The organism is Pseudomonas sp. Tun-23181 (assembly GCF_057415455.1).
This window is the reverse complement of record NZ_CM171630.1, coordinates 4,382,676-4,439,743: the sequence shown is the minus strand read 5'-3', so window position 1 is coordinate 4,439,743 and position 57,068 is coordinate 4,382,676. Positions and strand designations below refer to the sequence as shown.

Below are 57,068 nucleotides of genomic sequence, written 5' to 3'. Positions count from 1 at the left end.
CCGCTACTACGAGTCCATCGGCCTGCTCAAGCCGGCCAAACGCAGCGACAGCGGCTACCGTCTGTACCAGCAGGACGACCTGCACACGCTGGCCTTCATCAAGCGCTCCCGTGACCTGGGGTTCTCCCTGGACGAGGTGGCCAGGCTGCTGACCCTCTGGCAGGACCGCCAGCGTGCCAGTGCCGATGTGAAGGCCCTGGCGATGCAGCATATCGAGGCGTTGAACCGGCGTATCGAGGAACTCGTTGGGCTGCGCGATACCTTGGGCGAGCTGGTTGCCCATTGCCATGGCGATGACCGGCCGGATTGCCCGATCCTCAAGGACCTGGCCAATGGCAGCGGTTGCTGCCGGGGCAAGGACAAATCCCTGGGCTGAAGCATTCAAGCGGTACTGGGGCTGCTTTGCAGCCCTGAGCGCCACTGGCATCCCCAGGCCATCCAAACACGACCGCACAGTCACCAAACACGACCTCGCCCAATAAATACGGGAACTTCCCTACAAAAAAACCAGACGCTGCCGATCTCTTGGACACCTGCCTCATGTGTCGCACAAGAAAAACTCCGGGAGCGTGGATGAACATCAAACAGAAACTGACCTGGGCCTTCGCCGTCATCGCCGGCCTGCCCATCGTCCTCGTGGCCACCCTGGTGGTCCTCAACCTGCGCGGCGAAGCCCGCGAGGACTTCCTCGACAACAGCAGTCGGGAAATCCGCCAGGTCAGCAACGCGATGCATATCTTCTTCCAGGGCATCGACCAGAACGTGAACTACCTGGCCGCCCAGCCGCTGGTCGCCGCCACCGGCGACAACCTGAACAAGTACCTGGCCACCAACCCCAGCAACGAGCTGGGCGAGCAGGACAAGCAAGTCCTCGAGTTCTTCACCCGCCTGGCGCAGGTCCACCCCAGCTACGCCTATGTCTCGTACGGCGTGAACGACGGCGGCTACGTCGGCTGGCCGGCCGGGCAGAAGTTCTCCAACTACGACCCGCGCCAACGCCCGTGGTACCAGTTGGCGATGGCCAACCCCGGCAAGACCGTGCGCACCGGCGCCTATTACTGGGCCGCCGACGATGCCGTCCTGATCAGCACCGTGCGGGCAGTCCCCAACGCCCTCGGCAACCCTGGCGGCGTCGTCAACATCGACGTTTCCCTGAACGGGCTCACCGAGATCGTCAAGAAGATCAAGCTCGGCGACAGCGGCTACCTGATGCTCGTGGAAAAGAACGGCAACGTGATGGTCGACCCGCGAGATGCCAGCCACAACTTCAAGCAGTTGGCCAGTTTCGGCGATGGCTACGCGGCCCTCGCCAAGGCCGGCCAAGGCCTGGTCGAGGTGGAGCTGGGCGGGGAGCGCTACATGGCCAACGTCTACCCTGACGAGCAACTGGGCTGGACCTTCATCGGCCTGATCCGCCACGACGAAGTGATGCAGACCACTACCCGCCTGACCTGGCTGATCGGCATCATCGCCTTGGCCTTGGCCGCCGTGTTCGCGGTCGTCGGTACGGCCTTCGCCAAGCTCATCGTGCGGCCGATCAACAGTGTCACCAACGGCCTGGAAGACATCGCCCAAGGCGAAGGCGACCTGACCCGCAGCCTGGAGGTTCGCGGGCGCGACGAAACCGCCCAGTTGGCCAACTGGTTCAACCAGTTCCTCGGCGCCATCCGCAGCCTGATCCAGCACATCGGTACCGCCGCCGGGCAGATCCTCCACACCTCCAGCAGTTCGACCCGTGTCTCCGGCGACATGGCCGAAGCCGCCGGCCGCCAGCGCGAGGCCGTGGACATGGTCTCCACCGCGTTCCATGAAATGGTCGCCACCGCCAACGAGGTCGCCCGCTCCTGCAGCCAGGCCGCGCAGTCGGCCGACAGCGGCCAGCAACAGGCCCGCGAAGGCCAGCAGCAGATCGACGCGGCGGTGCAAAGCGTCGACCGCCTGAGCCAGGAGATCGAGCAGTCGGCCCAGTCGATCCAGCAGCTCGAGCGCGACAGCAATGCCATCCAGTCGATCCTCGGCACCATCCGTTCGATCGCCGAGCAGACCAACCTGCTGGCCCTCAACGCCGCCATCGAGGCCGCCCGCGCTGGCGAGCAGGGCCGTGGCTTCGCCGTGGTCGCCGACGAAGTTCGCGCCCTGGCCAAGCGCACCGCCGACTCCACCGCCGAGATCGATGGCCTGCTGGGCAACCTGGCCGCCCGTACCGCCGAAGTCGCCGAGCAGATGCACGCCAGCCTGGAGGTTTCGCAGCAGTCGGTCAGCCGCATCGGCATGGCCCGCGACAGCTTCGGGCAGATCCGCGAGTCGGTGGACATCATCCGCGACATGAACACCCAGATCGCCACGGCTGCCGAAGAGCAACACCAGGTGGCCGAGGACATCAACCGGCATATCAGCCAGATCCATGGCGATGCGCAGTTGGTGGCCGAACTGGCCCAGGCCGCCAGGCAGGACTCCGAAAGCCTGGCAGGGCTGTCCAACGAGCTGGACGCGCTGGTACGACGCTTCCGAACCTGAGTCCACCGGGGCTGCTTCGCAGCCCCGGTATTCGTTACAAGCGCAACTCCCCAGGCGTCGCCCCGAACAGCTGCTTGAACGCGGCGATATACGCCGAAGTGGAATCGTACCCACAGCCCAGCGCCGCCTCGGTCACGCTCTCCCCCGCCTCCAGCAAGGCCAGGGACGACAAGAGCCGCATGCGCTGGCGCCAATTGCGAAAACTCAGGCCCGTCTCACGCTGGAACAGGCGCATCAGGGTCTTCTCCGAACACGCCAACTGCTGGGCCCACTGCCGCAAGGTCTGGGGTCGGTCCGGCTCGGCGATCAATCCGTTGCACAGCGCCAACAGGCCTGGGTGGCGCGGCAACGGCAGGGAGAACCCCACCTCCGGCAGGGTGCGCAACTGGTCGAGCAGCACCGCCACCAGCCGCGCCTCGGCGCTATCGTTTTCCGGGTACTCCGGCGGGTACAGGCAGAACTGCTTGATCAGCTCCCGTACCAGAGGGGTCACTTCCAGCACCCGGCACTGTTCCTCGGCCCAAGGGCAGGCATCGCGGCGCACGTAGAGGCTGCGCATCTCGGCTTGCATCGAGGTCACCACTTCATGCTCGATGCCAGCGGGGATCCACACCCCCCACTGGGGTGGGGCGAAATAGCTGCCATCGCTGGTGTAGACGCCGAGCACGCCACTGATGGCATAGGAGAACTGCACCCAGTCGTGGCGGTGGCGGGTGGTCCAGGAGCCGGCGCCCAGGCTTTCGGCGCGGGCGTAGAGCGGCCTGGGCAGGTGCTCCAGAGCGGGGATGGCACGAGGGGTGGGAAGCTGTCCGGTACTCGACATGACGGGTTCGTGTGTTGCAGAAGTGACAAGCCTAACAGAGATTCGTCAGGGGCCAGTGTCAGTCGGGGTCCTGACTCACCGACACTGGGCCCAACCTGCGAAGCACTCAACGCTCGACGATCGCCGTCACCCCCTGTCCCCCCGCCGCACAGATGGAGATCAGCCCCCTGCCCTTGCCAGCCTTGGCCAACAGCTTGGCCATGTTCGCCAAAATCCGCCCGCCCGTGGCCGCGAAGGGATGCCCCGCCGCCAGCGAGCTGCCCTTCACATTGAGCCTGCTGCGATCGATCGCCCCCAGCGGCGCCTCCAACCCCAGGCGGGTGCGGCAGTACTCCTCGTCCTCCCAGGCCTTAAGCGTGCACAGCACCTGGGCGGCGAAGGCCTCGTGGATCTCGTAGTAATCGAAGTCCTGCAAGGTCAGGCCATTGCGCGCCAACAGACGCGGCACGGCATACACCGGGGCCATCAGCAGCCCCTCCTGGCCCTTGACGAAATCCACCGCGGCGGTTTCGCCATCGACCAGGTAGGCCAGCACCGGCAGGCCACGCTCCTCGGCCCATTGCTCGCTGCCGAGCAGCACCAGCGAGGCGCCGTCGGTCAGCGGCGTGGAATTGCCCGGGGTCAAGGTGCCCAGGCCGCTGCGGTCGAACACCGGCTTGAGCTTGGCCAACTGCTCCAGCGTCAGGTCCGGACGCAGGTTGTTATCGCGGGTCAGGCCCAGGTAGGGCGTGAGCAGGTCGTCATGCCAGCCTTCGACGAAGGACGCCGCCAGGTGCTGGTGGCTGAGCAGGGCCAGCTCGTCCTGCTCGGTGCGGCCGATCTGCCAGCCCTGGGCCATGCGCTCGCAGTGCTCGCCCATGGAAAGCCCGGTGCGCGGCTCGACATTGCGCGGCAACTCGGGCTTCAAGTGCCTGGGACGCAGCTTGAGGAAAGGCTTGAGCCGTTCGCCCAGGTGCTTGCCGCGATTGGCCTGCAACAGGATGCGACGCAGGCCTTCGTTGACCCCGATCGGAACATCGGAGGTGGTATCGACGCCGCCAGCGATCCCGCACTCTATCTGCCCCAGGGCAATCTTGTTGGCCACCAGCAGCGCCGCCTCCAGGCCCGTGCCGCAGGCCTGCTGGATATCGTAGGCCGGCGTTTGCGGCGACAGACGCGAACCGAGCACGCACTCGCGGGTCAGGTTCATGTCGCGGGCATGCTTGAGCACCGTGCCCGCCGCCACCTCGCCCAGGCGCAGGCCATGCAGGCGATAGCGCTCGACCAGGCCTTCGAGGGCGGCGGTAAGCATCGCCTGGTTGCTGGCATTGGCATAGGCCCCGTTGGAGCGGGCGAAGGGGATTCGGTTGCCACCCAGGATCGCGACCCGGCGAGGTGAGCGCATGCGTATGTTCCTCCTGAAACAATTTCGATCCGTACAGCCTAGGTCTTTTTACCGCATTCGAACGTCCCGCCCGCAAACTTGGTCCACACTTGCATGCTTGCCTTCAGGGAGAACCGTACATGAGCGATCGCTATCTCGGCTTTGCCAACTCCAACCTGGGCCGCCGCCTCGTCGATGCCCTCGGCCTGCCTCGCCCGGCCCCCTTGCAGCGCTGGCAGGCTGGCCGCCTGCGGCCGGTGGAAGGCGCACTGGTGCTGGGTGGCGGGCCATTGGCGAGCACGCTCGAGGCCATCGCCGCACGCCTGACCACCGAGCTCTACAGCTTCAACGTCGAAGGCCTGCAAGCCCCGGCCTGGGTCGCCGGGCTCGGCCCCAGGCTCCAGGCGGTGGTGTTCGATGCCAGCCACCTGTCCGACAGCGACGAGCTGCGTCAGTTGCGCGAGTTCTTCCAGCCCCTGCTACGCAGCCTCGCCCCCTGTGCCCACGTGGTGATCCTCGGCCGCGCGCCAGAAAGCCTCGACGACCCGCTGGCCAGCGTAGCCCAGCGCGCCCTGGAAGGCTTCAGCCGCTCGCTGGGCAAGGAGCTGCGCAACGGCGCCACGGCGCAACTGCTGTATGTCGGTGCCGGCGCCGAGGACCAGCTCGAAGGCGCCCTGCGCTTCTTCCTCTCGCCCAAGAGCGCGTTCGTCTCCGGCCAGGTCCTGCGCCTGGAGGCCTGCGCCAGCCAGGTCGAGGACTGGACCCGCCCCCTGGCCGGGCGTCGCGCCCTGGTAACCGGCGCGGCGCGGGGTATCGGCGCGGCCATTGCCGAAACCCTGGCCCGCGATGGCGCCGAGGTGACCCTGCTCGACGTACCACCGGCGCAGCAGGACCTCGACGCCCTCGCCGCCCGCCTCGGCGGCCGTGCCCTGGCCCTGGACATCTGTGCCAGCGATGCCCCGGCGAAACTGCTCGACGCCCTCCCCGAAGGCATCGACATCGTGGTCCACAACGCCGGCATCACCCGCGACAAGACCCTGGCCAACATGACGCCCGAATACTGGGACGCGGTCATGGCGGTCAACCTCAAGGCGCCCCAGTTGCTGACCCAGGCGCTGCACGAGGCCGGTGCCCTCGGCGAAGACGCGCGCATCACCCTGCTCGCTTCGGTCAGCGGTATCGCCGGCAACCGCGGCCAGGCCAACTATGCGGCGAGCAAGGCCGGCCTGATCGGCTTCGCCCAGGCCTGGGCGCCGAAACTGGCCGAGCGCGGCGGCACCATCAATGCCGTGGCGCCGGGCTTCATCGAGACCCACATGACCGCCGCCATGCCCATGGCCCTGCGCGAGGCCGGGCGCCGCCTGAGCTCGCTGGGCCAGGGCGGGCAGCCCCAGGATGTCGCCGAGGCCGTGGCCTGGCTCAGCCAACCCGGCTCCGGTGCGGTGAATGGCCAGGTCCTGCGGGTCTGCGGCCAGGCACTGATGGGGGCCTGAACATGAACCGGCAATGGCATGACCTGCACACCCCCGAATCGCGCGCCAGCCTCTACCTGCGGGCGCTGGGCAAACGCAAGATCCACGGCACCCGCCTACCCGAGACCGGCCTGCGCTGTTTCCTGCGGGTGCAGCCCGACAACCTGTCGGCCTATCGACGACTCTGCCATTTCGCCGACCATGGCCAACTGCCGCCGACCTATCCCCATGTCATGGCCTTTACCCTGCAACTTCAGTTGTTGACGGCCCGTGACTTCCCCTTCCCGTTGCTCGGCCTGGTTCACTTGCACAATGCCATCGAGGTGCATCGCCCGTTGGGTGGGGTCGATGGCCTGCGTTTCGCGGTGTATGTCGACGCTCTGAAACCCCATGCCAAGGGCGGCACCTTCGACCTGGTCACCGAAGCCGAGGATGCGCTAGGCCCGCTCTGGCGCGAGAGCAGCCGCATGCTGGTGCGGGGCCTGCAGCTTGACGGGCAAGCCGATGAGGAAACGGAGCTCGAGCCCGGCAACCTGCCCGAGGTCACCCGTTGGTATGCCGACCGCGACATCGGCCGGCGCTATGCCAACGTCTGCGGCGACTACAACCCGATCCACCTGAGCGCCCCCAGCGCCCGCCTGTTCGGTTTTCCCAAGGCCATCGCCCATGGCATGTGGAGCAAGGCCATGGCGATGGCCGCGCTGCAAGGCCACCTGCCGGCCAGCGGTTATGCCTTCGAGGTGGATTTCCGCAAGCCGGTGCGCTTGCCGTCCGAGGTGGTGCTCAGCGCCAGCGAGGCCGGGCCGGAAGGTATCTTGCGCCTGGATGGGCATGGCGAACGGGTGCACATGCTCGGGCGGTGGCGCGCGCTCTAGAGCCAAGCGGCATTGGGGCTGCCTTGCAGCCCATCGCCGGCAAGCTCCCGCAAGGTGCGAGTCGACCACGCATGATGCGGTTTGCAGGGCCCCTGTGGGAGCCGGGTTGCCGGCGATGGGGCGCGAAGCGGCCCCAATGCACTTGCTTTGCACAAAGGCTCATCCGAAGCTATGCGCCAAGAGGAGAGCCCCCGATGAACCTGCAAGAACTGACCGAACGCCTGCACCGGATCCGCGACACCAACGACTGGCGCGGCTTCCACAGCCCGAAGAACCTGGCCATGGCCGCCAGCGTGGAGATGGCCGAACTGGTGGAGATCTTCCAGTGGCTGAGCGAGGACGAGTCACGCCAGCTACCCCCCGAGCAACTCGCCCATGCCGGCCAGGAGGTCGGCGACGTGGTGCTGTACCTGTTGCTGCTGTGCAGCGAACTGGGCCTGGACATGGAACAGGTGGTGCGCGCCAAACTGGCCGACAGCGAGAGGCGTTTCGCCCGATGAACGACCGTCACTTCGATGAGCTGGCCAGCCGCTTCGCCGAGAAGATCTATGGCGGCGCCAAGGGTGCCATCCGCCTGGCCGTACTCCAGGCCGACCTGGCCGAGGCCCTGCCCGATCGCCCCCTGCGCGTGCTGGATATCGGCGCCGGCCTCGGCCACATGGCCCTGTGGCTGGCCGAGCGCGGCCACCAGGTGACCCTCGCCGAGCCCGCCGCCCCCATGCTCGACGGTGCTCGGGCACGCTTCGCCGAGGCAGGCCAGCAGGCCACCTTCATCCAGGCACCCTGGCAGGACCTGCTCGGCCAGCTGACCGAACCCTTCGACCTGGTCCTGTGCCATGCCGTGCTGGAATGGCTGGCCGAACCCGAGAGCATCCTGCCGGTGCTGCACCAGCTGACCGCCCCAGGCGGCTGGTTGTCGCTGGCGTTCTACAACCGCGACGCACTGATCTACCGCAACCTGCTCAAGGGCCATTTCCGCAAGCTGCGCAGCAACCGCCTGGCCGGCGAGAAGCAGAGCCTGACCCCGCAAAAACCCCTTGATCCCCGCGAGCTCAAGGCGCAACTTGAACCCATGTGGCAGGTCGAAAGCGAAAGTGGTGTGCGGATTTTCCACGACTACATGCCCAAGGAGTTCCAGGCCAAGGCCGAATTGCTCGACCTGCTGGAAATGGAGCTGGCCCACCGCCGACATCCAAGCTTCGCCGGGCTGGGCCGCTACCTGCACTGGGTCTGTCGCCCGCACTGACCCGCCTGCCGGGAGGAACACATGCGGTACCGTCTCTTGTGCCTGCCCCTGCTGCCCCTCGCCCTGGCTGCCTGCCAGGGCAGCAACCCCTATGTCGCCAGCGGCCGCCCCCTGCCGCCAGCCCCGCCCCAGGCGGCCAGCACCTTCGATGCCAGTGCCTACCCGGCAGCCCCTCGTGACTACGGGCGCTATCGCAGCTGGAGCTGGCGCAACGGCCAACTGCCCAGCGCCAGTGCCAGTGCCGACCCGGCGCAACTGGCCGAGGCGGTCAGCAGCGCCCTCGACCAGCACGGCCTGCGCCCGGCCCGGGGTGGCAGCGCCGACCTGCTGGTCAGTGCCGACATGCGCCTGGAGCGACGCCTGCGCCAGGTCCGCGACTACGACTACTACGACCCCTACTACGGCCCGTACCCCTATGGCGGCATCGGCTACGGCGGCTACCGCCACGGCTACGGGGCCTACGGCAGCGTGCCGATCGTGCGCACCTACGAGGTCGAAGTGATGGTGGTGCGGATCGATCTGTTCGATGCCCGCGATGGCCAGCCGGTATGGAGCGCCAGCGCCGAGAGCGGCAGCGACAGGAGCTCGCCACGCGACCGCGAGAAGGCCTTGCGCGAATCGGTGCACAAGGCCCTCGACGGCTATCCTCCCAGTTAACCTGCACCGGAGAACCATCATGTTGCGCCGCCTCGTTCTGCTGTCGTTCACGCTGCTGCTGGCCGCGTGCGCGAGCAACAACGTCACCCAGGATTTCGACGCCAGCCGCGACTTCGCCGGGTACCGCAGTTGGGCCTGGCAGGAGCCGGCATTGCAGTACCGCCCGGACGATCCGCGGATCAAGAGCGACCTGACCGAACAGCGCATCCGCCAGGCCGTCGCCGACCAGCTCGACCAGCGCGGCCTGCGCCCGGCGCAGGCCAATGCCCGGCCAGACGTCAGGGTGCGCACCTACCTGATCGTCGAGCAGCGCCAGCAGCAGATCACCACCAACTACGGCGGAGCCTGGGGCGGCTATTGGGGAGGCTACTGGGGCGGGCCGATGTACAACGAAACCCGCAGCGTCGACTACAAGGTGGCGACCATCCAGGTCGACCTGTTCGATGGGCGCGACGGCAAGCTGGTCTGGCGCGGCAGTGCCGAGCAGATCATGAACAACTATCCGCCCAGCCCGCAGGAGCGCAATGCCGCGATCCAGAAGACCGTCGCGCAATTGATGAGCAACTATCCACCGCGTTGAGGCGCTGACGGCCACTCGATCAAGGCAATTTGCCATCACCCTGACTACACTCCTTTCATCGCCGCTGCGCTGCGTGGCCGATGGCCTGCAAAGGAGTGCCCGTGGTTCCCCGTTCCGCTGTGCGCCAACGCGGCGCGATCGGCCTGATGGCCGCCCTGACCCTCGGCCTGGCCCTGCTGTTCCTGCTGCTGGTGGTCGACAGCGGCAGGCTCTACCTCGAGCAGCGCAAGTTACAGCGCATCGCCGACATGGCCGCGCTGGAAGCCGCCGGGCAGCACGCCGGCTGCAATGGCAACGGCCCCCAGGCCAGCACCCTCGCCCGCGCCGCGGCCACCCGCAACGGCCATGCCCCCGGCAACCCCCTCGTGGCCAGCTGTGGCTACCTGCAGACCGATGCCCGCAACCTGCGCATCTTCACCTCCGACACCTCGCGCAACGAAGCGATCAAGGTCGAGGTACGCAACACGGTGCCCACGAGCATTGCCGCCAGTGCCTTCACCCTGGTGCAAGGCAGCGACCTGCCATTGACCACGACCCTCGGCGCCAGCGCAGTGGCTTCGATGCCCCGGCCACCCCAGGCCATGCTGAGCATCCGCAGCACCCTGCTGAAAGTCGACTCGCGTCAGTCGGCGATACTCAACGCCCTGCTCGGCGCCCTCGGCAGCCATGTGCAACTGGACGTGGCGGGCTGGCAAGGCCTAGCCGACGCCGATATCAACCTGCTGCGCTACCTCGACCAGTTGGCCATCGACCTGGGCCTGGACATCGGCGATTACCACCAGTTGCTCAACGCCGATGCCACTGCCACGCAACTGCTGCAAGCGGCCGTCAAGGTGCTGCAGCAGAGCGGTGCTGCCGCTGAGGTCATCACCAACCTCGGCAAGGTGGCCGTGGGCAGCGGCAATGGCACGCTCCTGAAGCTGGGCAGGATTCTCGACATCCAGAACGGCACCACCCAGGCCGGGCTGGATGCCAGTGTCCAACTGCTGCAACTGGTGCAGGGTGTGGTCCAGCTTGCGACCAGCGAAAACGCCGCCAACATCGACTTGCCCCTCAATGTGCTGGGCCTGGTCAATGGCCGCATACGCCTGAAGGTGATCGAACCGCAGCAGGTTTCCGCAGCAGGAGATCCGCGAAGCGACGAGATCGCGGTTCACACCGCGCAGGTACGGGCGTTGGTCTCTCTCGACCTGCCGCTGCTGTCAGGCATCGCCGGGCTGGCCAACGCCGTCCTCGACCTGGCGGCGCCCCTGACCAACGTACTCAACAGCCTGCTCAACCTGAACCTGCTGGGCACGGTGCACTCACTCACCTGCGCCCTGGGCATTCCTTGCAAGGTCAGCGACATCAAGCTGCTGGACGGCAAGCTGCACATCGATATCGGCCTGGAAGCGGCCAAAGCCTCCGCCCGCCTCAGGCCCGGCCCACCAGCCAGCTACAGCTGCGCGCCCAAGCAGTTGAGCGTGCTTGCCGAGAAGGCTGCGGTGAGGCTGGCGGTCGGCAAGTTCGAGCCCCCCGAGACGTTCTTCAGCCAAGGCACCCCCACGGTCAAGGCGCTCCCGTTGATCGACATCGGGACCAACGTCTGTAGCCGCCTGCTGATCCTGCCGCCGATATGCGGCACGCGCGTGCCCTTCGCCGGGGGCGGCATCGGGCTGCGCATCGACAGCAAGGTGCTGGGCAGTGGCGCCACGGCAATGCCCCTGCTGTTCAAGGACGCCAGCGAGCCGCCCGACATCGGGCAGCCGCCCCGCTACCTGTCGATGGCCGACAGCCAGGTCGTCGGCAGCCTCGGCGACACCTTGGCGGGCATCCGCCTGGAAGCCTACAAACCCACCGCCAACAGCGGCCTGGGCGAGCTTCTGGTGCTCACCGCCGGGCTGCTGGACGGCGTGAAGAACATTCTGGAGCCGCTGATCCGGAACCTGCTGAGCCCGTTGCTCGACCCGCTGGTCAATGCCCTGCTCAAGGTGCTCGGCATCGACCTGGTCAACGCCGAAGTCGGTGCCAACCTGACCTGCTCCAGCGGTCGCGCTCAACTGGTGCAGTGAAGCGGCAGGCTGATCCGAAAACACGCCCCCTCGGCGCCATTGGCCACGCTCAGGCTGCCGCCCATGCCCTCGACGATGCCATGGCTCACCGACAACCCCAGGCCCGTGCCGACACCGGCCGGCTTGGTGGTGAAGAAAGGCTCGAAGATCCGTGCCTGCAACTGGGGATCGATACCGCCGCCGTTGTCTTCCACCCACAGGCACAACTCCCCGGGCTGCAACGACTGGCGCATGCAGATCCACGGCGCGTCCCGGCGCTGTTCGAGCAGCGCGTCACGGGCATTGACCATCAGGTTGATCAACACCTGTTCGAGCTGATCCTGGTGCCCCAGCACCAGCGGCTGCTGCTGCGGAGGCTCGATGCGCAGGGTCACCCCCTTGCCGCGCAGCCCTTCGTCGAGCAGGGCCACCGCCCCTTCCACCGCCGCCCAGGCACTGAAACGCTGGCGCTCGACCTCGGAGCGACGTCCGAACACCCGCATGTGGTCGACCAACCGTGCCGTGCGTTCGACCTGGGCTTCGATGCGGCGCAGCTTGTCTTGCAGGTAGGCCGGCTCGACGGCGCCGTTGTCCAACCGTTTCAAGGCATTGACCGTGGCCATGCGCATGACGTTGAGGGGCTGGTTGATCTCGTGCAGCAACCCGGTGGTCAGCTCGCCGAGGGTCGCCATCTTGGCGCCTTGCAGGAGCTGGCGCTGGCTGCGTCGGACCTCGGTGTTGTCACGCGCCACCGCCTGCACCTCCAACAACCGGCCCTGGTCGTCGAACAGGCCACGGTCGGCCCAGACCCACCAGGCATGCTCGTGGCCAGGCAGCTGCAGGCAGACCTGCGCACTGCTCACCGGCTGCTCGGGGGTCAGGGCCTGGAGCCGCTGGAGGAACTCGCCACGCTGTGTATCGGACATCCACTGCCCGAGGTTCATACCCAGCAGTTGCTCCGGCGTGCAGCGCAGGCAGTCGGCCAGCGGCCGGTTGCCGAACAGCAGGGCCAGGTCCGGGCGGTAGCGGCAGATCATCGCCGGCGAATCCTCCACCAGCACCCGATAGCGTTCCTCGCTCTGGCGCACCCGCTCGGCGGCCTCGGTCGCCTCGCTGACATCCAACCACAGGCCGACCACCTCCAGCGGCTGGCCGAGATCGTTGCGCAGCAGGCGTGCCTCGTCCAGCACCCAGTGATAGCCGCCCCGGCTGTCACGCAGGCGGTAGCGGCAGCGCGCCTGGCCATCGCGCAACAAGCTGCGGGTACGCTCCAGCCACAGCGAGCGATCGTCCGGATGCACCGCCAGGCCAGGCTGGTGTGCCTGCTCGCTGTCCGCTGCCCAACCGAGCAGCGGCATCAGGCTGGCACTGAAGAACTCGCTGTACAGCGCACCGTCGGCGTAACGCTGGATGTAGATCACCGCCGGCGAACTGGCGATCAGGTTCTCCAGCCGTGCCCGCGCAGCACCGGCCTGGAGCTCCTGCGCCTTGAGTGCGCTGATATCGAGCAAGAAGCCGCGCAACTGCCGCCCCTGCAAGCGCCCGACCCAATGGAACCAACGTGGCGCCGCCAGGGCATCGTCGCCCGGCACGCGCAGGCTCAGGCTCAGTTCCCCGCTGCTGCGGGCCTGCTCCAGTGCCAGTTGCGCCGCTTCACGATCCGCCGGGTGCACACGTGCCAGCCATTGCTCAAGGCTCGGTTCACGCACCAGGCCCAGGCTGGCAGCGAGGTACGGATCCAGATGCAGGGGGCCGTGCAGCGGCCACGCCCACCACCCCGCCCCCAGCTGTTGCTGCAACGCCTCCAGGTGGTGGGTCTGGCGCAGCAGCTGGGCCTGCCGATGACGGCCCAGCAACGGCTCGACCAGAGCCTGCAGCAGCCCCTGCGCCGCCGCTGTCTGCGGCAGCGCCTGGGCACCGGCGCACAGCAGCCAGGCCTCGGCCTCAGCCCCCTGGCAGTAAGGCAGCAGGAACAGCGAGACACCCCCGCACAGCGCCAGCAGTTCGGGATGCTCGCGGCTGTCGAGCAACGCCTGGGCCGGCAACCGCGTCAACCAAGGTTGCAGGCGCGTGTCTTCGGGCCAGGGCCAGTCGGCGTCGTTGCTGGCGAAGCTGCGCCAGCCAGCCGGCTCGCGCAGCACCAGGCGCAACGCCGGGGCATGCCAGCACTCAGCCAGACGCTGTAACTGCTCCACCACGCACTGTGCCAGGTGCTCCTCGCCGCATTCGCGCACGGCGCGGCCGACCTCTCCCGCCAGTTGTCGCAGGCCTTGCTGCTCATTGGCGTGGGCACGCTCGAGCAACAGGTCGCCAATATCGAACAGTTGCAGCAACCAACCGTCACCGTGGCGCATCAGCCAACCACGGGTGTGCAGGGGATGCCCCATGACGGTGTGGAAATCCAGGTCCAGGGGTAGCCCCTGCCAGTCGGCCGGCTCGCCTTCGAGCACCAGCCAGCTGTGCCGCTCCAGGTAGTCATGCACCCGCCCGCCACCGTGGGCGGGCAAGGCCAGCAGGGTACGCAACGGGCCAGACAGACGCTGCACCGCGCCCTGGGCATCGAGCCACAGTTGCAGGCCCACCGCCAGTGGCACCTCGGCCTCGTGCGCGCTCGGTGGCGCCGCACGCCAGCGATCGAACAGGCCGCTCACAGTTGCAGGCTCGCTTCGGCCTGCAGGCGTTCGGGCAGGCGTGGCACCTCACCGATCAAGGGCAGCACCAGCACCGGCAGTACGCGGACCAGGCGCTCGCGAGGGTAGTCGATCGAGACGGTCAGCAGGTTGTCGCCGCTCCAGGTGACCTTCGTATCGGTGACGACGCTGAAACCCAGGGCCGCCGGCATCCAGGCCAGTTGCTGCCCGACCACCTCCCGGGCCAGGCTGTCGACGTCGCTTCGGTAATGCTCGCCGCCCGGGTCGAGCGCCACGCAGCGACGCACCGCCTCGCTGCTGGCCTGGTTGAACGACTGCAACATCAGCATCGGCAACGCATGGCTGACCAAGCCATAGAACACCGCGAAAAACACCATGAAAACGGCGACGAACTCGATGGCTGCCGCACCTTTTTGCCGTCCCGCCAGGCTTGCTTTCATGTTCGCGTCTACCCTGACTATGACACCTGACTGACAGCATAGAACCGTTCAACGAATAGGGATGGCAATTTGCCAATGCAAAGCATTGTTCTCCTGATGTGGCTTGCCTTGTGCACCGAACAAGATATCCGTGAACGACAGCTTTCCAACGCCCTGACACTGGGTGTCGCCGCAGCTGCGCTGGCCTGGCTGTTCGCCACCGGCCACAGCTGGATCGGCGCCGATCCCAGCGATGCCGGCTGGGCGCTGGCCATCGTCATGCTGCTTACCCTGCCCGGCTACATGCTTGGCCGTTTCGGCGCCGGCGACGTCAAGCTGATGGGCGCCCTGGCCCTGGCCACCAGCCACCAGTACGTGCTCGGCACCTTCATCGGCGCCGGCATCACCGTGCTGGCCTGGATGCTCGCCAGGCGTCGCCTGCTGGCCTTGCTCAGCCCCAAGGTGAGGAAACGCTTGCAGCAACTGGCCGAAGAGGTCGACGAGAAGCAACCGTTCGCGCCTTTCGTGCTGGCGGGCTTCCTGCTGACGGCCGTCTGGATCCCGTAAATGACTACTCGGTCCAGATTCGTCGTACAGCCCGTGTACATACTCGCAAAGTGCGACTAGTGTCTTTAGCGGCCAGTCTCTCTGGCCCAGGAGCAGGACCGAGTCGAACAGGGAGTCGATCGTGAACAAATCCATCAGTGAGGTGAAGCTACTGGTCGTCGACGGCCAGGCGTTGATCGTCGAGCAGTTGTGTGAATTTCTCGAGTACCAGGGCTACGGCTGCGTCCCGGCCCATTCCACGGAGCAGGCCATCGAGCGCTACCAGGCCGATGACGGCATTGGCCTGGTGCTGTGCGACCTGCACCTGCCCGGACGCGATGGGATCGAGCTGGTCCGCATGCTGAAAGCGCTGTCCGGGCGCCGGCGCATGTTCGAGGCGATCATGCTCACCGGGCGGGCCGAAAAGCAGGATGTCATCCGCGCCTTGCGCGAAGGTTTCGCCGACTACTACCAGAAGCCCATCGACCTGGACGAGCTGCTCGAGGGCGTGCGCCGCCAGGAGCAGGCGCTGCTGGAGCGCCAGCGCAACCTGCGTGAGCTGGGCAAGCTGAACCAACGCCTGCAGGAGCTGGCCGAGTCCATCGACGATCTCTACCACGACCTGGAAAAGGCCCGTGGCCTGGGTGTGCAGCGCCGTGCCGGCGATCCCGAGGAGGCCGAGGCCGAACTGCCGCCGAACTTCGAGAAGCTCTCGCCGCGCCAGCTGGAAGTCGCCAGGCTGGTGAGCAAGGGCAAGACCAACTACCAGATCGCCTGCGAGCTGGGCATCACCGAGAACACGGTCAAGCTCTACGTGTCCCAGGTCCTGCGCCTGACCCACATGCACAACCGTACCCAACTGGCCCTGGCGCTGACGCCGCGTTCGTCACCGGTGCACCAGCGCTTTACGGCCCATTGAAAGCCCCTGGCACGGCGGCTGATGCTGTTCACTTAAGTCTGATGTGACATCGATTGGGGCTGCCTTGCAGCCCTTCGCGGGCAAGCCCGCTCCCACAGGATCGTGCATTCCTTGAGGTTTGCAGCGTACTTGTAGGAGATTACCCAGCCTTTGGGCTGCGCTGTCACGCAGAGAACTGATAGTGGCTTTACGCGGCCCCTGTGGGAGCGGGCTTGCCCGCGAAGGGCCGCAAGGCGGCCCCAATGGCTTAAGTGAACAGCATTACTAGCATGGCGGCGCCCTTTTCGCGGGCAAGCCCGCTCCCACAGGGTCCCGTTGCTCTTTCGGTCTCTGTTCCCAGATTTCCCATAGAGCCCGCGCCGCTCTTGAGATCGACGCAGAAGCCGGCTTGCCGGCGATGGGGCGCGAAGCAGTCCCAGATGAGCCAGCTCAGTCACCCGACGAACCAACCGACTGCCAGCGGAAAACCTCGGGGATCGGGTACTTGTAGCTGTCCAGCCAGCGCTGCAGGGCCTGCTCCCGCTCCCGGGCGGTCTGCACCTGTGGCGTCGGCGAGGCCTGCTGGTTGCTCGCCTGCACCTGCAAGAGCGCTTCGGTGGCCGTCTGCGCCGGCTCCTCGGCCAACGCTGCCAGGGGGCCGGCAAGGCCGACCAACAGGATCACGCACTTGAGCATGGGCATCTCCTCCCTTGGATTCAACCGAGCGGCGTCGCGCCACGCCCGCTCGTCTTCAACTGCGTCGCCCGGGCCTGGGCCTCGGCGAACTGTTCGGGCCTGAGCCGCAACCGGGCCACCAGGTCGGCAGCCTGCTGCCAGTTGTCCTGGACCAGCGCGAGGGTCACCAGGTTGACCGCCGGCAGCGTGTTGTCGTCCTTCAGTTCGATCGCGGTGAGAAACTCGAAACGCGCCTGCTCGTGATCGCCCAGGTGCATCAACACCACGCCCAGGTCGTTGCGCACCTTCTCGTCGGTCGGCGCCAGGCGCACGGCCCGCTGCAGGTGACGCAGGGCCTGGGCATCGTCGCCCCGGGCCGAGGCGAGCTGGCCAAGGCCATGCTCGCCCTCGGCCGCCAGGCAACCACCGAGCAAGCCACGGTACAGCGGCTCGGCCTCGCTGCGCCCGAGCAAGCGCAAGACCTTGGCCTTGCGCAGGCGCACCTGGTCGAGCGCATCCGGCAACTGCTGCAGGTGCGCCAGGCTGGCATGGGGCCGGCCTTCGTTGAGCATTTCATCCGCCAGGTTCAGGGCCAACTGCTGGTTGGCGTCCGGCTTGCCGCACTGGGCAGCGCCCAGCAGCCGGGCCAGGCCATCAGGTGGCTGGCCGGCGCAACCGGCGAGCAGCAACAACCCGGTGAACAACAACAGCGCTTTCATCCGCCTCCCCTCCCTTCAGGATCCCAAGGCCCGCGCCAGCGCGGTAAAGCCCGGCCCGGCCAGGACGATGAGCAAGGCCGGGAACAAGAACAGCATCATCACCGCCGACATCTTCGCCGACATCTTCGACACCCGCTCCTGCAAGCGGGTCAGGCGGCGGTCGTCGAGCAATGCCTTGAGCGCCTGCAGCGATTTCATCCCGCCGCTGCCTTGCACCAGCAACTGCCGCAGGATCACGCAGGTATCGATGAATTCGTCCACCGCCAGCAGGTGGGCGCTCTTTTCCAGCTCCGGCCCCAGGGCAAGGCCCGAATCCACCCGCTGCAGTACCAGGCGCAGCTCCTCGCTGATCTCCGGCAGCAGGCCGCGGCCCTCCTGGCTCAGCACCCGCAAGGCCTGCTCGACCGCAAGCCCAGTCTCGAACAGGATGCGCAGCAACGGGATCAGCAGGCTGACCTCCAGGGCAATGCGCTGCTGACGCCGCTGCGCCGCCACCGCCAGCAGGCGCTTGGGCAACAGGTAGCCGACACCCAGGGCGCACAAGGGCAGCACCAGCCAGTGCCCTGGGCCTTCGCCCACCAGGCCATGCTGCAACAGCAACGTCATCCCCACGGCCAGCAACGGCAGCCCCAGCTGCACGGCGGCGAACAACGCCCGCTGACGGCTGCGCCGCCAACCGACCCGGTCGAGCAGGGCCTGGGTCTCGCCGTCGAGTGTCTGCAAACGTCGCCCCAGTGCCGTGCTACCCAACCAGTGCAACCAGTCCCCCAGGCGCTCCTCCCGTGCCATCTGCCCTTGCAGGCGGCGTGCGACCAATTGCCGGGCGCGCCACTGGCGCGCCGCCTGCAGGCCCAGCAGCGCGGACGCCACGAACAGGCACAGGGCGCACAGCAGCAAGGCCATGTTCACAAGCGCCTCATCATGCGCCACAGCACCAGGCAACCCAGGGCCTGGAGGGCGAAGGCGAACAGCAGCATCCACTGACCGTGGTCGTCACGCCACATGGCCAGCAGGTAACCCGGGTTGCCCAGCAGGAAGTAGCCGACCATGGCCAACGGCAAGGCACCGAGGATCCAGGCGGTTACCCGTGTCTCCCCGGTCATGGCCCGCAGTTGCCGGGCCCCCTGCTCGCGCTCGCGGATCAGCTTGATCAGGTTTTCCAGCAACTCGCTGGCGTTGCCGCCATAGTGTTGGTTGATACGCAGGCCAAGGGCGAACAGGCGTAGTTCGTCCTGCTCGTACAGCTCGGCCAGTTCACCTGCCGCGTCCTCCAGCGGCACGCCCAGTTGCACGTTGCGCCGCACCCGGCCCATGGCCGAGCGCAAGGGCTCGCGGGTGCCGTCGATACCACCGAGCACCGCGTCGCTCAGCGTGCGCCCAGCCTTGAGGCTGCGAACGCTGTAGTCCAGCAGCCCCGGCAACTGCTCGATGATCTTCCCCAGGCGCCGGCGGTAGCGCCCGTGCAGGTAGAGGTAGGCCAGCAGCGGCATGCCCGGCAACAGCGCCAGCGCCGCCACCCAACCAGACACCAGCCAGGCCGCCAGCACCAGGGCGAACCAGGCCAGCAGCCAAGGCCGCAGGCTGAAGCCGGCATGGGCCAGCCCGGCACGCTGCAGCAGCGGGTCGAGCCAGTCGCGCCTGGCATTGCCCGTGCGCACGGCCTGGTAGGCCCGCCCCAGGCGCTGGAGGATGCGCTCCTCGCCCCGCTTGTGCAGGCCAAGACGCAGCAGCAGCACGGCGATGCCCAGGCACAGCGGCGACAGCGCGAGCAACAACGGCCCCATCACAACACCCCCTCATGGCGCAGCTTGGCGCCCGCCGGGTTCGGCGCCTCGCGCAGGAAGCCCTCGCCGCTGCGTCGGTCGAGGCGGAACAGGGTATTGGTGACATAGACGTCATCCCGCACCCCGACCACTTCCAGCACCTCGCTGACGCAGCGCCGGCCATCGGCCAGGCGGGTCAGTTGGATCACCACGTCGAGCGCCGCGCAGATCATCTGCCGCAGGGTCTTCTCGGCGACCTGCCGCCCGGTCAGGCCGACCAGCGTTTCCAGCCGCAGCAGGGCGTCCTGGGCGGTGTTGGCGTGCACCGTGCTCATCGAGCCGTCGTGCCCGGTGTTCATCGCCGTGAGCACATCGAGCACCTCGGCGCCGCGGATCTCGCCGAGCAGGATACGGTCCGGGCGCATGCGCAGGGCATTGCGGATCAGCTCGCTGGCCTTGATCTCGCCGTGGCCCTCGGCGTTCGGCGGGCGGGTTTCCAGGCGCACCACATGAGGGTGGTGCAACTGCAGCTCGGCGACGTCCTCGATGGTCACCAGGCGCTCCTGGGGGGCGATCATCTGGCTGAGGATGTTGAGCAGGGTGGTCTTGCCGGTGCCGGTACCGCCGCTGACCAGGATGTTGCAGCGCCGCCCCACGGCGCGCTCGAGGAAGTCGAAGATGGCCTGGTCGATGGCCCGGGTGGCCAGCAGGTCAGCGCTCTTGAGCATGTCCTGGCGAAACTTGCGGATCGACAGGCAAGGGCCGTCCAGCGCCACCGGCGGGATGATGGCATTGACCCGGCTGCCGTCGGGCAGGCGCGCATCGACCATGGGCGAGGACTCGTCCAGGCGCCTGCCGAGCGGGGCGAGGATGCGCTGCATCACCCGCTCCACATGATGGGCGTCGATGAAACGCAGGTCGGTCTGCTGCAGCACCCCGGCGCACTCGACGAACACCCGGTACGGGCCGTTGACCAGGATCTCGGTGACGCTGGCATCGCGCAGCAGCACTTCCAGCGGGCCATAGCCGGTCAGCTCGTCGACCAGTTCCTCGGCCAGGCGCTCCATCTCGTAGCGTGACAAGGCCAGGTGCAGGCGCGCCACATAGTCGCCCACCTGCTCCACGACGAACTGGGTCAGGGCCGGCCGCGCGCCCTCCAGCAGGTTGCGCCCGCTGTCTTCGATGGCATCGATGACGAAACGGTGCAGGGCCCGCTTGAGTGCCTGCGGGTCTGCCGCGGCATGGCGTGGCCCGCCGAAGGGTTCGTCGCCACTCATTTGCTGCTCCACAGGCGGCGAAACCAGGTGAAGGTGGGTGTCGCCAGGTTCTCCGAGCGCCGCGCCAGGCGCTCGCCCAAGCCGCGCAAGGCCTGGGTCAGGCTTTCCCGCGGCGCCAGCTCGAACAGGCTCGCCCCCTGGTTCTTGGCATTCAGGCGCACCTCGGGGCTGTAGGGCAGCACCTTGAGCAACGGCAGGCCGTAGCGCTTGGCCAGGGCATCGGCATCCGGCGCCACCTGGCGCAGGTAGCGGTCCACCAGCAGGCCGGCATGCTCGAGCTTGATGCCACGGTCACGCCACTGCTCCAGCACCTCTAGGTTGCGCCGGCAGTCGAGGATGTTCTGGTCGGTATAGAGGATCAGCTTGTCGCAATGGCTGACGATGGTCCGCAGGGCTTCGCTGTCGGCCTGCCCGGCGAGGTTGACCACGATGTGCTGGAAGTGCTGGCGCAAGGCGCTGAGCAGCATGTACAGCTCGGCGGTGCTCGATTGCGCCAGCGGCACGTCGCTCTCGGCGTAGGCGAGGATGCGCAGGCCGCCCTTGTCGGCCGTGAAGGCGCTGTCGATCAGGGTGGCATCGAGGCGGCGCAAGTGGCGCAGGGCGTCGCCGAAAAAGAACGACGCCTCCAGCCCCAGTAGCGCCAGGCTGTCACCGCGCGGCAGGCCGAGGTCGAGCAGCAGGGTCTGCTGGCCGCTCTCCTGGACCACTCGCGCCAGGTGGGTGGTCAGCAGTGCACCATCGGCGCCACGCTGGGCACCGTAGAGCACGCTCAGGCCACCCAGGCTGGGGTTGCTGGCCACCGCCGGCAGGCGCTTGCCCAGGCGCCGCACCAGCCCGGCCACTTCGCTGGCCCGCGAGCCGTAGGCGACGAAATCGCGTGCCCCGGCGCGCATGGCGTGCAGCACCAACTGGTTGTCCATGCCATCGCCCAGGGCGACGATCGCCAGCATCGGCTTGGCCTCCAGCACACCTTCGATCAAGGCGCACTGGTTGACCAGTTGCTCACGGTCCAGGCCGATGAACACCAGGTTGCTGAAGGTCACATCGACCAGCGCCAGCAACTCGTCGAGGCTGCCGCCGCTGGCGCCGATCACCTGGCCCAGCGGCGCCAAGGCGCCTTGCAGCCAGTGCAGGTCGTCCTCGTTGCGGGTGATGGCCAGGTAGGTCTGGTTCAGGCTCTCGCTCATCGTGATAACCCACTACGGCCGTCGAAGTTGCCGTTTTCCAGGAAGAACAGCTGGCCCCAGCTGGGGTCGTAGGTACGCAAGTGCTCGCCTGGCAGTTGTGGCAGCCGTGCATTGGCCGCCAGTGGCTGGACCAGGTGTGGGGTGACGATCATCAGCAGCTCGGTGTCTTCGCGGTTGAGCGTCGATTGGCGAAAGAACGCGCCGATGATCGGCAGGTTGCCCAGGCCCGGGAACTTGTCCACGGCAGAGCGGGTGTTGCTGCTGACCAGGCCGCTGATGATGAAGCTCTCGCCATCGGCCAGGGAGATGCTGGTGTCGGTGCGTCGCACCTTCAGGCCCGGGACGAGGGTGCCGGCGATGTTCACAGGGTTGCTGTAGTCCAGCTCGCTGACCTCCGGCGCCACCTTGAGGGTGATGCGGTCGCGGCTGATCACCGTCGGGGTCAGCGCCAGGCGTACTCCGAACTCCTTGTACTCGATCGAGACGTTGTCGCTGCCACTGCTCGGTACCGGGATAGGAATTTCCCCGCCCGCCAGGAAGCTCGCGGTGAACCCGCTGAGCACGGTGAGGCTGGGGCGCGCCAGGGTATAGGCGAAGCCGCTGTTCTCCAGGGCGTTGATCATCGCCAGGAAGCGGCTGCTACCGCCGCCCCAGACGATGTTGAAGACACCGTTGTCCAGCGGTATCGCCGGACGGTTGATGGGGACCTCGCCAGGCGTGACAGCGGTAGCGGGCACGGTACCGGGCGAGCCGATCAGGCTATTGTTCGAACCCTTGAAGAACAACCGCGCCCCAGCTTCCTTGTACTTGACCCGCTGCACCTCGACGAAGCGGATATCGGCCTGCACCTGGCTGGGCAACTGCGGGTCCTGGGACGGCAACAGCGCGCCCTCGGCCATGTCCACGCTGGCCCGCCCCTTGACGAACAACATGGCCCGGTGCGGTGCCGGGGCGCAGGCGGTCCACAGCATCAGGCTGGTGTTGCCCGGCGCCACCGCGGTCAGCAGTACGGCACGCTCGCCACTGGCCTGGACGTCGGCGACCTTCGGCTCGCCGACCGCCACCCGGCTGATGGCCACCGGCAAACGCAGCTCCTGCTGCAGGCCCTGGTCCATCTCGATCACCGAGGGTAACTGGGCGAACGCCGCGCAGCCTTGGCTGGCCGCCTCGGCCAACGGCAGCATCGCCATCAATGGCAGGGCATGGCACAACTGTCTGAATATCCGCGCGGTACTACGCATGGCGGCATCCTTGCTGGGTCAGGGAGTCTTGTGGGTAGCGTCGGGCTGGGCACCCCGGATGACCTGCATGCCCGGCGCAGTGCGGGTGGACGGCGCCTTGGCTGGCGCCACCTGGGACAGCTGGCTGAAGCGATAGAGATCGCGGTGGGCATTGGCCACCTGGGGCGTGGCCTCGGGGTCGGACCAGTAGCGCGCCAGCAAGTGTTCGTCGGCGCTGCGCACCGCCAGGCGCAAGGTTCCGGCCTGGGCCGCCAGCATCAGGCGACTGGCCAACGCCTCGGGCACGGCCAGGGCCACGGTGCGCGTGGCGTTGCCCAACGACTCGCGGCGCGCCTTCTGCTCTTCGGCGGTCTGCGCCGGGCGGCCATCGTTGGCCAGGCCCATCTGCTCGCCGACGCTGAGCACGCGCAAGGCCGGCAGTACCACCTGGGCGGTGGCCTGCGGGTTGTTGTTTTCCTCACGCAGGAACAGCAGCACGTCGACATAGTCGCCTGGCCGTACCTGCCCAGCGGCGCCGATCACCTCGTCCACGGCCACCGCCACCGCGCGCTCATGCCGACGGATCATCCGCGCCAGCGGCCCACCGGCCTGGAAGCTGGTTTCGTCGAGCCAACTGCCCGCCGCCAGCGGGCGTGCACTGCTGCGCCCGAGCACCTGCTCGAGCCGCTGGAACGCACCCTCGGGCACGACCTGCAGGCGCTCCACCAGCAGGTCGTCCTCGGTCAATGGCGTGTGGGCGGCGACGTCGCGGCGCAGCACCACGATCGGCGAGCGTGGCGGCTCCTCTGGCCTCACCGGTGCCGGGGCGACCTGTGGCACGGGGGCTTCGGCCACCACGGTGGCCGGTTGCACCGCCGGTACCGGCGGCCGGCTGAGAACCAGCCCCCAGTAGCCGGCCAGCACCGCGGCGAACAAGAACAAGACGGCGAGAATCATGGTCAAGCGACTGCTCATTTCCGCCCTCCCTGCGCCTGGCACCCAATGATGGCAAAAAGTAATTATTTTGCTATTGCACGGTAGCGCAGCGTCGACGATTCGCCATGAGCCGGCGGGCTTTTTCGCAGCCGAAAAATTGACGCGCTGTAAAAACAGAAACTTAGCGCGGCCGTTTCAAACCAATACTTTAGAGATAATGCTTTCTTACATTTGCAGCTTCGCGCAGCTTGGCAATCCTATGGTGGCAAAGGGGCATCACCCATATGGCCCCGCCTACCGCCGCTGATCGCGCAAGGAGTTGTGCCATGTTGCTGCAACAGATCCTTTTCCACTGCAAGAACTTCCTGAAACGCAAGGACGGAGCTTCCGGTATCGAGTACGCGGTGATCGCGGCGATGGTCGCGGTAGTGCTGGCGGGGTTCGTCGGCGATATCTCGGGGCATGTGGATAGCATCATGACAACCATCTCGGAAGCCATAACACCTGATGCTGGTTAATGATCGCCCGCCCCCAATGCAGGCATCTTTCCCCATCCACTGGAGACGACCATGCCAACCTCTTCCTTGCGTCAACAGATCCTCCTGGTCGACGACGAGGAAGAGGCCCTGCTCGAACTCGCCGAACTGCTGGAGAACGAAGGTTTCTGCTGCCACACCGCGACGTCCGTGAAGGCTGCCCTGCAACAGCTCACCCGCCACCCGGACGTGGCCCTGGTCATCACCGACCTGCGCATGCCCGAGGAGAGCGGCATCGGCCTGATCAAGCGCCTGCGCGACCACACGGACCGCCAGCACCTGCCGGTGATCGTCATGTCCGGCCATGCGGACCTGGAAGATGTCAGCGACCTGCTGCGCCTGCAGGTGCTCGACCTGTTCCGCAAGCCGATCTATCACGCACGGTTGCTGGAGACCCTGGAGAATCTGTTTCCCAAACCGAGGATGCAGGTGGTGGGGCAATGAAGCTCATATGAGCATGATGTAGTCATTCAGGGCGCTGGCCGTCTGCGGCAGCCCCTGCTTCAGAATGCATTCAACGAAGGTTTCGGGAGTGTAGGGAGAGCGGACCAGACAGCGACGCATTTCAGCCATAGTGGCAAGCACCGTTGCCTGATCCAGCCCCCAGAGATCCATGATGAACTCATCAGGATGTTGCGCTTGCACCCCGTAGGACTTCAGCGTCGAGGCGGGAAAGTCCTTCAGGTTGAACGTGACGATCACCTCGGCATTGCTTCTGATTGCAGCAGCAAGTACGTGGGCATCATCTGGGTCAGGCAACAACAGCGACTCGCATAGCTGCTCGTATTCAGTGACGAGTGCATCGGGAATGGCGGCTTCCATCAACCGAGAAACACGGTCGAGTTGCACCTGGGCCAGATCCTTGCGATTACGCAGGAGATTTCGTTTCCATTCCTCATCGATCCTCGATGTCCATCTGGCCCTATAGAGTCCCTTGCCCGCTAGCCTCAGGAGCAAATCCCTAAGAGGGGCCGGATACAGTACACATGCATCGTAGATAGCGATGAAGGACGACTCCCGCATCAATAGCCCAGCCCAAGCTCTTCAGAGAGGTTTGCAAGCTCATCCAAGGCCTTGCGGCTGGCTTGATCCCTTTTTTGCTTGTAAGTCATGAGGTCCGAGAACAGTACCCGACGATGGCGGCCGGCCTTATGGAAAGGCAGCTTCCCCTCCTCCAGCAGCTTCACCAGGTGTGGACGCGAGACATTCAGTAAGTCTGCCGCTTCCTGCGTCGTCAGTTCGGCATGTATCGGCACCACCCGGACTGAGTTTCCTTGCGCCAGCTCTCCGAGGATATCCACCAACAACCGCAACGCGCTGGTCGGCAATTCGACCGCATGGGCCTTGTTGTCGGTGTCGTAGATTTCGATTCGTTGCATCTGTGTCTTGGTACAGAGAAAAGCCGCAAGGTCCCGTTGCCCTTGAACCGCCGCGGCAATCTCTCGAGACTCTGGAAAGTCGGCTCGTTTCGACAAGCTCATGACCACGCTCCCATTCGCCATGCCATTACTCTCCGACTCTAAACGAAATAATCGAAAACTCAAGACACGCTCCCCTGCCTGCACGCATGCGCAAAGGCTAGAGGGGTGGGCTTTCCCATGCAATCGGAAGGCGATCGACAAATCGCGTAGGGCAAGTCCTAGGCTGTAAGGCATCAAACCAGCCCACTCGCGGGACAAACCGGTCAGTCAAGTGACACTGGGGCTGCTTCGCAGCCCATCGCCGCCCCGCTCCCTTCACTCGTTCACCTGAAACTCCACCCGCGCCGTCTCACCGCTTTCATCCAGCGCACTGAGCTCAATGTGCCCGGCCTGTTCGAAACGCACCAGCAGGCTGTCCTGGCCACGGGTCTCGCCCAGGGGCCGGCCATTGAGGAACCACCAGCGCTGGCCGCCGCCGCCCAGTGCCGAGACGTGCAGTTGCAAAGGCTCGCGGCTGGTGGCCGGACGGCGCAGGTTGTCGCCGGGGCGCACCCCGACGATCGACAACGGCGGCGCGCTGGCCGGTACCTGTGGCGGGCAGGCGGGGTCCAGCGCCGGCAGGCGTGCGGCACGGCGCTCTACACGAGGCAGCCAGGGCTCCAGTGGCGCCGGCCACAGCGCCACGTCGCGGGCCTGGGCGCCGCTGCAACTGGCATCGACCCGCAGCCCTTGGTCATTGACCCAGACCGTCTCGCGCAACCCCAACCCCAGCGGCTGGTCGGCCGCCTGCAAGGTCGGTGGGGTGGTGCCGTCGAGGGTCCAGGCGAAACGCTGGCGGCGGCAGTTGGGGTCCTGGCGCGGCATGGGCTGGCCCAACGGCCAGCAGATCGCCGCCACGCCAACGCTCGCCGGTACGTGCTCCGCCGGCGCGGCGATGCCCCGCTGGCTGTCGCGGTTGCTCAGCAGGTCATGCACCTGCAACATCAACGGCGCCGCCGAGGCCAGGCCGAACTGGCCGGGCACCGGGGTACCGTCGGGGCGCCCGATCCACACGCCGATCAGGTAGCGTGGCCCCACACCGACCGACCAGGCATCGCGAAAGCCATAGCTGGTGCCGGTCTTCCAGGCCAGTTGCGTGCGCGGCACCAGCTCGGCATGCCGATCGCGGTCCGGCCGGGCCTGGCCGCTGAGGATACGGCGAACGATCCAGGCCGAACCGGGCGACAGCAGCCGCCGCTCCAGCAGTGGGTCCTGGGGCTGCAGGCGGATACGCGCGCTCTTGCCTTCGCGGGCCAGTGCCGCATAACCGCCGACCAGGTCCTCCAGCCGGCTACCTGCCCCGCCGAGGATCAACGACAGGTTCGGCTCGGCCAGGGGCGGCAGCATCAACGGCATGCCGCCCATGCGCATCTGCGCAGCGAAGCGCTTCGGCCCGTAGGCCTCCAGCAACTGCACCGCCGGCAAGTTGAGCGACAGGGCCAGGGCCGAGCTGGCCGAGACCGGGCCGCTGAAGCCCATGGAGAAGTTGCCGGGACGATAGTCGCCGTAACGCCGTGGCACATCCTGCAGCAACGACTCGGAATGGATCAGGCCATCGTCCAGGGCCATGGCGTAGAGAAACGGCTTGAGCGTCGAGCCGGGCGAGCGCAGGGCATGGACCATGTCCACATGACCAAAGCGGCGTGCATCGTTGAGGTCGAGGGAGCCCAGGTAGGCACGCACCGCCATGGTCTTTGCCTCGACCACCAGCAACGCCGCCGAGGTGCGCTCCGGCAGCCGGGCCCGCCAGCCCAGCAGCAGGTCTTCCAGACGCCGTTGCAAGGCCGCATCGAGGGTGGTGCGGATCAACGGCGGGCTACCCGGGCGGTTCAGCCGACGGGCCAGCAGGGGCGCCAGGGCTGGCTCCTGGCGCGGCGCGAGGAGCAAGGGTTCCTCACGCGCCTCCTCGATCAGCCGGGCCGGCCACACCTGGTACTCGGCCAGGCGCTGCAAGACCTTGTCGCGGGCGCGCTGGGCACGTTCGGGGTGGCGGTCGGGACGCAGCCGGCTGGGGGCCTGGGGCAGCACGGCAAGCAGCGCCGCCTCGGCCGGGGTGAGGTGCTTCGGCGACTTGCCCAGGTACGCCCAGCTGGCCGCCGCCACGCCCTGCAAGGTGCCGCCGAAGGGGGCACGGTCGAGGTAGAGCTGCAGGATCTCGCGCTTGGACAGGTGCCACTCCAGTTGCACGGTGCGCCACAGCTGGCGCAGCTTGCCTGCCAGGGTGCGGTCGTGCGGATCGAGCAGGCGCGCCACCTGCATCGACAAGGTGCTGCCGCCAGAGACCACACGCCCACCGCGCAGGTTGAGCCAGGCCGCCCGGACCAGGGCCAGCGGGTTGATCCCGGGATGATGGTAGAACCAGCGGTCCTCATAGGTCAGCAGCGCCTCCAGGTACAGCGGCGACACCTCGTCAGGGCTGACTGGGTAGCGCCATACGCCCTCGGCATCGGCGAAACGCCACAGCGGTGTGCCGTCCTCGGCCAGCACCACCCGCGCCTGGTCGTCGCCTGGCAGGGGCAAGGGCCATAGGCGGTCAGCCAGCCACAGCAGCGCCACGGCCACCAGGCCGGCCACGCCGACGCCCCGCAGGGCCCTTGCGGTGCGCGTACGCAGGCAGGCTAACATTGGCATCGGGAACCGACCTGGCCAGCTAATGGCCAAAGGCTTGGGAACGGCACCCACGCCGATTCGATCATCAGGAAGCGACTATGCATGTAGAAGGTTTTTTCGAGTGGCTGGGCCAGGCACTGGGTTCGTTGATCCGCTTCATCGTCGACGGATTGAGCGGCCTGTTCAACCTGCTGGCCAACGCCGGGGGTAATTTCATCGATGGCCTGGCACGCACGCTGGGGATGGACACCTCGCTGGTCAGCATCCTCGCGCTGGTCATTGGCCTGATGCTGCTGTACTCGGCGGTGCGCGCGTTCATGCGTGCCTCGATCATCCTCGGGATCATCTGGTTACTGCTCGGGCTGTGGGTGTTGAGCTGGGTGGTGCACTAGTAGCGGAACACAAGCTGCAAGAAAGGCCAATAGCAGCCTGGCCAGCCTGTTAGGCGGCAGTGGGGCTGCTTTGCAGCCCATCGCCGGCAAGCCGGCTCCCACAAGGCCCGCTGCATGGCACATGATTCGCGAACACCACAAGCCCCTGTGGGGCTTGCCGGCGATGGGGCGCGCAACGCCCCCAAAATCTGAAAGTCACCACTGCCCGCACTGGCCGGCGCCGGCTGTTTTTTCTTACCGCTTGCAGCTTGCGGCTCGAAGCTCGAACGTCAGCGACCTCTAACGATCACCTCCCCCTGCCCTTCCCCGACCGCCTGCAAGTTCGGCCGGTACATCGACTCCACCTGCGGCGGCGGCACGCGGTAGGTGCCTGGCGTCACCGCCCGGGCCAGGTACAACAGGTGCGTGGTGCCATAGCTGTCGAGCTTGAGCGCCGCCACATAGCGGTCGTCGCGGAACTCCTGATGCACCACGTTGGCGTTCTGCATCGATTCGCGCCACTGCCTCACCGTGCTGCTGGCGTTGTCCAGGCTGGCAGCGCTCTGCGCCAGGTTCTGGTTCTCCAGCTCCAGGCCCGCCGGCAGCAGGTCGACCACCAGCGCATCCGGCACCTGGGTACTGGCCTTCAGCGCCAGGTGCACCAGCACCAGGTCGCCACTGCGCAGGTTGCGCAGGTCCAATGGCTGGCCGTTCATGCCCAGGTACTCACGGCGGATCTCCAGGCCATTGCCGCCTGCCGCCGGTGCTTGACGCGGATAGCCGGAGAGGGTCAGTTGCTGGTAGAGCGTCTCGCTGCCTTCATTCTGCACGGTCAGCGGCGACCTCAGCAGCGCCCCTTCGAGCTTCATGCCCGACTCGGCATTGTTGAACGCGCGAACCTCCCCAGCGCTGTCCAGGCGTGCCTGCCACTGGCCTTCCGGCTTGCCCAGCAGGCCGCGGCCGGCCAGGTACAGGGCGTTGCGCTCCTGGGTCGACAGCCAGCGATTGGCCGCCAGTTCGTCAGACAGCGCGAACAGGCGCTGGTCGACCTGGTCGCTGGCCAGCTCGTTCTCCTGCAGCAATGCCAGGATCAGCGCCTGGTCACGCAGGGCACTGCCATAGTCGGCCATCCAGCCCTCGCTGCGGCCGGCACCCAGGCCTGCCTGCAGCGCCTGCTGGGCACGAGGCTTGTCGCCCATCTTGTCCAGCGCCACCGCCAGTTGCACCAAGGGCAGGCCGGAGCGGGCATCGCTGCGCCGTTCGAACAGGCTGCGCAGAGCGCCCAGCGGAGCCTGCTGGTTGCGCGCCAGCACCAGGGCCGCGTAGGCCTGCACGGCAAAGCGGGTGTGATCGGCGTTCTGGCTGTAGTCCACCTCGATCAGGTTGCGCTCCTGCACGTAGCGCAACAGGCGCTCGTTGGCCTTCTTCAGCGCCTCGGCCGGCACGCCGAAGCCCTGCTCGCGGGCGCGCAGGAGGAAATCGGTGACATAGGCGGTCAACCAGTATTCCTCTTCGCTGTCCGAGCTCCACAGGCCGAAGCTGCCGTTGTAGCGCTGCATGCCCAGCAGGTGCTCGATGCCCATCTCGATCTTGCGCTTGCGCACATCGGCCGGCTCGCCCTTGATGCCCAGGCGCTTGAGGCTCTCGGCATCGGCATAGAGCGACGGGTACAGCCCGCTGGCGGTCTGCTCCAGGCAGCCGTAGGGGTATGCCTCGAGGGCGCGGATCTGCTCGGCGAGGTTCAGCGGCGGGCGGCTGGAAAGCGCCAGGCTGGCTTCCAGGCCGGCCGGTTCGAACGCCGCCAGGTCGCCTTCCGGCAAGGTCCAGGGCTGGTCCTTCAAGGCGACGCGATAGTGCTTGAGCATCGCTGGGTAGGCCGGTCGAATGCCCAGGGTCCACTCACGCTCGAAGGCGTTGACCGGTTCGCCCGGCAATTGCAGGCCCTCGACCCGCACCTGCACCTTGCCCTGGCCGAGGCCGCCCTGGGCCTGCACCGGGATCAGCAAGGTCTTGCGCTGGCCCTCGGCCAGGCTGACGCTCTGCGAGCCCTCGCCGGCCAGGCTCAACTGGCCCCCGGCGCTGACCTGCACGCTCAACTGCTGGGCCCGCCCCGACAGGTTGGCCAGGTCCAGGGCCAGGCTGGTGCGGTCGCCGCCGGCGAGAAAGCGCGGTGTCGACAGTTCGGCGATCAGCGGTGCGGCAACCACCGTCTTGCCTTCGGCCATGCCGAAGCGATCGTCGCTCCAGGCCTGGGCCATCAGGCGCAACTCGCCATTGAAGTCGGGGATCTCGACGGTGGCCTGGCCCTCGCCCTGCGCATCGAGGGTCACCGGCAGGCTCTGCTGGGCGACGATGGTCACCGTGGTGTTGGGGCGCTTGCCGCCCTTGGCCATGGCCGCGTCGCCACCGAATGCCAGGCTCGCCAGGCGGCCCTGGCCGGCTTCGATCAACTGGCCGTAGATGTCCAGTTGGTCGGCGCCGTAGGCCTTGCGGCCGAACAGGCTGGCGAACGGGTCGGGGGTCTTGAAGTCGGTGATGTTGAGGATGCCCACGTCCACCGCAGACAACAGCACATGCACGTGCCTGGGCGTACTGCCATCGGCATTGGCGGCCTTGAACTTCACCGTCAGTGGCTGCTTGGGCCGCATCTTCTCCGGCGCCTGCAAGGTCAGGGCGAGCTTGCGCTCGGTGCGCTCCAGTGGCAGGTGCAGCACACCCACGGCGCGCTTGGGCGTGGCGTTGGCCTTGCGCTCGCCGGGGCGGATCACCAGCGCGCTGATGTACAGGTCATGGCGCGCCCAGTTCTTGTCCAGTTGCACGTCGAAGGCCTTGCCCTCGGCAGGCACCTCGATCTCCTGCCACCACAGCGGACCGTCACTGGACTCGATCATCAGGTAGCCGCTGCCGGCGGCTGGCGGGGTCACGGTGACCTTGGCGGTGGCGCCGTCGGCATAGGCCGGTTTGTCCAGGGCCAGCTTGACCTGGTCTGGGCGCACCGCACCGCCTTCGGCGTTGTCCTGGGCGCGGTAGCCGGCCCAGAAACGCGCGCTGGAGACCAGCCCGGTCTGCGGATCTTCCACCTCGACCCGGTACGGTCCCCACTCGACCTGGAAGCTCAGCTTGGCGGTACCCCCGGCCTTGACGCTGACGGTCTCCTCGCTCTGGGTGAGGAACTTCTCGTTGTAGTTGTAGCTCCAGCCGTCACTCTGGGAGTAGTTCCAGTAGTAGTCGCGGCGCTCGCGGACCAAGCGCACCTTGAGCGCATCGGCGGCCAGCTTGTGGCCTTCGCGGTCGGCCACCAGGAACTCGAACTGCACCGGGGCATCGCCATCGGTCTCGTCGCCGTCGAACAGGCCGCGCAGCCCCGGCAGGCGCTCGGCTGGCCAGATCGGCTGCTCGAGACGGCGGGTGATCGGCCGGCCGCCAGACTCTTGCAGGCTGGCCTGGACGGTCAGTTGCAGGGGCGAACGGGCCTCGGCCCAGCGGCTCTCGATGTCCAGACGGGCCTTGCCGGCCTGGTCGAGGGTGACTTCGTCCAGTTCCAGGTCCTGGTTGAGCTCGCTCTCGGTGACCGAGCCGAACTGGTAGCCCGGCAACGCCGGTACCGCCTCGCGCAGAGGGCGCAGGTAGGCCTGCCCGCTCAGGCGGTTGCCGGCGGCCGGGGCGCCATAGAGGTAGCGGCCATTGACGTGGACATGGGCCGTCTGCTCCGGGCTCAGCGGCGTGCTGCTGCCCTTGAGCTCGAGGGCCAGGCGCTCGGGCAGGAAGTCTTCGACGAGGAACTCATGGACCTGCTTGCGCCCGCCGCCCAGGTCGAGCAACAACTGCCAGCGACCTGTCGGCGCCTCGCCCGCCAGTTGCAACTGATACTGGTACAGGCCATTGGCATCGGCCTCCCAGACGAACTTGCGGCTGACCTGCTCATCGGGCCGGCGGACCTCCACGGTCACCGGCTGGGCCTTCACCGGCTTGCCGTCCTGGTCGCGCAGCAGGCCATTGAGCAGCACGGTCTCGCCCGGACGATACAGGTCGCGCGGGCCGAAGATGAAGAACTGCAGCGGGTTGGCCTGGGGGCCGGTGATATCGAACTCGGCCAGGTCCAGGGCAGCGGTGTTCAAGCGCAGCAGGGTGGTGTGCACGCCCTGGGTGGCGATCAGGGTGTCGGCCTTGGGCGTGATCGGCAACTGGGCATGGCCGCGACCGTCGGTCTCGGCCTGGGCCAGCAGCTTGCCCTTGCCGTCGTGCAGTTCCAGGTTCACGCCTGCCAGTGCCTTGCCGCCCTCCAGGGCCTGGGCGAACACGTCCAGGCGGTCGCGGTAACGGTGGGCGGAAACGCCGATGTCGCTGAGGGTGAACAGGGTCGCCGGCTGCGAGTAGTCGTAGGTACCCGAGGCGCGCATCACCGCCAAGTACACGCCTGGCTCCTGCAACGGCTTGATCCCGGCGATCGGCAGCAACACGGTTTCACGGGTGTTGCGTGCCGGGTTGAGGTCGAAGCGGCCGCTGTAGACCAGGTCGGCCATCTCCAGGGTCTCCTTCGACTGGTAGTCGTACAGGCTGCTGTTGCGGCCCCAGTTGACCAGGAAACTGGAGAGCATGTCCGGCTTGATGCGGAAGAACTCCACGTCGACCTTGTCGACGTTCAGGGCGATCACCGGCAGCCCTTCTGCCAGGCGCGTGGGCAGCAGCGAACCACGGCTGGCGAAGCCCACGGTGGGTTGCAGGTCGCGGGTTTCCAGGCGACTGATCGACTCCTTCTCCAGGCGCTTGCCATTGACCGCCAGCAGGCCCTTGTCGACGGTCAGCACCAGCTTGCGCTGGGGTTCCAGGTGGCGCAGGCGCAGCTCCATCTGGTTCTCGGCAAGCTCCCAGGCACCGTCGACCTTGCCCTTGACGGTGTCGACCAGGTGCACCTTGGCGGCGAAGTCCTGGTTGGCATCCAACGGCGCGGAGAAGCTGATCGACAGGCTGCTGGCGCCGTCGAGCTGGACCTCCGAGACGTCCAGCACGGTCAGCTCACGGCCTTCGTAGCGCTTGGCGAGGGCGGCCGGGTCTTCTTGCCTGGGTGCGGCGGTTTCGGCAGGGGCAGTGGCGGCCGGCTTTTCGGCGGGCGCGGGCTGCTTGTCCGGCGAGGAAGAATCACAGGCACTGAGCAGGGCCAGCACGCAGGCCAGCAACAATCCTTTGTCGAGCATGGGAAGGAAACTCTTCGGCAGCATGTACGTAAGGGCGCAACTATAGCGCAACGGCAGGGGGCGTACCTGCGGCCCGGCCGCTAGAATGCGCGTTTGCCTAGCCAGTGCGGTGTATGGAATCACGCGCTCGGCACTTCGCGGACAAGCCCGCTCCCCATGGCCCTGCACATCACATCCTGTGTGATCGGCTCATGCCCTGCGGAGCTTGCCCGCGAAGCGCCAGTCGAGGATAGGCAGCCCACGCTTGCCCAGGAGCCCGCATGTCCCAACTGTCCACCGATTGGCGCGACCGCCGTACCCACCGCAAGGTCTGGGCCCTGGCCGCACCGATGATCCTGTCCAACGTCTCGGTGCCGCTGGTGGCCTTGGTCGACAGCACAGTGATCGGCCACCTGCCCCATGCCCACCAGTTGGGTGCGGTGGCGGTGGGCGCCACCCTGTTCACCTTCATGGTCGGGCTGATGGGTTTCCTGCGCATGGGCTCCACCGGCTTCGCCGCCCAGGCCGCCGGGCGCGCCGATGGTGCCGCGCTGCGCCAGGTGCTGGTGCAGGGGCTGCTGCTCGCGCTCGCCTTCGCCCTGCTGATCGGCCTGCTGGCCCTACCTTTCAGCCAACTGGCGCTGCACGCGATGCAACCGAGCGAAGCGCTGCAGCAATCCACCGAGGACTTCTTCCACACCCGCTTGCTCGGTCTGCCGGCAGCCCTGGCCAGCTATGCCTTGGTCGGCTGGTTCCTCGGCACCCAGAACGCCCGTGCGCCCCTGGCGATCCTGCTGGTCACCAACCTGCTCAACATCGTCCTCAACCTGTGGTTCGTCCTCGGCCTGGGCTGGGGTGTCCTGGGCTCGGCACGCGCCTCGGTGATCGCCGAATGGAGTGCCGCCCTGCTGGGCCTGGCCCTGACCCGCCCGGCCCTACGCGCCTACCCCGGGCGCATCGCCTGGCAGGCGCTGAAGCGCTGGCAGGCCTGGCGGCCGTTGTTGTCGGTCAACCGCGACATCTTCCTGCGCAGCCTGGCGTTGCAGTTGGTGTTCCTGCTGGTCACCGTCCAGGGCGCGCGGCTGGGCGAAGCCACGGTGGCGGCCAACGCCCTGCTGCTCAATGGCCTGATGCTCACCGCCTACGCCCTCGACGGCCTGGCCCATGCCGTCGAAGCGCTGTGCGGCCACGCCATCGGCGCCCGCGACCGTGACGCCCTGCGCCGCGCGATGGTGGTGGCCTGCGGCTGGTCGCTGCTCACCAGCCTGGGCTTCGCCGTGCTGTTCCTGCTCGGTGGGCACCTGTTCATCGATCTGCAGACCGATATCGACAGCGTGCGCGCGGCCGCCTACCCCTTCCTGCCCTACCTCGCCGTGCTGCCGCTGGTCGCGGTGTGGAGCTACCTGCTCGATGGCCTGTTCATCGGCGCCACCCGGGCACGGGAAATGCGCAATGCCATGTTGCTTTCCGTGCTGCTCGCCCTGCCCCTGGCACTGGGCATGCGCGGGCTCGGCAACCACGGGCTGTGGCTGGCGTTCCTGGGGTTCATGGGGTTGCGGGCGGTGAGCCTGGGCTGGCTCGGCTGGCGACTGCAGCAAAGGGATCAGTGGGTGCGCTGAACACCCACCGTCTTCCTCGTATGGGAGCGGCCTTGCGGGACGCCGGACCGGTCGGAAAGGGCCGCAAAGCGGCCCCCTTGGATCACGAAGACAAATACGAAGACCGGGTCAGCCCCAGGCGCAGGGCATCGAGGAACTGCGTGCGCTCCCGTGCGCTGATCTTGGCGCTGGCGACCTTGTCGCGGTAGTGGGTCATCAGCTCTTCCGGCGACAGGTGCACGTAGCGCAGCATGTCCTCGATGGTGTCGTGGGTCTCGATGCCGGCGTGGTACACGCTGCCATCGGCGTTCTGGTAGATGTTCACCGAGTCGGTGTCGCCGAACAGGTTGTGCATGTCGCCGAGGATCTCCTGGTAGGCACCGACCAGGAAGATGCCCAGCAGGTAGTCCTCGCCCTCCTTGACGCCATGCACCGGCAGGCTGGTCTCGATGCTCTGCTCGTCGACGTACTGGTTGATCTTGCCGTCGGAGTCGCAGGTCAGGTCCTGCAACACGGCGCGGCGCAGGGGCTCTTCGTCCAGGCGATGCAGCGGCAGGATCGGCAGGACCTGGCCGATGGCCCAGGTGTCGGGCAGGCTCTGGAACACCGAGAAGTTGCAGATGTACTTGTCGGCCAGCTTGTCGTTGAGCTCGTCGAGCACCTGGCGGTGCGAGCGCTGGCGAGCCTTGAGCGAGTTGTGCAAGCGCCGGCAGAGGGCGAAGTAGCACTGCTCGGCCAGGGCCTTCTCGGCCAGCGAAACCTTGCCATCGGCATACTGGGCGGCCACGTCGCTCATGTAGTGGGTGGCGCGCCAGTAGGTCTCGGTGACCATCTCGATGTCGGTCGGCCCGAGCAGGTCGGCCAGCCAGCGCACGCTCTCGGGCAGGCTTTCCTTGTTCTCGATGGTCGGCACCTCGTCGTTGTGCTTCTCCACGTCGGTCACCTGCACCACCAGCATGGCGTGGTGCGCGGTCAGGGCGCGGCCGCTTTCCGAGAAGATGTGCGGGTGCGGCAGGCCCTGGGCGTCGCAGAACTCCTTGAGCATGCCGACCACGACGGCAGCGTAGTCGTCGATGTCGTAGTTGATCGAGCTGGCGTTGCGCGAGTGAGTACCGTCGTAGTCCACGCCCAGGCCACCACCGACATCGATATGATCCACCGGCAGGCCCAGGCCGCGCAGTTCGCCGTAGTAGCGGATGGCCTCCTTGAAGCCGTGCTGGTAGTCGGCCAGGTTGGCGATCTGCGACCCCATGTGGAAGTGCAGCAGGCGGATGCCCTGGTCGAGGCCGGCCTCACGGAAGCGCTGCACCACCGAGAGCAACTGGGCGGCCGACAGGCCGAACTTGGATTTCTCGCCCCCGGTGTCGGCCCACTTGCTCGATGCCAGCGACGACAGGCGCACGCGCAGCCCGACCTGCGGCTTGACCTTGAGCTCGCCAGCCTCCTCGATCACCAGGGCGACCTCGGACTCCTTCTCGATGACGATGAACACGTTGTGGCCGAGCTTCTGGCCCATCAGCGCCAGGCGGATGAACTCGCGGTCCTTGTAGCCGTTGCAGACGATGGTACCGCCCTTCGGCGCCAGCGCCAGCACCGCCAGCAGCTCGGGCTTGGAGCCGGCCTCCAGGCCGATGGAGACGTTCTGGGTGGCGATGATGTTCTCCACCACCGCTTCCTGCTGGTTGACCTTGATCGGGTACAGGGCCGTGTACTTGCTCTGGTATTCCAGGCGCGCGATGTTGGCATCGAAGGCGCCGGTCAGTTGGCGCACGCGGTGCTGCAGGATGTCGGGGAAGCGCACCAGCAGCGGCAGGGAAAGACCGCTCTGGCGCAGCTCGTCGATCTGCGCATAGAGATCGATCGGCGCGCTGTCCGGGCCGTTGGGGCGCACTTCGACGCGCCCGGCTTCATTGATGGCGAAATAACCAGCGCCCCAATGGCGGATACCGTAAACACTGCGGCTGTCGGCCACGGTCCATTGGCTGCCATCGTCTTTGCGTGTGCGTCGTACGGACATTCAAGTCCCCTGTAGATAAAGTCGAAGACACTGCCCCGCGCAGGAGGCGGATGCAGTGTAGAAACTGAAAATGACGATTCGCCCGTGTCCAGGGATAGACCCTGGCTACGGGAACGAGTTTAGAAAGCCCAGGGCAAAAAATCGCGCAACCGGCATCAGCCGCCGGATTTCTTCGCCTTGAAGCCCTGCTTGGCCAGCTCGGCGAGCAGCAGCTCGACGTGGTCGCCCTGGATCTCGATGACCCCATCCTTCAGCGCGCCCCCGGTGCCGCAACGGCGCTTGAGGTTGCTGGCCAGCTCCTTGAGCTGGTCCAGGGGCAGCGGCACGCCGCTGATGGTGGTCACGGTCTTGCCGCCCCGGCCTTTGCTTTCGCGGCGCACACGGGCGATCCCATCCCCTGCGGGGATGACCTGTTGCTTGCAGATGCAGGCGTCCACCGGCTTGCCACAGTCCGGGCAATGCCGACCGGCATCGGTGGAGTACACAAGACCGCCAAGGGCGGCGAAGGAAGAAGCTTTCTTGGCCACTTTTGTTCCTCTTGCTGAGGACAAAAACTGGTCGACGCCTGGAGCCAGGGCCGACCGCGAAGCCCCACTCTGGCAGGGGCAGCGCTACTGCCGCAGGTCCTGCGGCAGCCCGAAAAGGGCGCGCAGTTTAACGATAAATCCGCCGGTTGCTAAGTACCCGGATGCGCCATTTTACGAATGTTTTGCGACCCCTTCGCGGGTAGGCCAGTCAGTCGAGCGGTGCTTTGGCAATCCTGGGGCCGCTTCGTGCCCCAAACACTAACGCAACCCTGCCTTGTAGCGCTGCAAGGCGGCCAGCGAGTCGGGGCAGTACGGCTGGACCAGGCTGTCGGCCTCGGCCCGGGCGATGCTGACGAAACGCGCCTCGCTGACCTCCTCCGGCTGCAGCCGCAGCGGCGCATCGGAAACCGCCGAGAACACCGCGCACCACAGGCGGTTGTCGGGCTGATCGAAGTAGAAGCGCTCATGAAAGCGCAACTCGACGCCACCGATGCCCAGCTCCTCCTCCAGTTCACGCGCCGCCGACTCCGCGTAGCTCTCCCCGGCCGCCACCATGCCCCCGGCAGCCACGTCCCAGTAGCCGGGATACAGCGCCTTGCTCAGGGTGCGCCGATGCACGCACAGCTCGCCGGCACTGTTGAACAGCAGGATGAAGGTGCAGCGGCCGATCAGGCCACGCTCGCGCAGTTCGGCCCGTGGCAGGGCGCCGAGCAGGCGGTCGGCCTCGTCGACCCAGGCGACCGATTCACGATCCGAGGCCGCACGATGCGCGGCCTCGGCTGGGCTGATGGCCATCCTCAGCCCTGCGACAGCAGTTGACGCAGGTCGATGACCGCGGCGTTGGCCCGGGAAATGTAGTTGGCCATCACCAGCGAGTGGTTGGCCCACATGCCGAAGCCGCTGCCGTTGAGCACCATCGGGCTCCACAGTGCCTCCTGGGAGGCCTCCAGCTCACGGATGATCTGGCGTACGCTGACGGTGGCGTTCTTCTTCGCCAGCACATCGGCGAAGTCCACCTCGATGGCGCGCAGCAGGTGGGACAGCGCCCAGGCCTGGCCACGGGCCTCGTAGAACACGTTGTCGATCTGCAGCCAGGGCGTTTCCACCAGCTCTTCGTCGACCTGCGGCGCCTGGCCTGCGACCACCGACTCGGTCTTCAGGGTGCTGTTGAGCTTGACCCGGCCAACGCTGGCCGACAGGCGCTGGGACAGCGAACCCAGGCGCGTGGCCACGTCGCCCAGCCAGTTGTTCAGGTTGTCGGCGCGGGTATAGAAGATCGCGCCCTGGTCGCCGGCGGCCAGGCGGGACTGGTAGCGGGTCAGCGACTTGAGGCCCTCCTCGAACTCCGACTCGCTGGACGGCAGGATCCAGCTCTTGTTGTCGAAGTTGAAGCGCGGCTCGGCCTTGGCCAGGTCGGCATCCTCGGTGGATTGCGACTGGGAGCGAGCGAAGTCCTTGCGCAGAGCGCGGGCCAGGTCGCGCACCTGGACCAGCACGCCGTATTCCCAGCTGGGCATATTGTCCATCCACAGCCCAGGCGGGAAGCGGTCGTTGGAGATATAGCCGCCCGGCTTGTCCAGCAAGGTGCCGGCCACGGTCTTGAGGGTCTCGATGGTGGTATAGCCAACCACCATCTGCTGGTTGCTGCGCTCGGCCGCGGCCTGGGCGTTCTGCTGCACCGGGAACAGGTCCGGCTCCTGGCTCCAGTACCAGCTCAGGCCGATGCACCCCAGCAGGTACAGGCCGATCAGGGTGCCCAGGGCACGGCTCCACAGGCCGCCAAGGTAACTACGGGTAGCAGCGCCACGGGCATCGACCCGCTCGCGGGGCTCGGCCTTGGCCTCGCGGTTTTTCCAGTCCAGCATGGCTATATCCTTAATCAGTCACGACGTTCAGGGGCTTGGACCTCCAGCCTCGGCCAGGGTGCCACCGCAAGCCCGCGTGGCAGCACTATAAAGCAGACACCGGCGTATGCATAAGCGACCAATGACCCAGGCCCCCAAATAGCCGGGCCATCGGGCGTGCCCGTGAACAGCAATAGCGAATAAAGGCAAAACGCCACTTTTATCCGCCTCCGTCATCACCTCGTCACAAAACCGCAATAACTTCAGGCACCTACCTCTCCATCCCCGCTGGAAGTTCTCGGCTATGCGCCTGAAGTGGCTGACCAATTTCAACACCCTGCTGCTGGTGACCGTCTGTATCGCCCTGGCTGCGACCCTGTGGTGGTCGCAACGCGCCCTGGAGCGTCCCTACCAATTGATGGAGCGCTACCTGGGCCTGTCGCAGCAGTTCCAGAACGATGCGGCGAGCAACATCCAGGCCTACCTGGGCAGCGGCGACGCCCTGCGCCACGCCGCAGCCATGGCGGCCAACACGCAGTTGCAGGCAGCCCTGGCCGACTGGCCCGAAGCGCTGGCCGACCAGTTGCGCCCCAGCCTGGACCACCTGCAAGCGTTCACCGCCAACGAGCTGCTCGCCGCCGGCAAGCTGGCCGGCGATCCCCAGGCCCTGCTGCTGCAGGCCGAGCGTGAACTTGGCGCCAACTTCGAGCAATTGGCCACTTACGCGCGCGACAGCGCCAACCCCGAGGCCGAGCGCTACCTCGTGCCACTGTTCGACGCCAGCCTGCACCTGGGGCGCCTGTCCCTGGCCCGGGACAAGCTGGTCAGCAGTGGCCGCGCCGAGCTTGCCGACGAAGTCGAACGCGAACTGCAAGCGATCCGCGCCCAGGCCCAGGTGATCGACAGCCTGCCCTTGCTGGGCGTGACCCGCGCCGCCGAGTCCAACGCCGACGACTTCGCCGCCCTGATGGGCCTGGAGACCCAAGCCAGCGATCAACGCGAGGATGTCGCGGTGGGCCTCAAACGCGAGCTGCACAGCCTGCTGGGCCGCTACCCTGCCGAACTGCAGCGCACCCGCGAGCAGATCGAGCGCCGCGCCGCCCTGGCCGCCAGCACTGGCGAGCGCCTGGGCGCCGTGCAACAGGCCATCGCCGGCCTGGAGCCGCAGGTGCGCGGCCAGCACGCGACGATCGCCAGCGAAGTGCGCCTGATCCAGGGCCTGATGATCGGCCTGATCCTGCTGATCGCCCTGCTCGTCGATACCCTCCAGCGCCGCCTGGCCCGTACCCTGACCGGCCTGGCCCCGGCGCTGTCGCGCTGGGCCGAGGGCGACTTCGCCGAGGCCATCGCCCTGGGCCGCACCAACCGTGAGCTGCACGACATCCAGGCGTCGCTCAACCGCCTGCGCCAGTACCTGGTGGAGCTGGTCGGCACCCTTCGCCACAACGCCGAGCAGGTGGCCGGCAGCAGCCACGCCCTGGCCGGCATGAGCACCGCCCTGCACCACGGCGCCGAGCGCCAGGCCGGCGACACTGCGCAGATCCGCGATGCCCTGGGCGAGCTGGAGGCGACCATCCAGCAAGTCGCCGGCGATGCCAGCTCGGCCGCCGACGCCAGCCGCGACGCCGGCCGCGCGGTGGAACAGGGCCAGGCGGTGATCGGCCAGAGCCTGTCCGGCTTGCGCGCGCTGGTGGATGAGGTCCAGGGCAATGCGCAGATGATCGAGCAACTGGCCGAGGAGTCGGCCACGATCGGCGGTGTACTGACGGTGATCCGCGCCATCGCCGAGCAGACCAACCTGCTGGCCCTCAATGCCGCGATCGAGGCGGCGCGAGCCGGCGAGATGGGCCGAGGTTTCGCCGTGGTCGCCGATGAGGTGCGCTCGCTGGCCCAGCGCACCACAGGTGCCACAGGCGAGATCCAGGCGCTGATCGACCGCCTGCAGCAGGCTGCCCGCGAGTCGGTGGAGGGTATGCGCGCCCAGCTGGAACACGCCGAGACCACCGCCAGCCAGGCCCAGGCCGCCGATGGTGCGCTGGACGAGATCGTCAGCGCCATTCGCACCATTGCCGATACCGCAGTGCGCATCGCCGACGTGACCGCACAGCAGAGCGGCGCGGTGAGCGAGATCCGCGATCACAGCGAGCGGATCCACGCACTGGGCGAAGACAACCTGCAACGTATCGGCGAAGGACGCGAGCAAGGGGAGCAACTGCTCAAGCTGGGTGGCGAGCTGAATACGGCGGTGCGGGCGTTTCGCCTCTGAGGCGCGGCAAGAAAAAGCAGGCGGCGCCCATTTGAGCCGAGCACAGCCATGACAAGCGGCGCCGATCAGCTTGCAGCTTCGCCCCCAACCCCAGGCAACTCCGCTATCATGCGCCCAGGTTCCACCTCGCGAGTCCGCCATGCGCCGCCTGTTTTTCCTGCTGTTCCTGCTGCTGGCCAGCCCCGCCTTCGCCAGCGGCCTGCTCGACAACCGCCCCAGCGCCACCCTCGGGGCCGCCTCGTCGTCCAACAACGCCGACTTCCTGCCCGTCCACGAAGCCTTCAAGCTCAGCCTGGTGCATGCCGATGCCCAGACCATCAAGCTGCGCTTCGTCGTCGCCGACGGCTACTACCTCTACCGCCACCGCTTCCAGTTCCATACCGAACCCACCGACATCGTCCTCGGCGCACCGCGGATCCCCAACGGCGAAGCCAAGCACGACGAGTTCTTCGGCGACGTCGAGGTGTACCACGGCGTGCTCGACATCGAACTGCCGCGCAACGCCTCGGACCTGCGCGCCTTCACCCTGCTGGTGGGCTACCAGGGCTGCGCCGACAAGGGCCTGTGCTACCCCCCGGAAACCGAACGGCTGAGCATCGGCGGCGAAGGCGGCAAGCCCGGCGCGCTTCCCCTCGGCGACGAGAAGGGCTGGAGCTGGCAGTCGCTGCTGCTGTTCTTCCTCGCCGGTGTCGGCCTGACCTTCACCCCCTGCGTGCTGCCCATGCTGCCGATCCTCTCTGGGGTGGTGCTGCGCGGCCAGGTCGGTGGCTGGCGCGGCCTGTCCCTGTCGCTGGCCTACGTGCTGCCGATGGCCGCCAGCTTCGCCGTGCTCGGCGCGCTGATGGGCGTATTCGGCGCCAGTCTCAACCTGCAGGCACGCCTGCAGTCGGCCTGGGTGCTGGTGCCCTTCGCGCTGTTCTTCGTGCTGTTCGCCCTGGCCATGTTCGGCCTGTTCGAGCTGAAGCTGCCCCAGGCCCTGGGCAATCGCCTGAACAGCCTCGCCAACCGCACCCGGGGCGGCTCGCTGCTGGGCGCCGCGGTGCTCGGCGTGCTCTCCAGCCTGCTGGTATCGCCCTGCGTATCGGCGCCGCTGGCCGGCGCCTTGCTGTACATCAGCGCCAGCGGCGATGCCCTGGGCGGGGCATTGAAACTGTTCGCCCTCGGCCTGGGCATGGGCGCCCCCCTGCTGCTGGTGGCCACCGGTGGCGCGGCCTGGCTGCCCAAGAGCGGCCCCTGGTTGAACACGGTCAAGAACGCCATCGGCGTGCTCCTGCTGGGCCTGGCCATCGGCCTGCTCAGCCGCGTGCTGCCTGGCCCCGTGACACTGCTGCTGGTCGGCCTGCTGGCCGCCGGGGTGGCGCTGTTCCTCGGCGCCCTGGAATTCGTGGTCAAGACGCCCCGCCAGCGCCTGGCGCAATTGCTCGGCCTGGCCCTGCTGGTCTATGCCCTGGCCTGCTGGTACGGCGCCTTGAGCGGTCGCGGCGACCCACTGCGCCCGCTGCCACCCCCCACGCCCGCGAGCAGCGCCGGTAACCCGGCCGCCAGCACGGCCAGCGCCTGGCAGACCCTCAGCACGCCCGCGGCGCTGGATGCCGCCCTGGCCGAGGCCAAGGCCGCCGGCCAGCCGGTGCTGCTGGACTGGTACGCCGACTGGTGCATCAGTTGCAAGGTGATCGAGCACGAAGTGCTCAATGCCCCGCAGGTCCAAGCGCAACTGGGCGCCTTCAAGCTGCTGCGCTTCGATATCACCGAGAGCAACGCCCAGCAACGCGCCCTGCTCGACCGCTACCAGCTGTTCGGCCCACCGGCCCTGTTGTTCTTTGCAGCGAACGGCAGCGAAATGACCGCTGATCGGGTCATTGGCGAGATAAATGCCACGGAATTTGCCAATCATCTGGTGCGCGTGCGCAGCGATCTGGGTCTATAACTTCCCGCGAGGCGGGATTTTTCATTGCAGCGGTGACCAGATTTAATCATCTGGTCACATACTTTGCGCGAACCTCGGACATCGTGCTGCGTATTGCCGGGAACTGGACACTCCTCTGCTCTTGCGGCATAGTCGCCGCGCTATGTCGTATTGCCCTACAAAATCAAGGAATCCGCAGATGGCGACCCTACTGGTGCTGCACGGCCCCAACCTCAACCTGCTCGGTACCCGCGAACCGGGCCACTACGGCGCCGTGACCCTGGCCCAGATCAACCAGGACCTGGAGCAGCGTGCCCGCGCCGCCGGTCACCACCTGCAATACCTGCAGAGCAATGCCGAGTACGAACTGATCGACCGCATCCACGCCGCCCGCAACGAAGGCGTGGACTTCATCCTGATCAATCCGGCGGCGTTCACCCACACCAGCGTCGCATTACGTGACGCATTGCTCGCGGTGAGCATCCCATTCATCGAAGTGCACCTCTCGAACGTGCACAAACGCGAACCGTTCCGTCATCACTCCTACTTCTCCGATGTCGCCGTAGGGGTGATCTGCGGCCTGGGCGCCACCGGCTACCGGTTGGCCCTGGAGTCTGCGCTGGAATACCTGGCTGCCAACGCACAGCCCTGATGACACAAGGCCTCGGCCCCTTCGGGCCGGGGTTTGGAAAAACGTTTTCGACACGTTTTCAATTACGTCCCCGACCGAACCTTGGGAGTTGATGATTAATGGATATCCGTAAAGTCAAGAAGCTGATCGAACTGCTGGAAGAGTCTGGCATCGACGAACTGGAGATCAAGGAAGGCGAAGAGTCCGTTCGCATCAGCCGTCACAGCAAGACCCCGGCCGGCCAGCAGTTCTTCGCCGCCCCGGCGCCGGTCGCCGCGCCCGTGGCCGCTGCCGTAGCCCCGGTTGCCGCCGCGCCGGTCGCCGAAGCCGCTGCCGCCGCACCGGCCCTCAAAGGCACCGTGGTTCGCTCGCCGATGGTCGGCACCTTCTACCGCAAGCCTTCGCCGACCTCGGCCAACTTCGCCGAAGTCGGTCAGACCGTGAAGAAAGGCGATACCCTGTGCATCGTCGAAGCCATGAAGATGATGAACCACATCGAAGCCGATGTCGGCGGTGTCATCGACGCCATCCTGGTGGAAGACGGTCAGCCGGTTGAGTTCGACCAGCCGCTGTTCACCATCGTTTGAACCGCGGAGAGCCTGCGATGTTGGAAAAAGTTCTGATCGCCAACCGCGGCGAAATTGCCCTGCGTATCCTGCGTGCCTGCAAGGAACTGGGTATCAAGACCGTCGCCGTACACTCCACGGCCGACCGCGAGCTGATGCACCTGGGCCTGGCTGACGAGTCCGTGTGCATCGGCCCGGCGTCGTCCCGCGAATCCTACCTGCACATCCCGGCGATCATCGCCGCTGCCGAAGTGACGGGCGCCACCGCCATCCACCCAGGCTACGGCTTCCTCGCCGAGAACGCCGACTTCGCCGAACAGGTGGAGAAATCCGGCTTCGCCTTCATCGGCCCGAAAGCCGACACCATCCGCCTGATGGGCGACAAGGTCTCGGCCAAGGACGCGATGATCAAGGCCGGCGTGCCGACCGTGCCGGGCTCCGACGGCCCGCTGCCGGAAGACGAGGAAACCGCGCTGGCGATCGCCCGCGAGGTAGGCTACCCGGTGATCATCAAGGCCGCCGGTGGCGGTGGTGGTCGCGGCATGCGCGTGGTGCACAAGGAAGAAGACCTGATCGCCGCGGCCAAGCTGACTCGCAACGAAGCCGGTGCCGCCTTCGGCAACCCGATGGTCTACCTGGAGAAGTTCCTGACCAACCCACGCCACGTGGAAGTCCAGGTGCTTTCCGACGGCCAGGGCAACGCCATCCACCTGGGCGACCGTGACTGCTCCCTGCAGCGCCGTCACCAGAAGGTGCTGGAAGAAGCCCCGGCCCCGGGCATCGACGAGGACGCCCGCCAGGAAGTGTTCGCCCGCTGCGTGCAGGCGTGCATCGAGATCGGCTACCGCGGTGCCGGTACCTTCGAGTTCCTGTACGAGAACGGTCGTTTCTACTTCATCGAGATGAACACCCGCGTTCAGGTCGAGCACCCGGTCTCGGAGATGGTCACCGGTATCGACATCGTCAAGGAGATGCTCAGCATCGCCGCTGGCAACAAGCTGTCGATCCGCCAGGAAGACGTGGTCATCCGTGGCCACTCGCTGGAGTGCCGGATCAACGCCGAGGACCCGAAGAAGTTCATCCCGAGCCCAGGTACCGTCAAGCACTTCCATGCTCCGGGCGGCAATGGCGTGCGTGTCGACTCGCACCTGTACAGCGGTTACTCGGTCCCGCCGAACTACGACTCGCTGATCGGCAAGCTGATCACCTACGGCAAGGACCGCGACGAAGCCATGGCGCGCATGCGCAATGCCCTGGACGAGATCGTGGTCGACGGCATCAAGACCAACATCCCGCTGCACCGTGACCTGGTGCGCGATGAAGGTTTCTGCAAAGGTGGCGTCAACATCCACTACCTCGAGCACAAACTGGCCAACCAGGAGTGATCGTGCGTGTGAGGTGACAGAACCCCGGCCTGGTGCCGGGGTTCTTTTTTAGCGGCAAGCGACAAGAAAAACCAGGCGGCCCCCTAACCTTTCATCCGGGGCATCTCGATCCGGTGCTCGTGGACCCGTCGATACAGGGTCGCCCGCGAGATTCCCAGGGCCCGTGCCGCCTCCGCCGGCTTCCAGCGATGGCGAATCAGGGCATCGAGCAAGGCTTGGCGTGCTGGGCTGGAGATTGCCGCTTCAGTGGAGGGCGCGTACCCACTACGCACCTCCTCGGGCAGATCCTCCAGCCCTACCTGGCCGCCCTCGCACACCGCGCAGGCATAGCGCAGCACTTGCCGCAACTGCCGCAGGTTGCCCGGCCAGCGATAGGTCAACAGCGCCTCCAGCGCCGCATCGGCCAGCACCACCTCGACGCCGCACGCCTCGGCCTCCTCCGCCAGCAACCGGTGGATCAGCCCCAGTCGGTCCTCCCGCTCGCGCAGCGGCGGTAATTCGAAACGTGCGTTGGCCAGGCGGAAATACAAGTCCTCGCGAAAGCGCCCTTCGGCCACCATCGCCGCCAGGTCGCGGTGGGTCGCGCAGATCACCTGGATATCCACCCGCTCACGGCGCGCCGCCCCCAACGGCGCTACCTCGCCCTCGGCCAGCACTCGCAGCAAGCGGGTCTGCAAGTTAAGCGGCATGTCGCCGATTTCATCGAGGAACAAGGTGCCGCCATCGGCCTGTTGCAGCAGCCCCTGCATGCCCTTGCTCGACGCACCGGTGAACGCACCGGCCACGTAGCCGAACAGTTCGCTCTCGATCAGGCTCTCGGGTATCGCCGCGCAGTTCAGGGTGACGAACGGCCCGTCGCGGCGCTGGCTCTGCTGGTGCAACTGGCGGGCGAAGACCTCCTTGCCGGCGCCGGTCTCGCCCAGTACCAGCACCGCCAGGTTGCAATCCTTCACCCGCGTGGCCAGGCGCAGGTGCTGTTCGATGCGCGCATCCTGGGCCTGGCGCGGCGGCACTGCCCGGCTACGCCGTTGCGGTGCGCTGACCCGCCCATAGAGGCCGCCCCAACCTGGCAGGCGTTGTGCCGAGGCATCGCTGGCGCGGCGCAGTTGGTCGAGGTCGAACACCTCGCCGATATGCGCGGGCAAGCGGCCATGCTGCGCGAGCAGGCGCTGGCGGGCCAGGCTGTTGATCGCCTGCAGGCGGCCGTCGGCATCCCAGGCCAGCAGGTAGTCCGGCTGGCTCTCCACGTAGCCCGGCGTGCCATGGGCGCGCATCACCCAATGGCCCTGGGCGCTGTGCATGAAGAAGGCGTTCTCGATCTCCCGTGCGGTCTGCTCCACCAACTGGCGGATCAGGTGCTGGCTGCGCCGGTCGTCGGGCGACTGCAGGGCGGAAACATCCACCACCCCGAGCAGTTCGCCATGGGGGTCGAACACCGGCGCCGCGGTGCAGGTCAGGCCGATGAAGGCGGCGCGAAAATGGTCGCGCTTGTGCACCGTGACCGGGGCCTTGCTGGTCAGCACCGCCGCCACCCCGCAGGTACCCTCCTCGCCCTCCGACCAGCAGGTGCCCAGGTACAGCCCGGCCTTGCGGCAGTCGTTGCGGATCGCCGACTCCACCCGATAGTCGATGGTGCGCCCCAGAGCGTCGGTGAGCAGCACGCAATAGTCGGCGCCGCGCACCCGCTCATGCAACCGCGCCACCGCATCGCTGGCGATGCGCAGGAACAGCTCGGCGCGTTCGCGGCATTCGTTGAGCAGTGTCTGGGAAAGGATGCGCGGGCCCTGCAAGGAGCCCGGGTCGAGGCGGTACAACTCCATGGAGCGGCGCCACGAGTCGAGGATCAGCGTCGGCACCGGGGCCTGGGGCAGGCGATCGGCGTTCTTCAGCACCCGGCTGACGCAATCGACATGGGCTCGGGAGTTCGCGGCAAGCATTGGGGCCCTCCGGTTCTCGTGTTCTTGTCGTTGTGCGGCCATTAAGCGCCTCCACGGATTGTCCGACAAGCGCCGCGTGATCACCGGTGCGCTTGAGACGCAGCGTCTCAGTGTCTCGCCGGCGCCCCCGCCCGGCTGGCACCCGGCGTCTCGCCTGGCACCGCCCAGGCTTCGCCTGCAACCCTGCCGGATCGCTCTGCCACGCGCCTTACAGGCAGCCCAGGCAAACCTGGCACCGCGCTTGCTCAAGCCCTGGCAAACAAGAAAACGAGGTGCGCCATGCCGCAACCCGCCCCGACCATCGGCATCATCGCCAACCCAGCGTCCGGTCGCGACCTGCGTCGCCTGACCGCCAATGCCGGGCTGTACTCCAGTACCGACAAGGCCTCGGCCATCCAGCGCCTGCTCGCGGCCTTCGGCGCCACCGGCATCGCCCGGGTGCTGCTGCCCACCGACATGACCGGTATCGCCGCCGCCGTGCTCAAGGCCAGCCTCGGCCCGCTGGCCCGTGACCAGCACTGGCCCACCCTGGAAGTCCTCGACCTGCCACTGACCCAGACCGTCGCCGACACCCGCCTGGCCACCCGCCAGATGGTCGAGCGCGGCGTGGCGATGATCGCCGTGCTCGGTGGCGACGGGACCCACAAGGCCGTGGCTGCCGAGGCTGGCGACGTGCCCTTGCTGACCTTGTCCACCGGCACCAACAACGCCTTTCCCGAACTGCGCGAGGCCACCAGCGCGGGCCTGGCCGGCGGCCTGCAGGCCAGCGGCCAGATCCCCGCCGGCATCGGCCTGCGCCGCAACAAGCGGCTGCTGGTGCGCGTGCCCGAACAGGGCCTGTGCGAGTGGGCGCTGGTGGAGGTCGCCGTGTCGCCCCAGCGCTTCATCGGTGCCCGCGCCCTCAGCCGCAGCGAAGACCTGGCCGAAGTCTTCGCCTGTTTCGCCGAACCCCATGCCATCGGCCTGTCGGCCCTGTGCGGGCTGTGGTGCCCGGTGTCGCGCCACGACCCGCACGGTGCCTGGGTGCGTCTCGAGGCCGACAGCGCACAGGCCCTGCTCGCCCCGCTGGCCCCCGGCCTGCTGCAGGGCTGCGGCATCAGCGCCTCGGGCCCGCTCGAAGCCGGCGTGGCCTACCCCCTGGCCCTGACCAGCGGCACCTTGGCCCTGGACGGCGAACGGGAGATCGAGTTCGCCGAGCACGACACCCCGACCATCACCCTCGACCCCCACGGCCCCCTGACCGTGGATGTCGAGGCCGTGCTGGCCCATGCCGCCCGTCATCACCTGCTGGTCGTCCCCCGCGACCACCGGCGCCCCGCTGCACCCCCGTGTTGAGACAACCCTGGAGAACAACAAGATGTCCACTCACCTCAGTTCCGAGCAGTTGCTGCATGCCTATGAAGTGATGCGCACCATCCGCACCTTCGAAGAACGCCTGCACGTCGAGTTCGCCACCGGCGAGATCCCCGGCTTCGTCCACCTGTATGCCGGCGAGGAAGCCTCCGCCGCCGGGGTCATGGCCCACCTGCGCGACAGCGACTGCATTGCCTCGACCCACCGCGGCCACGGCCACTGCATCGCCAAGGGCGTCGACGTGTACGGCATGATGGCCGAGATCTACGGCAAGAAGACCGGCGTGTGCGGCGGCAAGGGTGGCTCCATGCACATCGCCGACCTGGAGAAGGGCATGCTCGGTGCCAACGGCATCGTCGGTGCCGGCGCCCCCTTGGTGGCCGGCGCCGCCCTGGCCGCCAAGATCAAGGGCCGCGACGATGTGTCGGTGGCCTTCTTCGGCGACGGAGCCTCCAACGAAGGCGCGGTGTTCGAGGCGATGAACCTGGCCTCGATCATGAACCTGCCGTGCATCTTCGTCGCCGAGAACAACGGCTACGCCGAGGCCACGGCCTCGACCTGGTCGGTGGCGTGCGATCACATCGCCGACCGCGCCGCCGGCTTCGGCATGCCTGGCGTGACCATCGACGGCTTCGACTTCTTCGCCGTGCACGAGGCCGCTGGCGCCGCCATCGAGCGCGCCCGCGCCGGGCAAGGGCCGTCGCTGATCGAGGTCAAGCTCAGCCGCTACTACGGCCACTTCGAAGGCGACGCCCAGACCTACCGGGCCCCGGACGAGGTGAAGAACCTGCGTGAAAGCCGAGACTGCCTGCTGCAGTTTCGCCACAAGACCACCCACGCCGGCCTGCTGACCCTCGACCAGCTCGATGCCATCGACGCCCGTGTCGAGGCCCTGATCGACGACGCCGTGCGCCGCGCCAAGTCCGACCCCAAGCCGCAGCCCGCCGACCTGCTCAGCGACGTCTACGTCGCCTACCCCTGAGCCCGCCCGACAAGAACAAGCAGGAGAACCACCATGGCAAGAAAGATCAGCTACCAGCAGGCCATCAACGAGGCGCTGGCCCAGGAAATGCGCCGTGACAGCACGGTATTCATCATTGGCGAGGACGTGGCCGGCGGCGCCGGTGCGCCAGGCGAGGACGATGCCTGGGGCGGCGTGCTGGGCGTGACCAAGGGGCTGTACCACCAGTTCCCCGGCCGGGTACTGGATGCACCGCTGTCGGAGATCGGCTACGTGGGGGCCGCCGTCGGCGCCGCGACCCAGGGCCTGCGCCCGGTGTGCGAACTGATGTTCGTCGACTTCGCCGGTTGCTGCCTGGACCAGATCCTCAATCAAGCAGCCAAGTTCCGCTACATGTTCGGCGGCAAGGCCGTGACCCCGCTGGTGCTGCGCACCATGTACGGCGCCGGCCTGCGCGCGGCGGCCCAGCACTCGCAGATGCTCACCTCGCTGTGGACGCACATCCCAGGCCTGAAGGTGGTCTGCCCCTCCTCGCCATACGACGCCAAGGGGCTGCTGATCCAGGCGATCCGCGACAACGACCCGGTGATCTTCTGCGAGCACAAGCTGCTCTACGGCATGCAAGGCGAGGTCCCGGAAGAGGTCTACAGCGTGCCCTTCGGCGAAGCCAACTTCCTGCGCGATGGCGACGACGTGACCCTGGTGACCTACGGGCGGATGGTCCACGTGGCGCTGGAGGCGGCCAATAACCTGGCCCGCCAGGGCATCGACTGCGAAGTGCTGGACCTGCGCACCACCAGCCCGCTGGATGAAGACAGCATCCTCGAAAGCGTGGAGAAGACCGGCCGCCTGGTGGTGATCGACGAAGCCAACCCGCGCTGCTCCATGGCCACCGACATCAGTGCGCTGGTGGCGCAGAAGGCCTTCGGCGCCCTCAAGGGGCCGATCGAGATGGTCACCGCACCGCATACCCCGGTGCCCTTCTCCGATGCCCTGGAAGACCTGTACATCCCCGACGCGGCGAAGATCGAGACCGCCGTACGCAAGGTGATCGAAGCCGCGAGGAGTGCCGCATGAGCCAGATCCATACGCTGACCATGCCCAAGTGGGGCCTGTCGATGACCGAGGGCCGGGTCGACACCTGGCTCAAGCAGGAAGGCGATGAAATCAACAAGGGCGACGAAGTGCTGGACGTCGAGACCGACAAGATCAGCAGCAGCGTCGAAGCCCCGTTCAGCGGCGTGCTGCGCCGCCAGGTGGCCAGGCCCGACGAGACCCTGCCGGTGGGCGCCCTGCTCGCCGTGGTGGTGGAGGGCGAGGCCCAGGAGTCCGAGATCGACGCCGTGGTGCAACGCTTCCAGGCCGAGTTCGTCGCCGAGGGCGGCGGCGAGCAGGCCCAGGGGCCGGCTCCGCAGAAGGCTGAGGTCGGTGGCCGCCTGCTGCGCTGGTTCGAGCTGGGCGAAGGCGGCACGCCGCTGGTGCTGGTGCACGGGTTCGGTGGCGACCTCGACAACTGGCTGTTCAACCACCCGGCCCTGGCTGCCGAGCGCCGGGTCATCGCCCTCGACCTGCCTGGCCATGGCGAATCGGCCAAGGCCCTGCAACGGGGCGACCTGGATGAACTGAGCGAAACCGTGCTGGCCCTGCTCGATCACCTGGACATCCCCCGCGCCCATCTGGTCGGCCACTCCATGGGCGGCGCGGTGAGCCTGAACGTCGCGCGCCTGGCGCCGCAGCGGGTGGCCAGCCTGGGCCTGATCGCCAGCGCGGGGCTTGGCCAGGCGATCAACGGCCGGTACCTGCAAGGCTTCGTCGAGGCCGGCAACCGCAACGCGCTCAAGCCGCAGATGAGCCAACTGTTCGCCGACCCGGGGCTGGTGACCCGGCAAATGCTCGAGGACATGCTCAAGTTCAAGCGCCTGGAGGGCGTCGACACGGCCCTGCGCCAGTTGGCGGCGGCCATCGCCGACGGCGACCGGCAGCGCCACGACCTGCGCGGCGTGCTGGGCCAGTTGCCGGTGCTGGTGGTCTGGGGCAGCGAGGACGCGATCATCCCGGCCAGCCATGCCGAGGGGCTGGAGGCGGAGGTCGTGGTGATCCCGGGGGTGGGGCACATGGTGCAGATGGAAGCGGCGGAGCAGGTCAACCAGCAGGTGCTGGCGTTCCTGCGCAAGCACTGAGTGTGCCGGGGGCCGCTGCGCGGCCCATTCGCGGGCAAGCCCGCTCCCACAGGTTCACCGCTGCCCGTGAGAGCGGCGCTGTGCCTGTGGGAAGATTACCCAGCCCATCGGGCTGCGCTGTCGCGCAGAGAACAGGGACCGAATGGGCAACACAGCCTGTGTGGGAGCGGGCTTGCCCGCGAATGGGTCGCGAAGCGGCCCCAGCGATCTCAACCTTGTCAGACATTTCCGAACTTGGAACCAAACACTTCAGCCCACCATGTCTGGCGAACTATCCTACGCAACTGCCGGAAACCGCCGCATTGTTAGGGCAATACCATGGGGATAACTTCACCGGGTCGTCACATTTGGCGACCGGGTGTGAGAAACCCGACCTGCACTGCTACGGCATCGCTTCATGGCAGCCATGCGCGGGCAGACTTCGGTCTGGCCGGGTTTCCAGTGCACCGGTTTTCTCACCCCGCGTACGGCTGCCACCTTTGTCCGTGAGAAAGATCCAGGTGGTCGCTCCTGCCACGCACTGGAGATCCATCATGAAGAAGACCGTCCCCGACCCGCCCCATCTTGCCCATCCCATCCCCCTCAACGACGCCCCAGCCCCGAAAGCCTGCTCGACCGCCGGCCGCGAAACCTTCATGGAACTGTTCCGTATCCAACCCGGCGTCCCTCTCGAACATGCCCTCTGCGAGCTGTCGGTGCTGCTGGGTTGCATCCGCCACCTGTCCACCGAGGCGGAGATGGAAGGCGACCTGATCGCCGGCAGCGCCGCGCGGATTCTCAGCGGCTTCGCCAAGGCACTGATCGACGACATCGAGCGCGGGATGCACCGGCACCCCTGACCAGGCGCTGCCCTCCCGGCCGCGGCGCGGCCCATTGCCCGCGCCCGGCCAAACCGTCCTGCACAAACCCCACGCACTCAAGTAAACTGCCAGGCTTCGCGCAGCCCTGGGCTGCCCCTGTCGATTTACCAAAGGTGCCCGCCATGCCCTGGCTGCAAGTACGCCTGGCCATCAGCCCGGAACAAGCCGAAACCTACGAAGACGCCCTGCTCGAAGTCGGTGCCGTCTCGGTGACCTTCATGGACGCCGAGGACCAGCCCATTTTCGAACCGGACCTCAACACCACCCCGCTGTGGTCGCACACCCATCTGCTGGCCCTGTTCGAGGCCGATGCCGAGCCTGAGCAGGTGTTCGCCCACCTGCGCCTGCTGACCGGCGCCGAGCTGCCGGAGCACCACGCCGAGGTGATCGAGGACCAGGACTGGGAACGCAGCTGGATGGACAACTTCCAGCCCATGCGCTTCGGCCGCCGCCTGTGGATCGTCCCGAGCTGGCACGAGGCCCCGGAAAAGGACGCGGTGAACCTGCTCCTGGACCCGGGCCTGGCCTTCGGCACCGGCACCCACCCGACCACCGCCCTGTGCCTGGAGTGGCTCGACGGCCAGCAGCTCGAAGGCACCCAGGTGCTGGACTTCGGTTGCGGCTCGGGCATCCTGGCCATCGCCGCCCTGCTGCTGGGCGCCCGCGAGGCAGTGGGCACCGACATCGACGTGCAAGCCCTGGAGGCCTCGCGTGACAACGCCGGGCGCAATGACATCGCCGACCAGCGGCTGGCCCTGTACCTGCCCGAACAGATGCCGGCCCTGCAGGCCGACGTGCTGGTCGCCAACATCCTCGCCGGCCCTCTGGTTTCGCTAGCCCCGCAGTTGTCCGGCCTGGTCCGCCCCGGTGGCCTGCTGGCGCTCTCCGGCATCCTCGCCGAACAAGGTGAGGAAGTGGCCGCCGCCTATGCCGCCGACTTCGAGCTCGACCCGATCGTCGAGCGCGACGGCTGGGTGCGCATCAGTGGTCGCCGCCGCCCGGCAGGCCTAGAATAAATCCCTGCACCAGCCCTCCGGATCGCCGCATGACCGACAGTTTCGTCACCCAGTGCCCGCATTGCCAGACCAGCTTTCGCGTCACCCACCACCAGTTGAGCGTGGCCCGTGGCGTGGTGCGCTGCGGCCACTGCCTGCAGGTGTTCAATGCCGCCAAGCAACTGTTGGAGCAGAACCGCGCCGCAGGCGCGCAAGCGGCTCCGGCCCCGGCTGCAGCGCCAGCGCCAGAGCCAACACCTGAGCCGGCCAGCCAGCGCCCGGTCGTGGACCAGGAGGACTGGACCCTCACGGCGCAGGCGCTGGATGACCTCGACCTGGACCAGGAGCTGGCCCGCCTCGAACAACGCGATACCCCAGCCGAACGCCAGGAGGCCCCACGCGCCGAGGCCTTGCAGGCCCGCCGCGACGCCCCCGACGACGAAGCGCACAGCGACGCCCCCTTCGGCACCGCGACCGACGAGCAGCCCGACCTGCACCCTGTCGACGAGCCCGCCCCCGTACTGGTCGAACAGGAAGACCTCGACCTGGAGCCAGCACCGGGCGATCGCACCGAGCCGACCCTGGGCAGCAACCTGGACCTGGACGACGAAGAGCCCCACACCTTCACCCCGCTTTCCGACCCGCGGGGCGAACACTTGTCGACCGACGACGAAGTCCCGCAAATGGGGCTTTCGGCACTGGACGACGAGGAACGTGGCCTCCATCTGTCGGCGCACGACGACGATGACGATGCCCGCCACCTGCCCGACGAACGGCTGGAGCCGGGGCTGGCCGCCCGGCCCGAGCGCCCGACGCGCAAGGAGCCGTTGGTACACGTGGTCGACGACCCGTTGCAGCTCGACTGGCACAAGCCCCGCCCCAACTGGGCCAAGCGCCTGCTGTGGGGCGTGCTGACCCTGCTGGCCGCTGGCCTGCTGGCGTTCCAGTACGTCTGGTACCACTTCGACGAGATGGCCCGCCAGGACCAGTACCGCCCCTGGTTCCAGCAACTGTGCCCGCTGCTCGGCTGCCAGGTGCCGACCCGCGTGGACATCTCGCGGATCAAGAGCAGCAACCTGGTGGTGCGCAGCCACCCGGACTTCAAGGGTGCGCTGATCGTCGATGCGATCATCTACAACCGCGCGCCCTTCGCCCAGCCGTTCCCGCTGTTGGAGCTGCGTTTCGCCGACCTCAACGGCCAGCTCATCGCCAGCCGTCGCTTCAAGCCCAGCGAGTACCTCTCGGGCGAGTTGGCCGGGCGCGGCGAGATGCCCAGCCAGACCCCGATCCACATCGCCCTCGACATCCTCGACCCCGGCCCCAAGGCGGTGAACTACAGCCTCAGCTTCCGCTCCCCCGAATAAGCCGCAAGCTGCAAGAAAAAGCGCACCGAGCCTCGGCTTACGGTCTCTTGCAGCCCTCATAAGCGACGAGCTGCAGGCCTCGCGAGAAAGCGCACGGTGCTCCGGCCCCCGCTCTCTTGCCGCTTGAAGCGCGCAGCTTGCAGCTTTCGCTATAAGCCTCGAGCTGTTCAGATTTTATCCAAATCCATCTTTATCCGGTCACCGAGAGCGGGTATCATGCCAACCCTTTTTCGGACTCCAATGATTCGGCCCCACAACAGGGAACACCTATGTCGGCGGTACGCATCGGCCCTTATACACTGCGAAACAACCTGATCCTCGCGCCCATGGCCGGGGTCACGGACCAACCTTTGCGCACGCTCTGCCAACGCCTGGGGGCGGGCATGGTGGTGTCGGAGATGGTGACCAGCGACATGAGCCTGTGGAACAGCCGCAAGTCGCGCCTGCGCCGCATCCACGAAGGTGATCCCGAGCCACGCTCGGTACAGATCGCCGGTGGCGATGCGCAGATGCTGGCGGCCGCGGCCCGGGCCAACGTCGAAGCCGGCGCCCAGATCATCGACATCAACATGGGCTGCCCGGCGAAAAAAGTCTGCAACAAAGCCGCAGGCTCTGCTTTATTGAGAGATGAAGCCTTGGTCAGCGAGATCCTCCATGCCGTCGTCGGCGCCGT

Annotated in this window: 48 protein-coding genes and 2 pseudogenes (2 of these 50 cut by a window edge); 29 read left to right on the top strand and 21 right to left on the bottom strand. The window is 67.1% G+C overall.

The genetic code is table 11. The features are described 5' to 3' along the window. The 3 genes and pseudogenes from cueR to ACDI39_RS21010 all read left to right on the top strand — a co-directional run. Window positions 1-376 carry the 3' portion of a Cu(I)-responsive transcriptional regulator gene (gene cueR, locus ACDI39_RS21020; protein WP_225790900.1) on the top strand. Its footprint begins 50 nt before the window's first position, so 376 of the gene's 426 nt are visible here — the last part of the coding sequence; its start codon lies off the left edge, out of view; it ends in the stop codon at window positions 374-376. Window positions 377-540: 164 nt separating this feature from the next. After that, window positions 541-1,611 (top strand): annotated as a pseudogene (locus tag ACDI39_RS21015) (cache domain-containing protein); the annotation flags it as partial. 138 nt (window positions 1,612-1,749) lie between these two features. After that, complete coding sequence (locus ACDI39_RS21010; protein WP_410896982.1) at window positions 1,750-2,517, top strand: methyl-accepting chemotaxis protein; 768 nt, start codon at window positions 1,750-1,752, stop codon at window positions 2,515-2,517. Window positions 2,518-2,551: 34 nt separating this feature from the next. Here ACDI39_RS21010 and ACDI39_RS21005 read toward each other — a convergent pair whose 3' ends face one another. After that, entirely contained in the window at window positions 2,552-3,340 is a 789-nt protein-coding gene (locus tag ACDI39_RS21005; RefSeq protein ID WP_486537010.1) for an AraC family transcriptional regulator, read from the bottom strand. 106 nt (window positions 3,341-3,446) lie between these two features. Continuing rightward, the gene (locus ACDI39_RS21000) at window positions 3,447-4,724 is read right to left on the bottom strand and encodes an acetyl-CoA C-acetyltransferase (protein WP_253080411.1); all 1,278 of its coding nucleotides are present in this window, start codon (window positions 4,722-4,724) and stop codon (window positions 3,447-3,449) included. A 119-nt stretch (window positions 4,725-4,843) separates the two neighbouring features. Here ACDI39_RS21000 and ACDI39_RS20995 point away from each other — a divergent pair, with 119 nt between their 5' ends. The 7 genes from ACDI39_RS20995 to ACDI39_RS20965 all read left to right on the top strand — a co-directional run bounded on the left by ACDI39_RS20995 (window position 4,844) and on the right by ACDI39_RS20965 (window position 11,584). Beyond that, on the top strand, window positions 4,844-6,196 hold the full coding sequence (locus tag ACDI39_RS20995) for a 3-oxoacyl-ACP reductase (RefSeq protein ID WP_253080412.1): 1,353 nt from the start codon (window positions 4,844-4,846) through the stop codon (window positions 6,194-6,196). A 2-nt stretch (window positions 6,197-6,198) separates the two neighbouring features. Further along, window positions 6,199-7,050: a MaoC family dehydratase gene (locus ACDI39_RS20990; protein ID WP_253102586.1), complete on the top strand. Its 852-nt coding sequence runs from the start codon at window positions 6,199-6,201 to the stop codon at window positions 7,048-7,050. A gap of 194 nt (window positions 7,051-7,244) precedes the next feature. Further along, complete coding sequence (locus tag ACDI39_RS20985) at window positions 7,245-7,550, top strand: MazG-like family protein (RefSeq protein WP_225790475.1); 306 nt, start codon at window positions 7,245-7,247, stop codon at window positions 7,548-7,550. Further along, the gene (locus ACDI39_RS20980; protein ID WP_225790476.1) at window positions 7,547-8,296 is read left to right on the top strand and encodes a methyltransferase domain-containing protein; all 750 of its coding nucleotides are present in this window, start codon (window positions 7,547-7,549) and stop codon (window positions 8,294-8,296) included. Before ACDI39_RS20985 ends, ACDI39_RS20980 begins: the two co-directional genes overlap by 4 nt. A gap of 21 nt (window positions 8,297-8,317) precedes the next feature. Beyond that, complete coding sequence (locus tag ACDI39_RS20975) at window positions 8,318-8,953, top strand: DUF4136 domain-containing protein (RefSeq protein WP_225790477.1); 636 nt, start codon at window positions 8,318-8,320, stop codon at window positions 8,951-8,953. A 19-nt stretch (window positions 8,954-8,972) separates the two neighbouring features. Then, window positions 8,973-9,533 (top strand): DUF4136 domain-containing protein, encoded by a 561-nt coding sequence (locus ACDI39_RS20970; RefSeq protein WP_225790478.1) that lies wholly within the window; start codon window positions 8,973-8,975, stop codon window positions 9,531-9,533. A gap of 101 nt (window positions 9,534-9,634) precedes the next feature. Continuing rightward, the gene (locus ACDI39_RS20965) at window positions 9,635-11,584 is read left to right on the top strand and encodes a pilus assembly protein TadG-related protein (RefSeq protein ID WP_253080413.1); all 1,950 of its coding nucleotides are present in this window, start codon (window positions 9,635-9,637) and stop codon (window positions 11,582-11,584) included. Here the strand turns inward: ACDI39_RS20965 and ACDI39_RS20960 are convergent. Both ACDI39_RS20960 and ACDI39_RS20955 read right to left on the bottom strand, forming a co-directional pair. Beyond that, window positions 11,569-14,214, bottom strand: a complete 2,646-nt coding sequence (locus tag ACDI39_RS20960) for a PAS domain-containing sensor histidine kinase (RefSeq protein ID WP_253090960.1) — start codon at window positions 14,212-14,214, stop codon at window positions 11,569-11,571. The genes ACDI39_RS20965 and ACDI39_RS20960 overlap by 16 nt on opposite strands. Next, window positions 14,211-14,654, bottom strand: a complete 444-nt coding sequence (locus tag ACDI39_RS20955) for a TadE/TadG family type IV pilus assembly protein (protein WP_225790481.1) — start codon at window positions 14,652-14,654, stop codon at window positions 14,211-14,213. Before ACDI39_RS20955 ends, ACDI39_RS20960 begins: the two co-directional genes overlap by 4 nt. Before the next feature lie 75 nt (window positions 14,655-14,729). Between ACDI39_RS20955 and ACDI39_RS20950 the strand changes: the two genes are divergently transcribed. Further along, complete coding sequence (locus ACDI39_RS20950; RefSeq protein ID WP_225790482.1) at window positions 14,730-15,200, top strand: prepilin peptidase; 471 nt, start codon at window positions 14,730-14,732, stop codon at window positions 15,198-15,200. 121 nt (window positions 15,201-15,321) lie between these two features. Continuing rightward, on the top strand, window positions 15,322-16,098 hold the full coding sequence (locus ACDI39_RS20945; protein ID WP_225790483.1) for a response regulator transcription factor: 777 nt from the start codon (window positions 15,322-15,324) through the stop codon (window positions 16,096-16,098). A 429-nt stretch (window positions 16,099-16,527) separates the two neighbouring features. Here the strand turns inward: ACDI39_RS20945 and ACDI39_RS20940 are convergent, their stop codons facing one another. From ACDI39_RS20940 to cpaB, 8 genes are all read right to left on the bottom strand, one after another. Then, window positions 16,528-16,773 carry a DUF3613 domain-containing protein gene (locus ACDI39_RS20940; RefSeq protein ID WP_253081013.1) on the bottom strand — a complete coding sequence of 82 codons (246 nt, stop codon included), beginning with the start codon at window positions 16,771-16,773 and terminating at the stop codon, window positions 16,528-16,530. Window positions 16,774-16,793: 20 nt separating this feature from the next. Beyond that, window positions 16,794-17,471, bottom strand: coding sequence for a tetratricopeptide repeat protein (locus tag ACDI39_RS20935; RefSeq protein ID WP_225790485.1), 678 nt, complete (start codon window positions 17,469-17,471; stop codon window positions 16,794-16,796). A gap of 15 nt (window positions 17,472-17,486) precedes the next feature. Then, on the bottom strand, window positions 17,487-18,374 hold the full coding sequence (locus ACDI39_RS20930; protein WP_225790486.1) for a type II secretion system F family protein: 888 nt from the start codon (window positions 18,372-18,374) through the stop codon (window positions 17,487-17,489). Between the two features lie 2 nt (window positions 18,375-18,376). Further along, window positions 18,377-19,258, bottom strand: coding sequence for a type II secretion system F family protein (locus ACDI39_RS20925; RefSeq protein ID WP_225790487.1), 882 nt, complete (start codon window positions 19,256-19,258; stop codon window positions 18,377-18,379). Continuing rightward, a complete protein-coding gene (locus ACDI39_RS20920; RefSeq protein ID WP_486537009.1) occupies window positions 19,255-20,511 on the bottom strand; it encodes a TadA family conjugal transfer-associated ATPase in 1,257 nt (418 codons plus the stop codon). Before ACDI39_RS20920 ends, ACDI39_RS20925 begins: the two co-directional genes overlap by 4 nt. Next, entirely contained in the window at window positions 20,508-21,698 is a 1,191-nt protein-coding gene (locus ACDI39_RS20915; protein WP_225790489.1) for a CpaE/TadZ family protein, read from the bottom strand. Before ACDI39_RS20915 ends, ACDI39_RS20920 begins: the two co-directional genes overlap by 4 nt. Then, window positions 21,695-22,888: a type II and III secretion system protein family protein gene (locus tag ACDI39_RS20910; protein ID WP_225790512.1), complete on the bottom strand. Its 1,194-nt coding sequence runs from the start codon at window positions 22,886-22,888 to the stop codon at window positions 21,695-21,697. Before ACDI39_RS20910 ends, ACDI39_RS20915 begins: the two co-directional genes overlap by 4 nt. Before the next feature lie 69 nt (window positions 22,889-22,957). Next, window positions 22,958-23,893: a Flp pilus assembly protein CpaB gene (cpaB, locus tag ACDI39_RS20905; protein WP_225790490.1), complete on the bottom strand. Its 936-nt coding sequence runs from the start codon at window positions 23,891-23,893 to the stop codon at window positions 22,958-22,960. 287 nt (window positions 23,894-24,180) lie between these two features. Here cpaB and ACDI39_RS20900 point away from each other — a divergent pair, with 287 nt between their 5' ends. Further along, the gene (locus tag ACDI39_RS20900) at window positions 24,181-24,372 is read left to right on the top strand and encodes a Flp family type IVb pilin (RefSeq protein WP_225790491.1); all 192 of its coding nucleotides are present in this window, start codon (window positions 24,181-24,183) and stop codon (window positions 24,370-24,372) included. 51 nt (window positions 24,373-24,423) lie between these two features. Continuing rightward, entirely contained in the window at window positions 24,424-24,834 is a 411-nt protein-coding gene (locus ACDI39_RS20895; protein ID WP_225790492.1) for a response regulator, read from the top strand. A 3-nt stretch (window positions 24,835-24,837) separates the two neighbouring features. Here the strand turns inward: ACDI39_RS20895 and ACDI39_RS20890 are convergent, their stop codons facing one another. The 3 genes from ACDI39_RS20890 to pbpC all read right to left on the bottom strand — a co-directional run bounded on the left by ACDI39_RS20890 (window position 24,838) and on the right by pbpC (window position 28,481). Next, window positions 24,838-25,413, bottom strand: coding sequence for a PIN domain-containing protein (locus tag ACDI39_RS20890; protein WP_225790493.1), 576 nt, complete (start codon window positions 25,411-25,413; stop codon window positions 24,838-24,840). Beyond that, the gene (locus ACDI39_RS20885) at window positions 25,413-25,871 is read right to left on the bottom strand and encodes a helix-turn-helix domain-containing protein (RefSeq protein WP_225790494.1); all 459 of its coding nucleotides are present in this window, start codon (window positions 25,869-25,871) and stop codon (window positions 25,413-25,415) included. Before ACDI39_RS20885 ends, ACDI39_RS20890 begins: the two co-directional genes overlap by 1 nt. A gap of 255 nt (window positions 25,872-26,126) precedes the next feature. Further along, window positions 26,127-28,481 (bottom strand): peptidoglycan glycosyltransferase PbpC, encoded by a 2,355-nt coding sequence (gene pbpC, locus ACDI39_RS20880; RefSeq protein ID WP_225790495.1) that lies wholly within the window; start codon window positions 28,479-28,481, stop codon window positions 26,127-26,129. A gap of 77 nt (window positions 28,482-28,558) precedes the next feature. On the opposite strand from pbpC, the gene ACDI39_RS20875 reads away from it, so the two are divergent. Continuing rightward, window positions 28,559-28,852 (top strand): hypothetical protein, encoded by a 294-nt coding sequence (locus tag ACDI39_RS20875; RefSeq protein WP_225790496.1) that lies wholly within the window; start codon window positions 28,559-28,561, stop codon window positions 28,850-28,852. Between the two features lie 269 nt (window positions 28,853-29,121). On the opposite strand, the gene ACDI39_RS20870 is transcribed toward ACDI39_RS20875, so the two are convergent. Next, the gene (locus ACDI39_RS20870) at window positions 29,122-34,026 is read right to left on the bottom strand and encodes an alpha-2-macroglobulin family protein (protein ID WP_253081011.1); all 4,905 of its coding nucleotides are present in this window, start codon (window positions 34,024-34,026) and stop codon (window positions 29,122-29,124) included. A gap of 260 nt (window positions 34,027-34,286) precedes the next feature. On the opposite strand from ACDI39_RS20870, the gene ACDI39_RS20865 reads away from it, so the two are divergent. Beyond that, window positions 34,287-35,624: an MATE family efflux transporter gene (locus ACDI39_RS20865; protein ID WP_225790498.1), complete on the top strand. Its 1,338-nt coding sequence runs from the start codon at window positions 34,287-34,289 to the stop codon at window positions 35,622-35,624. Window positions 35,625-35,706: 82 nt separating this feature from the next. Here ACDI39_RS20865 and speA read toward each other — a convergent pair whose 3' ends face one another. The 4 genes from speA to ACDI39_RS20845 all read right to left on the bottom strand — a co-directional run bounded on the left by speA (window position 35,707) and on the right by ACDI39_RS20845 (window position 40,012). Continuing rightward, window positions 35,707-37,620: an arginine decarboxylase gene (speA, locus tag ACDI39_RS20860; protein WP_225790499.1), complete on the bottom strand. Its 1,914-nt coding sequence runs from the start codon at window positions 37,618-37,620 to the stop codon at window positions 35,707-35,709. Between the two features lie 155 nt (window positions 37,621-37,775). Continuing rightward, on the bottom strand, window positions 37,776-38,147 hold the full coding sequence (locus ACDI39_RS20855) for a translation initiation factor Sui1 (protein WP_225790500.1): 372 nt from the start codon (window positions 38,145-38,147) through the stop codon (window positions 37,776-37,778). Window positions 38,148-38,405: 258 nt separating this feature from the next. Next, window positions 38,406-38,942 carry an NUDIX hydrolase gene (locus ACDI39_RS20850; protein WP_253081008.1) on the bottom strand — a complete coding sequence of 179 codons (537 nt, stop codon included), beginning with the start codon at window positions 38,940-38,942 and terminating at the stop codon, window positions 38,406-38,408. A gap of 2 nt (window positions 38,943-38,944) precedes the next feature. After that, a complete protein-coding gene (locus tag ACDI39_RS20845) occupies window positions 38,945-40,012 on the bottom strand; it encodes a DUF2333 family protein (RefSeq protein WP_486537008.1) in 1,068 nt (355 codons plus the stop codon). A 1,729-nt stretch (window positions 40,013-41,741) separates the two neighbouring features. Here ACDI39_RS20845 and ACDI39_RS20840 point away from each other — a divergent pair. The 5 genes and pseudogenes from ACDI39_RS20840 to accC form a co-directional block, all read left to right on the top strand. Beyond that, window positions 41,742-42,257: pseudogene (locus tag ACDI39_RS20840) on the top strand (methyl-accepting chemotaxis protein); the annotation flags it as partial. Between the two features lie 139 nt (window positions 42,258-42,396). Next, window positions 42,397-44,184, top strand: coding sequence for a protein-disulfide reductase DsbD (locus tag ACDI39_RS20835; protein ID WP_368816071.1), 1,788 nt, complete (start codon window positions 42,397-42,399; stop codon window positions 44,182-44,184). A 178-nt stretch (window positions 44,185-44,362) separates the two neighbouring features. Further along, on the top strand, window positions 44,363-44,815 hold the full coding sequence (aroQ, locus tag ACDI39_RS20830; RefSeq protein ID WP_070090423.1) for a type II 3-dehydroquinate dehydratase: 453 nt from the start codon (window positions 44,363-44,365) through the stop codon (window positions 44,813-44,815). A 98-nt stretch (window positions 44,816-44,913) separates the two neighbouring features. Further along, a complete protein-coding gene (gene accB / locus ACDI39_RS20825) occupies window positions 44,914-45,381 on the top strand; it encodes an acetyl-CoA carboxylase biotin carboxyl carrier protein (protein ID WP_225790505.1) in 468 nt (155 codons plus the stop codon). A gap of 17 nt (window positions 45,382-45,398) precedes the next feature. After that, the gene (accC, locus tag ACDI39_RS20820) at window positions 45,399-46,745 is read left to right on the top strand and encodes an acetyl-CoA carboxylase biotin carboxylase subunit (protein WP_225790506.1); all 1,347 of its coding nucleotides are present in this window, start codon (window positions 45,399-45,401) and stop codon (window positions 46,743-46,745) included. Window positions 46,746-46,828: 83 nt separating this feature from the next. Here the strand turns inward: accC and ACDI39_RS20815 are convergent, their stop codons facing one another. Next, entirely contained in the window at window positions 46,829-48,682 is a 1,854-nt protein-coding gene (locus ACDI39_RS20815; protein WP_225790507.1) for a sigma-54-dependent Fis family transcriptional regulator, read from the bottom strand. Window positions 48,683-48,961: 279 nt separating this feature from the next. Here ACDI39_RS20815 and ACDI39_RS20810 point away from each other — a divergent pair, with 279 nt between their 5' ends. The 8 genes from ACDI39_RS20810 to dusB all read left to right on the top strand — a co-directional run. Next, entirely contained in the window at window positions 48,962-50,017 is a 1,056-nt protein-coding gene (locus ACDI39_RS20810) for an ATP-NAD kinase family protein (protein WP_486537007.1), read from the top strand. A 22-nt stretch (window positions 50,018-50,039) separates the two neighbouring features. Further along, entirely contained in the window at window positions 50,040-51,017 is a 978-nt protein-coding gene (locus ACDI39_RS20805) for a thiamine pyrophosphate-dependent dehydrogenase E1 component subunit alpha (protein ID WP_486537006.1), read from the top strand. Window positions 51,018-51,050: 33 nt separating this feature from the next. Further along, window positions 51,051-52,073 carry an alpha-ketoacid dehydrogenase subunit beta gene (locus tag ACDI39_RS20800; RefSeq protein WP_225790510.1) on the top strand — a complete coding sequence of 341 codons (1,023 nt, stop codon included), beginning with the start codon at window positions 51,051-51,053 and terminating at the stop codon, window positions 52,071-52,073. Beyond that, window positions 52,070-53,176 carry an acetoin dehydrogenase dihydrolipoyllysine-residue acetyltransferase subunit gene (locus ACDI39_RS20795; RefSeq protein WP_225790511.1) on the top strand — a complete coding sequence of 369 codons (1,107 nt, stop codon included), beginning with the start codon at window positions 52,070-52,072 and terminating at the stop codon, window positions 53,174-53,176. Before ACDI39_RS20800 ends, ACDI39_RS20795 begins: the two co-directional genes overlap by 4 nt. A gap of 533 nt (window positions 53,177-53,709) precedes the next feature. Further along, the gene (locus ACDI39_RS20790) at window positions 53,710-54,015 is read left to right on the top strand and encodes a DUF3077 domain-containing protein (protein ID WP_253081006.1); all 306 of its coding nucleotides are present in this window, start codon (window positions 53,710-53,712) and stop codon (window positions 54,013-54,015) included. A gap of 143 nt (window positions 54,016-54,158) precedes the next feature. Next, window positions 54,159-55,052, top strand: coding sequence for a 50S ribosomal protein L11 methyltransferase (gene prmA / locus ACDI39_RS20785; protein ID WP_225790632.1), 894 nt, complete (start codon window positions 54,159-54,161; stop codon window positions 55,050-55,052). A gap of 29 nt (window positions 55,053-55,081) precedes the next feature. Beyond that, the gene (locus ACDI39_RS20780; RefSeq protein WP_225790631.1) at window positions 55,082-56,395 is read left to right on the top strand and encodes a DUF3426 domain-containing protein; all 1,314 of its coding nucleotides are present in this window, start codon (window positions 55,082-55,084) and stop codon (window positions 56,393-56,395) included. Window positions 56,396-56,664: 269 nt separating this feature from the next. After that, window positions 56,665-57,068, top strand: the 5' end (the start) of a protein-coding gene (gene dusB, locus ACDI39_RS20775; protein ID WP_225790630.1) for a tRNA dihydrouridine synthase DusB. It continues 610 nt past the right edge of the window; only the first 404 of its 1,014 coding nucleotides appear in the window; it begins with the start codon at window positions 56,665-56,667; the stop codon falls past the right edge of the window.

Coding starts and splice junctions, on each gene's coding strand:
- ACDI39_RS21010 (WP_410896982.1), top strand. CDS start 1,750: ATGGCCGAAGCCGCCGGCCGCCAGCGCGAGGCCGTGGACATGGTCTCC.
- ACDI39_RS21005 (WP_486537010.1), bottom strand. CDS start 3,340: ATGTCGAGTACCGGACAGCTTCCCACCCCTCGTGCCATCCCCGCTCTG.
- ACDI39_RS21000 (WP_253080411.1), bottom strand. CDS start 4,724: ATGCGCTCACCTCGCCGGGTCGCGATCCTGGGTGGCAACCGAATCCCC.
- ACDI39_RS20995 (WP_253080412.1), top strand. CDS start 4,844: ATGAGCGATCGCTATCTCGGCTTTGCCAACTCCAACCTGGGCCGCCGC.
- ACDI39_RS20990 (WP_253102586.1), top strand. CDS start 6,199: ATGAACCGGCAATGGCATGACCTGCACACCCCCGAATCGCGCGCCAGC.
- ACDI39_RS20985 (WP_225790475.1), top strand. CDS start 7,245: ATGAACCTGCAAGAACTGACCGAACGCCTGCACCGGATCCGCGACACC.
- ACDI39_RS20980 (WP_225790476.1), top strand. CDS start 7,547: ATGAACGACCGTCACTTCGATGAGCTGGCCAGCCGCTTCGCCGAGAAG.
- ACDI39_RS20975 (WP_225790477.1), top strand. CDS start 8,318: ATGCGGTACCGTCTCTTGTGCCTGCCCCTGCTGCCCCTCGCCCTGGCT.
- ACDI39_RS20970 (WP_225790478.1), top strand. CDS start 8,973: ATGTTGCGCCGCCTCGTTCTGCTGTCGTTCACGCTGCTGCTGGCCGCG.
- ACDI39_RS20955 (WP_225790481.1), bottom strand. CDS start 14,654: ATGAAAGCAAGCCTGGCGGGACGGCAAAAAGGTGCGGCAGCCATCGAG.
- ACDI39_RS20950 (WP_225790482.1), top strand. CDS start 14,730: ATGCAAAGCATTGTTCTCCTGATGTGGCTTGCCTTGTGCACCGAACAA.
- ACDI39_RS20940 (WP_253081013.1), bottom strand. CDS start 16,773: ATGCTCAAGTGCGTGATCCTGTTGGTCGGCCTTGCCGGCCCCCTGGCA.
- ACDI39_RS20935 (WP_225790485.1), bottom strand. CDS start 17,471: ATGAAAGCGCTGTTGTTGTTCACCGGGTTGTTGCTGCTCGCCGGTTGC.
- ACDI39_RS20930 (WP_225790486.1), bottom strand. CDS start 18,374: ATGGCCTTGCTGCTGTGCGCCCTGTGCCTGTTCGTGGCGTCCGCGCTG.
- ACDI39_RS20920 (WP_486537009.1), bottom strand. CDS start 20,511: ATGAGTGGCGACGAACCCTTCGGCGGGCCACGCCATGCCGCGGCAGAC.
- ACDI39_RS20915 (WP_225790489.1), bottom strand. CDS start 21,698: ATGAGCGAGAGCCTGAACCAGACCTACCTGGCCATCACCCGCAACGAG.
- ACDI39_RS20910 (WP_225790512.1), bottom strand. CDS start 22,888: ATGGCGATGCTGCCGTTGGCCGAGGCGGCCAGCCAAGGCTGCGCGGCG.
- cpaB (WP_225790490.1), bottom strand. CDS start 23,893: ATGAGCAGTCGCTTGACCATGATTCTCGCCGTCTTGTTCTTGTTCGCC.
- ACDI39_RS20900 (WP_225790491.1), top strand. CDS start 24,181: ATGTTGCTGCAACAGATCCTTTTCCACTGCAAGAACTTCCTGAAACGC.
- ACDI39_RS20895 (WP_225790492.1), top strand. CDS start 24,424: ATGCCAACCTCTTCCTTGCGTCAACAGATCCTCCTGGTCGACGACGAG.
- ACDI39_RS20890 (WP_225790493.1), bottom strand. CDS start 25,413: ATGCGGGAGTCGTCCTTCATCGCTATCTACGATGCATGTGTACTGTAT.
- ACDI39_RS20885 (WP_225790494.1), bottom strand. CDS start 25,871: ATGAGCTTGTCGAAACGAGCCGACTTTCCAGAGTCTCGAGAGATTGCC.
- pbpC (WP_225790495.1), bottom strand. CDS start 28,481: ATGCCAATGTTAGCCTGCCTGCGTACGCGCACCGCAAGGGCCCTGCGG.
- ACDI39_RS20875 (WP_225790496.1), top strand. CDS start 28,559: ATGCATGTAGAAGGTTTTTTCGAGTGGCTGGGCCAGGCACTGGGTTCG.
- ACDI39_RS20870 (WP_253081011.1), bottom strand. CDS start 34,026: ATGCTCGACAAAGGATTGTTGCTGGCCTGCGTGCTGGCCCTGCTCAGT.
- ACDI39_RS20865 (WP_225790498.1), top strand. CDS start 34,287: ATGTCCCAACTGTCCACCGATTGGCGCGACCGCCGTACCCACCGCAAG.
- speA (WP_225790499.1), bottom strand. CDS start 37,620: ATGTCCGTACGACGCACACGCAAAGACGATGGCAGCCAATGGACCGTG.
- ACDI39_RS20850 (WP_253081008.1), bottom strand. CDS start 38,942: ATGGCCATCAGCCCAGCCGAGGCCGCGCATCGTGCGGCCTCGGATCGT.
- ACDI39_RS20845 (WP_486537008.1), bottom strand. CDS start 40,012: ATGCTGGACTGGAAAAACCGCGAGGCCAAGGCCGAGCCCCGCGAGCGG.
- ACDI39_RS20835 (WP_368816071.1), top strand. CDS start 42,397: ATGCGCCGCCTGTTTTTCCTGCTGTTCCTGCTGCTGGCCAGCCCCGCC.
- aroQ (WP_070090423.1), top strand. CDS start 44,363: ATGGCGACCCTACTGGTGCTGCACGGCCCCAACCTCAACCTGCTCGGT.
- accB (WP_225790505.1), top strand. CDS start 44,914: ATGGATATCCGTAAAGTCAAGAAGCTGATCGAACTGCTGGAAGAGTCT.
- accC (WP_225790506.1), top strand. CDS start 45,399: ATGTTGGAAAAAGTTCTGATCGCCAACCGCGGCGAAATTGCCCTGCGT.
- ACDI39_RS20815 (WP_225790507.1), bottom strand. CDS start 48,682: ATGCTTGCCGCGAACTCCCGAGCCCATGTCGATTGCGTCAGCCGGGTG.
- ACDI39_RS20810 (WP_486537007.1), top strand. CDS start 48,962: ATGCCGCAACCCGCCCCGACCATCGGCATCATCGCCAACCCAGCGTCC.
- ACDI39_RS20805 (WP_486537006.1), top strand. CDS start 50,040: ATGTCCACTCACCTCAGTTCCGAGCAGTTGCTGCATGCCTATGAAGTG.
- ACDI39_RS20800 (WP_225790510.1), top strand. CDS start 51,051: ATGGCAAGAAAGATCAGCTACCAGCAGGCCATCAACGAGGCGCTGGCC.
- ACDI39_RS20795 (WP_225790511.1), top strand. CDS start 52,070: ATGAGCCAGATCCATACGCTGACCATGCCCAAGTGGGGCCTGTCGATG.
- ACDI39_RS20790 (WP_253081006.1), top strand. CDS start 53,710: ATGAAGAAGACCGTCCCCGACCCGCCCCATCTTGCCCATCCCATCCCC.
- prmA (WP_225790632.1), top strand. CDS start 54,159: ATGCCCTGGCTGCAAGTACGCCTGGCCATCAGCCCGGAACAAGCCGAA.
- ACDI39_RS20780 (WP_225790631.1), top strand. CDS start 55,082: ATGACCGACAGTTTCGTCACCCAGTGCCCGCATTGCCAGACCAGCTTT.